Origin of the sequence: Pseudomonas sp. SWRI99 (assembly GCF_014270125.1) — a bacterium.
Taxonomy (GTDB): Bacteria; Pseudomonadota; Gammaproteobacteria; order Pseudomonadales; family Pseudomonadaceae; genus Aquipseudomonas; species Aquipseudomonas hamedanensis.
In genome coordinates this window covers 1-43234 of record NZ_JABWQR010000041.1, presented here as the reverse complement: position 1 = coordinate 43234, position 43234 = coordinate 1, and the positions used below count along the sequence as shown (strand labels likewise).

At 60.3% G+C, this 43234-nt stretch carries 35 protein-coding genes; 13 read left to right on the top strand and 22 right to left on the bottom strand.

Translation table 11 applies throughout. The features are described 5' to 3' along the window. Positions 1-291: 291 nt before the first annotated feature. From HU743_RS25360 to rimJ, 6 genes are all read left to right on the top strand, one after another. Positions 292-498, top strand: a complete 207-nt coding sequence (locus HU743_RS25360) for a hypothetical protein (protein ID WP_186652005.1) — start codon at positions 292-294, stop codon at positions 496-498. A gap of 109 nt (positions 499-607) precedes the next feature. Continuing rightward, entirely contained in the window at positions 608-1645 is a 1038-nt protein-coding gene (locus tag HU743_RS25355; RefSeq protein ID WP_186652003.1) for a WYL domain-containing protein, read from the top strand. 27 nt (positions 1646-1672) lie between these two features. Continuing rightward, entirely contained in the window at positions 1673-2773 is a 1101-nt protein-coding gene (locus tag HU743_RS25350) for a chemotaxis protein (protein WP_186652001.1), read from the top strand. A 67-nt stretch (positions 2774-2840) separates the two neighbouring features. After that, positions 2841-4463 carry a DNA repair protein gene (locus HU743_RS25345; protein ID WP_202883923.1) on the top strand — a complete coding sequence of 541 codons (1623 nt, stop codon included), beginning with the start codon at positions 2841-2843 and terminating at the stop codon, positions 4461-4463. After that, entirely contained in the window at positions 4460-4729 is a 270-nt protein-coding gene (locus tag HU743_RS25340; protein WP_186651997.1) for a YkgJ family cysteine cluster protein, read from the top strand. Before HU743_RS25345 ends, HU743_RS25340 begins: the two co-directional genes overlap by 4 nt. Positions 4730-5020: 291 nt before the next feature. Next, positions 5021-5608: a ribosomal protein S5-alanine N-acetyltransferase gene (gene rimJ, locus HU743_RS25335; RefSeq protein ID WP_186651995.1), complete on the top strand. Its 588-nt coding sequence runs from the start codon at positions 5021-5023 to the stop codon at positions 5606-5608. A 28-nt stretch (positions 5609-5636) separates the two neighbouring features. Here the strand turns inward: rimJ and HU743_RS25330 are convergent, their stop codons facing one another. Both HU743_RS25330 and HU743_RS25325 read right to left on the bottom strand, forming a co-directional pair. Beyond that, positions 5637-6458 (bottom strand): phosphatase PAP2 family protein, encoded by an 822-nt coding sequence (locus tag HU743_RS25330; RefSeq protein WP_186651992.1) that lies wholly within the window; start codon positions 6456-6458, stop codon positions 5637-5639. Next, the gene (locus HU743_RS25325) at positions 6455-7126 is read right to left on the bottom strand and encodes a histidine phosphatase family protein (protein ID WP_186651990.1); all 672 of its coding nucleotides are present in this window, start codon (positions 7124-7126) and stop codon (positions 6455-6457) included. The genes HU743_RS25330 and HU743_RS25325 overlap by 4 nt, the downstream gene beginning before the upstream one ends. A gap of 251 nt (positions 7127-7377) precedes the next feature. Between HU743_RS25325 and HU743_RS25320 the strand changes: the two genes are divergently transcribed. Next, a complete protein-coding gene (locus HU743_RS25320; RefSeq protein WP_186651988.1) occupies positions 7378-9297 on the top strand; it encodes a methyl-accepting chemotaxis protein in 1920 nt (639 codons plus the stop codon). A gap of 337 nt (positions 9298-9634) precedes the next feature. Here HU743_RS25320 and HU743_RS25315 read toward each other — a convergent pair whose 3' ends face one another. Genes HU743_RS25315 through HU743_RS25305 form a run of 3 tightly spaced genes read right to left on the bottom strand, consistent with a single transcriptional unit; the run spans position 9635 to position 14396 of the window. Beyond that, on the bottom strand, positions 9635-11203 hold the full coding sequence (locus HU743_RS25315) for an FGGY-family carbohydrate kinase (protein WP_186651986.1): 1569 nt from the start codon (positions 11201-11203) through the stop codon (positions 9635-9637). After that, entirely contained in the window at positions 11200-12795 is a 1596-nt protein-coding gene (locus HU743_RS25310) for a glycerol-3-phosphate dehydrogenase/oxidase (RefSeq protein WP_186651984.1), read from the bottom strand. The genes HU743_RS25315 and HU743_RS25310 overlap by 4 nt, the downstream gene beginning before the upstream one ends. Further along, complete coding sequence (locus HU743_RS25305) at positions 12792-14396, bottom strand: FAD-binding oxidoreductase (protein ID WP_186651982.1); 1605 nt, start codon at positions 14394-14396, stop codon at positions 12792-12794. Before HU743_RS25305 ends, HU743_RS25310 begins: the two co-directional genes overlap by 4 nt. Before the next feature lie 188 nt (positions 14397-14584). Between HU743_RS25305 and HU743_RS25300 the strand changes: the two genes are divergently transcribed. Together HU743_RS25300 and HU743_RS25295 are read left to right on the top strand one after the other, a co-directional pair. Then, positions 14585-15601 carry an AraC family transcriptional regulator gene (locus tag HU743_RS25300; protein ID WP_186651980.1) on the top strand — a complete coding sequence of 339 codons (1017 nt, stop codon included), beginning with the start codon at positions 14585-14587 and terminating at the stop codon, positions 15599-15601. Positions 15602-16098: 497 nt separating this feature from the next. Beyond that, on the top strand, positions 16099-16452 hold the full coding sequence (locus HU743_RS25295; protein ID WP_186651979.1) for a hypothetical protein: 354 nt from the start codon (positions 16099-16101) through the stop codon (positions 16450-16452). A gap of 77 nt (positions 16453-16529) precedes the next feature. On the opposite strand, the gene HU743_RS25290 is transcribed toward HU743_RS25295, so the two are convergent. From HU743_RS25290 to HU743_RS25255, 8 genes are all read right to left on the bottom strand, one after another. Beyond that, positions 16530-16898 (bottom strand): glyoxalase superfamily protein, encoded by a 369-nt coding sequence (locus tag HU743_RS25290; RefSeq protein WP_186651977.1) that lies wholly within the window; start codon positions 16896-16898, stop codon positions 16530-16532. A 173-nt stretch (positions 16899-17071) separates the two neighbouring features. After that, positions 17072-18529, bottom strand: coding sequence for a D-aminoacylase (locus HU743_RS25285; RefSeq protein WP_186651975.1), 1458 nt, complete (start codon positions 18527-18529; stop codon positions 17072-17074). 1 nt (position 18530) lies between these two features. Further along, a complete protein-coding gene (locus tag HU743_RS25280) occupies positions 18531-19391 on the bottom strand; it encodes a MurR/RpiR family transcriptional regulator (RefSeq protein WP_186552197.1) in 861 nt (286 codons plus the stop codon). A 16-nt stretch (positions 19392-19407) separates the two neighbouring features. After that, positions 19408-20757, bottom strand: a complete 1350-nt coding sequence (locus tag HU743_RS25275; protein WP_186651973.1) for a GntP family permease — start codon at positions 20755-20757, stop codon at positions 19408-19410. A gap of 655 nt (positions 20758-21412) precedes the next feature. Next, complete coding sequence (locus tag HU743_RS25270; RefSeq protein ID WP_186651971.1) at positions 21413-22030, bottom strand: Fic family protein; 618 nt, start codon at positions 22028-22030, stop codon at positions 21413-21415. A 140-nt stretch (positions 22031-22170) separates the two neighbouring features. Then, positions 22171-23064: an NAD-dependent epimerase/dehydratase family protein gene (locus tag HU743_RS25265; RefSeq protein WP_186651969.1), complete on the bottom strand. Its 894-nt coding sequence runs from the start codon at positions 23062-23064 to the stop codon at positions 22171-22173. A gap of 103 nt (positions 23065-23167) precedes the next feature. Next, positions 23168-24079 carry a LysR substrate-binding domain-containing protein gene (locus tag HU743_RS25260; RefSeq protein ID WP_186618586.1) on the bottom strand — a complete coding sequence of 304 codons (912 nt, stop codon included), beginning with the start codon at positions 24077-24079 and terminating at the stop codon, positions 23168-23170. A gap of 171 nt (positions 24080-24250) precedes the next feature. Next, positions 24251-24841, bottom strand: coding sequence for an NAD(P)H-dependent oxidoreductase (locus HU743_RS25255; RefSeq protein ID WP_186651967.1), 591 nt, complete (start codon positions 24839-24841; stop codon positions 24251-24253). A gap of 181 nt (positions 24842-25022) precedes the next feature. Here HU743_RS25255 and HU743_RS25250 point away from each other — a divergent pair, with 181 nt between their 5' ends. After that, entirely contained in the window at positions 25023-25337 is a 315-nt protein-coding gene (locus HU743_RS25250) for a putative quinol monooxygenase (RefSeq protein WP_186651965.1), read from the top strand. On the opposite strand, the gene HU743_RS25245 is transcribed toward HU743_RS25250, so the two are convergent. Continuing rightward, a complete protein-coding gene (locus tag HU743_RS25245; protein WP_186651963.1) occupies positions 25327-26091 on the bottom strand; it encodes a sulfite exporter TauE/SafE family protein in 765 nt (254 codons plus the stop codon). The two genes, HU743_RS25250 and HU743_RS25245, sit on opposite strands and share 11 nt — an antisense overlap. 233 nt (positions 26092-26324) lie before the next feature. On the opposite strand from HU743_RS25245, the gene HU743_RS25240 reads away from it, so the two are divergent. Together HU743_RS25240 and HU743_RS25235 are read left to right on the top strand one after the other, a co-directional pair. Further along, positions 26325-27263, top strand: a complete 939-nt coding sequence (locus HU743_RS25240) for a LysR substrate-binding domain-containing protein (RefSeq protein WP_186651961.1) — start codon at positions 26325-26327, stop codon at positions 27261-27263. A gap of 42 nt (positions 27264-27305) precedes the next feature. Next, positions 27306-27656: a cupin domain-containing protein gene (locus HU743_RS25235; protein WP_122589396.1), complete on the top strand. Its 351-nt coding sequence runs from the start codon at positions 27306-27308 to the stop codon at positions 27654-27656. 187 nt (positions 27657-27843) lie between these two features. Here the strand turns inward: HU743_RS25235 and mmsB are convergent, their stop codons facing one another. Continuing rightward, on the bottom strand, positions 27844-28731 hold the full coding sequence (mmsB, locus tag HU743_RS25230) for a 3-hydroxyisobutyrate dehydrogenase (protein WP_186651959.1): 888 nt from the start codon (positions 28729-28731) through the stop codon (positions 27844-27846). Positions 28732-28741: 10 nt separating this feature from the next. After that, on the bottom strand, positions 28742-30268 hold the full coding sequence (locus HU743_RS25225) for a CoA-acylating methylmalonate-semialdehyde dehydrogenase (RefSeq protein ID WP_186651957.1): 1527 nt from the start codon (positions 30266-30268) through the stop codon (positions 28742-28744). A 149-nt stretch (positions 30269-30417) separates the two neighbouring features. On the opposite strand from HU743_RS25225, the gene HU743_RS25220 reads away from it, so the two are divergent. Continuing rightward, complete coding sequence (locus HU743_RS25220; RefSeq protein WP_186618581.1) at positions 30418-31365, top strand: LysR family transcriptional regulator; 948 nt, start codon at positions 30418-30420, stop codon at positions 31363-31365. Here HU743_RS25220 and HU743_RS25215 read toward each other — a convergent pair. The 6 genes from HU743_RS25215 to recC all read right to left on the bottom strand — a co-directional run bounded on the left by HU743_RS25215 (position 31362) and on the right by recC (position 43064). Then, complete coding sequence (locus tag HU743_RS25215) at positions 31362-31811, bottom strand: OmpA family protein (protein WP_186652007.1); 450 nt, start codon at positions 31809-31811, stop codon at positions 31362-31364. The genes HU743_RS25220 and HU743_RS25215 overlap by 4 nt on opposite strands. Positions 31812-31857: 46 nt before the next feature. Continuing rightward, entirely contained in the window at positions 31858-33126 is a 1269-nt protein-coding gene (locus HU743_RS25210; protein WP_186618580.1) for a diguanylate cyclase, read from the bottom strand. After that, a complete protein-coding gene (locus HU743_RS25205; protein ID WP_186618579.1) occupies positions 33123-33698 on the bottom strand; it encodes a YfiR family protein in 576 nt (191 codons plus the stop codon). The genes HU743_RS25210 and HU743_RS25205 overlap by 4 nt, the downstream gene beginning before the upstream one ends. Before the next feature lie 119 nt (positions 33699-33817). Then, the gene (gene recD / locus HU743_RS25200) at positions 33818-35926 is read right to left on the bottom strand and encodes an exodeoxyribonuclease V subunit alpha (protein WP_186651955.1); all 2109 of its coding nucleotides are present in this window, start codon (positions 35924-35926) and stop codon (positions 33818-33820) included. After that, positions 35923-39615: an exodeoxyribonuclease V subunit beta gene (gene recB, locus HU743_RS25195; RefSeq protein WP_186651953.1), complete on the bottom strand. Its 3693-nt coding sequence runs from the start codon at positions 39613-39615 to the stop codon at positions 35923-35925. The genes recD and recB overlap by 4 nt, the downstream gene beginning before the upstream one ends. Next, positions 39612-43064: an exodeoxyribonuclease V subunit gamma gene (gene recC, locus HU743_RS25190; protein ID WP_186651951.1), complete on the bottom strand. Its 3453-nt coding sequence runs from the start codon at positions 43062-43064 to the stop codon at positions 39612-39614. The genes recB and recC overlap by 4 nt, the downstream gene beginning before the upstream one ends. Positions 43065-43234 lie beyond the last annotated feature (170 nt).

The following is a 43234-nucleotide window of genomic DNA, read 5'->3' as shown; positions in this document are numbered from 1 at the left end:
GGGGGCCCCCCCCCCCCCCCCCCCCGGCTCCACCAACACGATGAAGAAGACGCCTTAGGGCGTCTTTTTTTGTGGCTGGGATTTGGAAATAGACACTCTGATGATGCTCCAGCGGTTGTTGAGCCCTTCGAATCCGCACGCCTGATAACCTGGATGCTGACCGAAACAGTCAAGTTGTGTTCATTTCCAAGAACAAGCGAGGCTCTTTCCAAGGCACCTCGGCCTGCGCGACACAGGCTGTCGCCATACACTGCAATTCTGGCTGCACTTGGAAAATCATCAGGTGCAAGCATGCCAATCGCCCCCACACCCTACACACTCGCCTGCGAATACTGCTCATGGAAGAAGACTTTCCTCCCAAGCAGTGACGTATTGGTGCTGAATCGCGACTGGTTCAATTGCTGCCCAAACTGCGATACCCCTTCACCCCAGCGCCGAATGGCGACCGCGAAAGAAGTGCTCAAAACCAAGCTGGAACAATTCCTGGCAAGCGACTGAGGCTGCTCAAAGCATTTGATGGCACTACGCCACTTAATTAAGTAGGATTCACGCCATCATGTCGCCGGTTCGCTGGCGCTCAGTAGAAACACAGGACCAGGTAGTTACCATGCCCCAAGCGAAGGATACGCTGCTCAGGTTGTTCGCATTGCTACGCCTGATTCCGACCGAACCCCAGCGCATTGCCACTCCGACCCTGCTCGAGAAGCTGCGTGACAGAGGATTTTCGGTCACGCTGCGCTCGATTCAGCGTGACTTGAGCCGGTTGTCTATCCCGTTCTCCCTGCAGTGTGACGACAGCGAAACGCCCTTCCGCTGGAGCTTCACGCGTGAGGCGCCACTCAAGCTGGAAGACATGGATGCGCCCACCGCACTGGCGCTGTTCCTGTCCGAAAGCCATTTGAGTCCGATCCTGCCACAAAGCGTTCTGGACCAGTTGGGCCCGCAGTTTCGCCGGGCCCGCAACTTCCTCAATGGGCTGGGTGGCAACGGTCTGGCCGACTGGGCGAGGCGGGTGCGTTCCCTGCCTAATGGCAAAACCCTGCTGCCAGCGCAAGTCAGCGCGCACACGTGGGCGCAAGTGTCGGCTGGCCTTCTCGAGCGTAAACAACTTGAAGTGGTGTACCGCAGCCGTAGCAAGGCAGATCTCAAGCGTTTCCGTCTGCACCCGGCGGGGCTGGTCACAAGGCATGCGGTGAGCTACCTGCTGGCCTCCGTGGATGGCTACAGCGATCTTCGACAGTTTGCCCTGCACCGGATTATCGAAGTCAGCGTGCTTGAAGAAATCGCCCACGAACATGAAAGTTTCAACGTCGATGCCTACATCGCCAGTGGCGTTTTCAGCTATCGAGAAGCCCAAGCCCAAGTTGAACTGATTGCCGACGTACGCCCGCAAATCGCAGCCCTGCTGAACGAAACGCCGCTGAGCACGCAGCAGACCCTGAGCGGTATTTCCGAGCAGGGCTGGCATCGCCTGCACGCCACCGTGCCACTGGACCGCGAAACGCTTTGGTGGATTTTCGCCCTGAACGAAAACATTCGCCTGCATGCGCCGCAGGTTTGGGTGGATGAAGTGCGCGGGCGACTCAATTCGATGCAAGCGCTCTACCAGAACACTTACGTCACAACGCTACCGCAACTCGCCTGACCTTCAATAATCAAAAAGGACATTGCCATGCCACTTCCCCTCATCCTCGGCGCTGCTGCGCTAGTCAGTGCTGCATATGGTGCCAAAAAAGGCTACGACGGTTACCAGAAGCACTCTGAAGCAGACGATATCGTCAACGCTGCCAAGACGCGCTATTCCGATAAAAAAGCCGCATTCGATATCCAGGAAAAGGCGACCAACGCTGCCCTCGAGGCGTTAGGTAAGCAGGAGCTGCAGATCGGCAAGCAATTCGACGCGTTCAAGACCCTCGCTGACAAGTTGCTGCTCAAGCTCAACACAGGCCGTCAGGACAAGCTGAAAATCAGCATCCCCAAACACAAACTGCAAAGCATCGAAAGCTACAGTTACACCGCTGTTGGCGTATTGGGCGCAACCGCCGGTGCCGGCGCTGCCGGTGCTGCTGCGGGATTCGCCGTGTATGGCGGCGTCATGGCACTGGGCGCCGCGTCCACCGGCACGGCCATCACATCGCTGGCGGGTGTGGCTGCTACCAATGCGACCTTGGCTGCAATCGGTGGTGGCTCACTGGCTACAGGCGGTTTGGGCATGGCGGGCGGTACGGCAATTCTCGGCGCAGCAGTGGCCGGCCCGGTATTGGCAATCGCCGGTTGGGCTTACGACAGCCATGGCGATGAAGCGCTGAAGAATGCGCATAAAGCCGACCGTGAAGTGGACAGTGCTGTTTCCAAACTGCAGAAAGCCCAGAAACAGCTGAGCAAGGCGGAGGATTATGCGTTCGACGTAAACGACGTGCTCAAGTCGGTATACGCACAATTCGACAAGTACTTCGAACACCTCAAGTTCATGGACAACCGTCTCGAAGACATTCGCTCTCGCAAGCTGGATGCGCAGGCAGAACTAGCCAAGCTGGGCGACGCCATCATGCGTTCGGTCGACAATGGCTTCATGCTGGCGGCTATTCTCGTCGATCTGATCACCACTCCGCTGTTCAAGGTCAAGGAAGTGAACGGCATCGTCGTCAAAGACAAGAACGATGTGCCGGTCATGGCCACCGATTCCGACGGTTCCATGATCCTCAATGACGACAAGCTGCAGGAGCAGATCAACCTGACCCAGAACAACGCGGCTCAGGTAGAGCCTGCATGATGGATGCGCGGGGTCGATAGGCCCCGCCTCCGCTTTCGCCCTTCTTTCATTCGTCATGGACGCCTCTATGCACGCCGCAGCGCAAGACTTCCCGTGGGCCGAAGAGCTCGAAAAAACCGTAATCGCCAGCCTCACGACCAGCTTCGGTCTGGACTTCCTGCTGTTCAAGGACAAGCAAGGCGGCGAGGTCAACACTATCCACAACGTGCGCAACGGTATATGGACGACCGATGCAGAAAAGCAGCGGTTCGAGCAGCGTGGCAACTACGACTCAACGCCCTACCACCAACACGCCAATTACATCGCTACGGGCCGCGAAGACAAGGCCAGCCAGGCGGCCGGAACACTGCATGACCCTTACCGCAACACAGTGATGGCTGCCCATGAACAGCGCAATCTGGATCACGTAATCAGCGCCAAGGAAATCCACGATGACGCCGGGCGGGTGTTGGCAGGGCTTAGTGGCGTGGAACTGGCCAACCAAAGCAGCAATTTGCAAACCACTCACGAAACGGTCAACAAGTCGAAAAAGCAGACGCCAATCAATGAGTATCTGGACAAGCTGCCAGGCCTGATCTGTAACCATGAAAAATCGCTGGCAGGCGACCGCGCACGTTTGGCAAAAGCTCCGCGAGAAACTCCGCAACAAAAGGATGAGGCCCGCGCGCTGGAAGATAGAATTCGCAAGACCGAGAGCAAGATCAACGAGCTCAAAGCCGTGGACCATGAAGGCATGCGCAAGCGTGATGCCGAGGCGCGTGCGCCGTACGACCAGCAGATCAATGCAGCCTACTACACCAGCAGCAAGTTTCTGCACCAGACCGCGTACGCGACAGGTACTGCAGGTTTGGCCATGGGGACCCGGCAGATGCTCGGGCTGGTGATGGCAGAAATATGGTTCGAATTACGCGAGCAACTGCCGTCCCTGCTCGAAAAGCTAAAGCATGCGTTCAGCCTGGAAGCCTTCGTTGACAGCATCAACAAGTCGCTCAAAGGCATCTGGAAACGGGTGCAGGCTCGTTTCAAGGACTTCATGGTAGCGTTCAAGGATGGCGTGTTCGCGGGTGTACTCGGAAGCCTGACCACTACGCTTTTCAACATTCTCGTCACCACACAAGCAATGGCGATCAAGATCATCCGCGAACTGTGGGGACAACTGGTCAAGGCCATCAAGCTGATGGTGTTCAACCCCGACCAACTGAGCTTCGTCGAGCAGTGTCAGGCGGTAACATCGTTGTTGTCGGTTGGCGTTGCCACGGTGGTGGGCACTATGGCTTACACCCAGTTAGTACCGTTTCTCAGTTTCCCTTTTGGCACAGAGCTGGCTGCGTTCGCCGGAGCGCTGGTGACGGGCCTGATGACGCTTGGCCTGAACTACTTTCTGTTGCACAGCACAATGGCACGCAAGCTCTGGGCCTTCATTGAGTCGCTGACGCCGCACGCCGGCACAGTGCGCGAGTTCCAGAAAATCAATGCAGAGCTTGACCGTTATCTGCTGGAACTGGGCAGGGTAGAATTCAATATGGATGTGGAGGAGCTGCAAGCCTTTGCCCAGGAACTTGAGGCGTGCAACGACGAAATTCAGCGCAGCACGATACTGCGGAAGGCAGTGGCGGCCCGAGGCATCGAGCTGCCCTTCGAAGCAGGTAACGCGACCAGCACCCGCAACTGGTTGGCTTCGCTGGTATGACACTGCCGGCATTTCCATGCACGCAGTGCGGATTGTGCTGCCGCAATGTGCATCTGGCGGAACAGACGCAGTACCTGGATCGAGGTGACGGAGCTTGTTGGCATTACAGCGATGCCGACAAGCAATGCCTGATCTACGAGACCCGGCCGGATATCTGCCGGGTCGACCGCCAATACCGCATGCACTATGCGCAGCGCTTCAGTTGGCAAGCGTTCGTAGAAGCGAATACGCAGGTTTGCAAGTTGCTCCAGCAGGCGCAGGACTGAGCTGGCTCGGATGAGATCAAACGGAGTGTCAAGAACAGTTATTTGCGCAGCGAATCCCTCCTGCAGCGGAGCGCTCCCAGCCTACGTTGTGCAAAACGTGGCATCAGCCGGAGATGAATTTTTCTTCACCGCACCCCGCCCCTCGAACCGATAAAATCCCCCCGCTCATTCAAGAAACTACGGTTCGCCCGCGCTCCTAGCGGGCTTTTTTTCGTCTACCATCCAGCACACCTTGCCGCTCCCCACCATATGCGCGACTCTGCTAGCAGATCCCTCGCCAAGGAGCGCTCGATGCCGCTGTTATCCCTGCCCTGCCCGCGCCTGACACTGGCCATCCTCTCCCCCGATCAAGCCGAGCTGGAAACCGCGTTCTACCAACGCAACCTGCGCCACCTCGCCCCTTGGTCCCCCATCCGCACCACCGACTACTTCTCCACCGCCAACATCCGCCGTCGCTTGGAAATCCAGGCCAGTGCCTTCGAAGCAGGCCTGGCCATGCATTTCGCGCTGCTGACTCCGGACGGCCAACAAATGATTGGCGCCTGCAATTTCAGCGGCATTATTCGCGGGGCGTTTCAGGCGTGTTATTTGGGGTATCACATCGATGAGGCCCATCAGGGCCAGCGTTTGATGCAGGAGGCGCTGGAGGCCGGTATCGGCTATATGTTCGATACGCAGAACCTGCACCGGATCATGGCCAATTACATTCCTGGCAATGAGCGCAGTGCGCGGTTGCTTGAGCGCCTGGGCTTTGAGCGCGAGGGTTACGCAAAGGATTATCTGAACATTGCCGGGCGCTGGCAGGACCATGTGCTGACGGCGCTGGTCAATCCCGGTTTCGAGGCGCCGGATCAGCGTTGGTTGCGGCGCCTTGGCTGACGTTCAACCCCTGTTTTTCTGAACGCGTTCAGAGCAAGACTTCAGGCTGAGCGTTGAAAACTTTCTGTGTGCGTTTGTTCACTACCGGCAGCTCCATCCGCGTGCGTCCGTAGAAGGCCAACGCCGTCAGCAAACAGGTCAGCCATACGAAGATTCCCGCCCAGAACGTGTGGGACATGTAGTGCCAGCCCTGCAGGACGCGGGTGGTGCCGTAGATCAAACCCAGCAGCAGCGAGCCCCACAGGATCGCGCTGGAAAAGCGCCATTGATACCGGCGCGCCACGAAGTACAGCGCCAGCATGGTGAAACCGCCCGACGCATGGCCGCCTGGCCAGCAGCGGCCACTCCCGGCTTCATGGAACAGTTGGAAATTGCTGTACCACTCGATGTGAGGCATTTTCCCGCCGTACAACGTGGTTTCGATTGGGCAGTAAACGCTGGTATGGGATTTGAGGAAGTGGATCACGCCCGTGCAGAGCGCGAACGCGACCACGACAAAGAAAAAATCCCTACAGTGATTTGCGGTAAAGCGCAGCACGGGCGCGACTTTATTGCGCTCCAGAAGAGCGCCAAGTCGCGGACGTTTTTGCGGATTGACCAGTGGCCAGACCAGCGACAGCATCGCGCCGATCAAGGCGATTTCTGCCGTCCAGTTCGGAATGATCCGCGCCCATTTGTGGGTCAGTTTTTCGAAAAAATGGATTTTGTCGATCGGGAAGGTTTGCGTGAGCGGGTCGAACAGGAAATTGCTGAAGGCGATGTCGATTCGGGTCATGTCGAACATCAGAAACACGACGGCCGCACAGACCAACGGAATGCCGACGTTATACGCGTAGAAACGGGATTTCATTGGGTAGCCACCGTGCGCCAGTCGGAGGCTTCGATGAAGCCGAGCATCCTCGGAGCCGCCGGGTTGGCAGCGGAGACAAACAATGACGAGCCGTAACCCATGTTCGAGGCCGGCGCCTTGAGGTCTTTCTCGATCTGCGCCATGCACTCGCTGTGGGTCACCAGAATCAGGTTGCGCCCGGGGATCTTGTGCGCCAGCGCATCCTGCAGCATGCGACCTCTGCAGTTGATCAGCCAGTCGTCGCCACTGGCGGCGTGGTTGAACATGTAACCGGCCGTCTGCACCGTGCGCATTGACGGGCTGTTATAGATGTCAGCGTTAGTCAGGCCCAGTTGCTCGAACCGGGCGCCGACTGCCACCGCGACACTGCGCGAGCGGTCGGTGATGCCGTCATTGCCACTCAGGCACGCAGCTTTGGAGTGATCGCAACGCTCGACGTGGCGCACCAACACAATCATCTCGCCTTTGTCCCACCCTGCCGCCAAAGCCTGCGCACCCGCCAGATTACCGTGGGCCAGGTCCGGCACTGCGTTGGGCGCCAGCAACCACAGGGTCAGCGGGATGACCAGTATCGATGCCGCCAGCACCACCCATGTATCGCGCAAACGCGCCAGACCGCTCAGGTCGATCGAGCGTTTGATGCCAAACAGACTCAGTCTCAATTCCACAAAAAACGCCTCGCCACTTTGCATTGCAGGTCATTCGATGCGGCGAAGGTACGCAGACGCGCGTGGTCAGCCAGTGAAAGCCATGTGAAAAAGTTCTTGGGATGGGCTGCTATGAACGCCATCCGACAAAAACCTTTCAGCTCTCGGATTTGCGGCCGATACAGACCTGCTAACACCCCTGCTGGCTCAAAAGAACAACAATCTTCCAGCCTAACCGACGACAAGAAACCCAACGTTTCTGGAGGATTTGCATGAATAGCTGGTTCGGTAACATCAGCGTGAACATGAAACTCGGCCTGGGCTTCGGCCTGGTTCTGGCCCTGACCTGCATCCTGGCGCTGACCGGCTGGACCAGCCTCGGTGGCCTGATCGACCGCAGTAACTGGATGAGCGACATCACCCAGCTCAACTCCGGGCTGACCAAACTGCGCGTAGTGCGTCTGCAGTACATGCTGACCAACGGCGATGAAACCGCCGCGCAAAACGTGCAGACCACCCTTGAAGGCTTTGCTGCCCAGCAGCAGGCGTTGATCAGCAAATTCAAGAGTCCGGAAAACGTCAAACTGCTCAAGCAGCAGGCGGCGACCATCGCTGAATACCAGACCTCGCTGAACAAAATGCGCAACGCCTATCGCACCGGCAACAGCGCGCGCGACACCATGAGTGTCAACGCCCAGACCGCGTACAACCTGATCGAATCGATCAGCCAGCGTGTGCAACAGATGGAGTTGAGCGATCAGCGTTTCGAGCAGTTCCAGGCCGTCACTGCCGCGAAGGAAGCGTTCATCCTCGCGCGTTATGAAGTGCGTGGTTACACCGCGACCAGCAATGCCGACACCGAACAGAAAGCCGTCGGCCAGATCGACGCGGCCATCGCCAGCCTCAAACCGCTGAATGCGCAATTTGCCGCGACTCAGCAGGATGCCTTGCGCCAATTGGAAACCGCGCTGACCAGCTATCGCAGCGCGTTGATGGCGTACAAGAACGCCAACACCGAGGCCGTGCAGGCGCGTAAGGAAATGACCGATCAGGGCACGACTATCGTCGCCCTGAGCGAGCAGTTGTACCAGATTCAACTTGACCGTCGTGACGCCGAAAGCGCCCAGGCGCGCACCTTTCAGTTGATCAGCACGTTGCTGGCGCTGCTGGTGGGCATCATTGCTGCCGTGATCATCACCCGTCAGATCACCCGTCCGTTGCGCGAAACCCTAGCCGTGGTCGAACGCATCGCCAGCGGCGACCTGACCCAGAACGTCACCGTCACCCGTCGTGACGAACTCGGCGTGCTGCAACAAGGCATTGCGCGCATGGGCGTGACCCTGCGTGACTTGATCAGCGGCATTCGCGATGGCGTTACCCAGATTGCCAGCGCCGCCGAGGAGCTCTCGGCCGTGACCGAGCAGACCAGCGCCGGCGTGAACAGCCAGAAAATCGAGACCGATCAGGTCGCCACCGCGATGCACGAGATGACTGCCACCGTGCAGGAAGTCGCGCGCAACGCCGAAGAAGCCTCGCAAGCCGCGGCAGCTGCGGATGGCGAAGCCCGTGAAGGTGACAAGGTGGTGAACGAGGCCATCGCGCAGATCGAGCGTCTGGCCAGCGAAGTGGTGCGTTCGACCGAAGCGATGAGCGTGCTGCAACAGGAAAGCGACAAGATCGGCAGCGTCATGGACGTGATCAAGGCAGTTGCCGAACAGACCAACCTGCTCGCGCTCAACGCCGCGATTGAAGCGGCGCGTGCCGGTGAAGCCGGTCGTGGTTTTGCCGTAGTGGCTGACGAAGTTCGTGGCCTGGCCCAGCGTACGCAGAAATCCACCGAGGAAATCGAAGGCCTGGTCGCCGGTCTGCAGAACGGCACCCAGCAAGTTTCGGCGGTGATGAACAACAGCCGCGCGCTGACCGACAGCAGCGTCGCCCTGACGCGCAAGGCTGGCGTATCGCTGGAGAACATCACCCGCACGGTGTCGAACATCCAGTCGATGAACCAGCAGATTGCTGCCGCCGCCGAACAGCAAAGCGCCGTGGCCGAAGAGATCAGCCGCAGCATCATCAACGTACGCGACGTGTCCGAGCAGACCGCAGCGGCGAGTGATGAGACTGCTGCGTCGAGTGTTGAACTGGCGCGCCTGGGTGGTCAGTTGCAGCAGATGGTCAGCCACTTCCGCGTTTGATGTTCGTCTTGCGCTGAGGCTGAAAAACAATCGCGAGCAGGCTCACTCCTACAGGGTCCAGGTCGAACACAACATGTGTGAACACCTCGGAACCCTTGTAGGAGTGAGCCTGCTCGCGATGGCGGTTAGTCAATCAAATCAAGGTTGGCTGACACTCCGCATTCGCGAGCAACCCCGCTCCCACACTGGATTTGTGTGGCACTCCGGATTTTGATCAAGCCGCAAATACCTGTGGGAGCGGGCTTGCTCGCGAAGGCGGTGGGTCAGGAAAAACATTGCTGACTGATACTGCGCATTCGCGAGCAGGCTCGCTCTCACAGGGTCTATGGTGTCTGCACTATTCAGGGTACCCGGTGATTTTGCGGATACTGTGGTACAGCGGTTTGAGCTGTCGATACATGCGCAGATAGACGTCTTTGTACAGTTGCTCGTAAATCCTCTGCGCCTCGGGTTGTGGATTGAAGACCGCACCGACGCGAGTCATCGCCGCAATGGCCGTGGAAAAATCCTTGTGTAGCCCCAACCCCACCGCACAGCAAATCGCCGCACCTAACCCAGACGCTTCATAGACATGCGGCCGCTCTGCCGGCAGGCCGAAAATATTGGCGGTCAGTTGCATCGCCGCATCACTTTGCGAGCCGCCGCCAGCCACGCGCAGGCGCTTGATCGAGACTTTCGAACGCCGCTCGATATTTTCCATGCCCTGGCGCAACGCATACGCCAAGCCTTCAAGAATCGCCCGATAGATGTGCGCGCGGGTGTGCACATCGCCAAAGCCGATCATCGCGCCTTTGGCTTCCACGCCCGGTTCGCGGATGCCCGGTGACCAGTAGGGTTGCAGCATCAAGCCCATCGAGCCCGGCGGCACGGCGTTGACCAGTGCGTCGAACAGTTGCTCCGGTTCGATGCCCTGCTCTTTCGCCTGCTGCATTTCGCGCAGGCCGAATTCATTTTTGAACCAACTGACCATCCAGTAACCGCGATAGATCATCACTTCGCAATTGTACTGATCCGGCACGGCCGAGGGGTATGGCGGGATCAGCGGGACGATTTCCAGGTAGCGTGAGCGGGTGCTGGTGATGGTCGCGGTGGTGCCGTAGGACAGGCACACGGTGCTCGCATCGACCACGCCGGAACCGATCACTTCGCAGGCCTTGTCCGCGCCTGCGGCAATTAACGGAAGGCCTTCGGGAATACCCGTGTGGCGGGCGGCTTCGGCCGTGATGTGGCCGAGGGTTTCGCCGGGTTTGTGCAGGGTCGGCAACTGCTCTGGACGCACCGCCAGCGCTTGCCATTTCCAGTCAGTCGGCGCGGCCCATTTCAGCCGTTTGAAATCGAATGGCAGATAGCCTACGCAGCAGCCGACCGAATCAACGAAGCGCCCGCACAGGCGATGGGTAAGAAAACCCGAGAGCAGCAGAAACTTGTCGGTCGCCGCCCACACTTCGGGCTGGTGCCGGGCGATCCAGTTGGCTTCGGCCTGGGCGCGAAAATAATCCACCGTCGCGTTGGCGCCGACCAGTTTGAACAGCCATCCCCATGATCCCTTGATGCCGCCCTCGACTTCAGTCTGGCGTTGATCGAGCCAGACGATCGCCGGGCGCAGCGGCTTGCCCTCGGCATCGACATTTATCACGGTGCCGCGCTGGGTGGTGAGGGACACGCCGGCAATCTGCGCAGGGTCGATGCCGGTCTGCTGCCAGAGTTGCTGACAGGCCTCGCCGAGTTTCGCCCAGTAATACTCCGGATCCTGCTCGGCCCAACCGGGCTGGGTCGAGTAATACGCCTGCAGATCGACTTTGCCTTTGCCGAGCAGATTGCCCTGCAGATCGAAGAGCAACGCCCGTACGCTCTGGGTGCCGTTATCGATGGCCAGCAGGTATTTCTTATTTGCGACGTCCGTCATGGCGTGATCTCCGGCAAGCCATGATCGCGCAGCCACAGCAAACGATAACGCTGAATCTCCCCTTGCCAGCGTTCATCGTCCCAGGCCAATCGCGGCTGGCAGAGCGTGCGAATCGCGGGGAAATAATCGTCGCCACCGCGCGACAGCAACAGGCCCAACCGGGTCCGCCGCAGCAACAAATCATCCAGATGCACAACCATTTCAGCCTCGCAGGCAAACGCCAGTTCTGCCCACAACGTGTCGGTGGCGCCGACCGTTTCCTGACCAAGTTCGGCCAGTAATTGCGCCAGCCTCGGCAGGTCTCGACCGTGACGCCCGGCCAACCGTCGCCATTGACTCGTACTCAGCCCCGGAATTGTCAGCGGCTGCACAGCGGCGAATACCGGAGCGCCGTCATCGACAAAGGAACGTCCCAACATTGCCGCGCAGGCCTTGAGCACTTCAATCGCTTGCGGACGAAACGTGGTCAGCTTGCCGCCGGCCAAGGTCACGCAACCCGGCTCCTGCCACAGCACATGTTCGCGGGTTTCGTTTGACGGCTTGTCCTGATGCGCACCCACCGCCCTGCCCACAACCGGACGCACGCCTGACCAAGTCGAAAGCACATCATCAACGCCCACTTCTGCACCTGGAAATTGTTGCTGGCAAGCGGCAAGCAGATAGTCGAGTTCTTCGCTGGAAATGCGCGCGCTCTGGTCGAGATCCTCACGGTGATCCAGGTCCGTGGTGCCGACCACCGTCGCGCCTTCCCACGGAAAAACAAACACCGGCCGTCGGTCGCGCTCATGCAGAAACGTGAACGCCTGAGCCACCGGAAGACGCCATCCGGGCAGCAATAAATGACTGCCGCGCAACGGCCGCAATTGCCGCGGCGCCTCGGTTGGCCGCAAGCGCTCAGCCCACGCGCCGGTAGCCACGGCCAGCACGCCAGAGCGCAATGGCAGCGTCGCGCCGCCCTCGCCATCTTCGACCTGAACCCCACTCACTCGCCCGCCGTCACGCAGCAGTTGTGTGACCCGCACACCACTGACAATCACCGCGCCATCGGCCCTAGCCTCGCGCAATACGCGCATCACCAGCCGCGCATCATCGGTCAGTGCATCGACAAAACAGCTACCGCCCAGCAGGCCATTTTCCTTCACCCCAGGGGCGAGAAAACGCAGCTGCTGCGCGTCGTGAAAACGATGATTACGGCGCCCGGCCAAGGCGTCGTACACCGAGAGCAAGCCGCCCATGACGCGCGGCCCGGGAAAGCCGCCGCGATAGTGCGGCATCATGAAGCTCATCGGCTCGACCAGCCCCGGCGCTTCGTCGAGCAAACGCTGGCGCTCACGCACCGAATCGCGGGTCAGCCGCCACTGGCCCTTGGCGATGTAACGCAAACCGCCGTGGACCATTTTCGATGATCGGCTGGACGTGCCCCAGGCAAAATCACGCTGCTCCAGCAGCAGACAACGCCAGCCCCGGCGCGCCGCTTCACGGACAATCCCGGCGCCGCTGATACCGCCGCCGATGACGATCAGGTCCCAGGTTTCATCCGCAAGCGTCGGCAGGATTTGCTCGCGCCATCGCGCGTTCCAGTCCGCTGTCATGGCTTCGACTCTGGCAACAGCGTGCCGGGATTGAGGCGCCCGGCCGGGTCGAAGTGTTCGCTTAGCGCCTGCAAGGTCTGCATCGCCAGCGGGCCTTTTTCGCGCAGCAGATACGGCGCGTGATCCTTGCCGACGCCGTGCTGATGACTGATGGTGCCGTGGTTGTCGACGATGGTCTGGCTGGCCGCGTGTTTGAGCGCCTGCCAGCGCGCCAGCGTCGCGGCATAGTCCGCCGCCGGGCGAAACACGTAGGTGGTGTAAATGCTCGAGCCTTCGCCGTAGACGTGGGACAGATGGGTGAATACATGCACGCGCTCGCCCTCGGCGGCCAAGGCGTCGCGCAGACTGTTTTCGATCAGCCTGAGCAGGTGATCAACGTTGCTCCAGTCGGTAGCGGTTTCCAGCGTATCGACGACGTAACCGGCATTCCACAGGTTCTCGCGCAGGTAGGGAAAACGGAAGCGATTCTGCGCCCACTTCTTGCCGAGCAGCGTGCCGGTGAACACACCGCCGAACGCTTTCAGATGCTGGCGCGCCTGTTTCAACGACAGTGCGTTTTGCTGGCGATTGCCGGTCACGCCAAAGGTCAGCAGGCATTTGCCGTCACCGGCGCCGCGCAGCCTGAGGTACTTTTCCAGCCAGCCGATCTGTTGCGGATGGCCGGCCAGCGCCAGTTGCGTTTCGGTTTCCACCGCGTTGGACAGGCGCAGCATCGACAGCGGCACGCGCGCCTGCGCCAGTTGCCGGATCGCTCGTAGCGCCTGCGCCCAGTCGGGCAGGAAGACACCGTAGAAACGTTCGTCCGCCGGCAACGCGCTGACCCGCACTTTGACTTCGGAAATGATCCCGAAACGGCCCTCGCAACCGAGCACCACCTCACGCAGATCGGGACCTGCCGCCGACGCCGGGAACGTTGCAATCTGCAGAGGCCCGGCAAAAGTTTCCAAGGTGCCACCGGCAAACAACTGCTCGATCCGCCCATAGCGCAACGACTGCTGACCGCTGGAACGACTGGCCACCCAACCGCCCAGCGTCGACAGCTCCCACGACTGCGGGAAATGCCCGAGCGTGTAGCCGCGTGCGCGCAACTGGCTTTCCACTTGCGGCCCGGTCGCGCCGGGGCCGAACGTCGCCAGCAGGCTCTGTTCGTCGAGGTCGGTCAGGCGATTCATGCGCGCCAGCGACACCGTCAGCACCGGGCGCATGGAGTCCGGCGGGTTGATGTGCCCGGCCACCGACGTGCCGCCGCCGTAGGGAATCAGGCAGAGGTCCCGGTCATGGGCGAGCGCCAGCAATTCGCGGATCTGTTCGGCGGTTTCGGGAAAGGCCACGGCATCGGGATAAGTGCCCAGCGCGCCTTCGCGCAACGCCAGCCAATCCGGCAGGCTCTGGCCGCGCGCGTGCGGCAGGCGATCGTGGGTATCGACGCTGTACAGACGATGTGGCACCAGGCGCGAGGTCGGCACTTGCGCCAATGCCGCTTCCAGTGTGGCGTCGGGCAACGCGTGGCCAGCGCCCAAGCGTTCATGGAGAAATGTCGTGCCCTGGGCCGGCATTTCGACCACCGTGCCTGCCTCTCCCCAACCGTTCCAGCGTCGCATGCGTGTGTCCTTTTCTGCCGTCGGATCAAGCCTCCATACTAGTCAGCGCTGGGAAAGTGTCACGGTCGCTTCCGGCCAGATCCTGTAGCGAATGGCGCCAAACGTCAGGCCATTTACTTTCGCCGGGCAATCCACTTACCTTGCGGGCACTCATTCACCAAAGCGCCGTCGATCAAAGGACCGCGAACATGCCATCGCTCGGCTTCACCTCCGTTCCGCCGCTGCTCAAATACCTGCGCCATGCCGAACAGTTGGGCATCGCCATCGAGCCTGCGTTGGCGGCGGCCGGGTTGGACGCGCAGCAATTGAACGACAACACCCTGCGTCTGCCGGGCGAGGCTCATGAGCGCTTGCTGGATTATTTCTGCGAGCACTCGGGCGATCCATTGTTCGGGCTGCATGCGGCGAATTTTGTCCTGCCCAATTCCTGGAGCGTGCTCGGTTACATCACCATGAATTGCGCGACGTTGGGCGATGCGATGAGCCGGATCATGCCGTTCGAAAAACTGGTCGGTGACATGGGCGTCAGCCGCGCCGAGGTGCAAGGCGATCACGTTCATCTGGTCTGGACCTGCCGTTACGAGCGGCCCCGGATTCGTCGGCATCTGGTGGAAAACGTGCTCGGTTCGTGGCTGCACTACGCGCGCTGGATCGCCGACACGCAGCTGTCGCCGGCCTGCGTGTGGCTGGAGCATTCGCGACCGAATGAGGTGACGCTGGCCGAGTACGAAGCGTTTTTCGGTTGCCCGGTGTTGTTCGATCAGGCGTATTCGGCACTGGTGGTGCCGCTGGCTTATTTGCAGCTGCCGCTGCGCCAGGCCGATGCGCAATTGCTGCGAACGCTGGAAGAACACGCGATGGGTTTGCTGGCGACGCTGGAGGAGGCGTCGCTCGGGGAGCAGGTGAAAAACATTTTGCGCGGATTGCTCAAGGAAGGCCTGCCGCGCAAGGAGCAAGTGGCCGAACAGCTTTGCGTTTCGGTGCGCACGTTGCAGCGGCAATTGCAGCAGGTCGGGACGTCGTATCAGCAGATTCTTGATGAGCTGCGGCAGGAGCTGGCAGAGCATTATTTGCTCAACAGTACTTTGCCGATTCAGGACATTGCGCAGTATCTGGGGTTTACCGAACCGCGTTCGTTTCATCGTACGTTCAAGAGCTGGCGCGGGATGCCGCCGGGGGAGTTTCGGCAGCGGCATCGGCGGTGATGCTGATGGCCCTATCGCTGGCAAGCCAGCTCCCACAGGTTCGGTGCAAGCCACAGATATAGTGATCAACTCGGACACTGTGGGAGCTGGCTTGCCAGCGATGGCGTCATCGGCAGCGCCGTAAATTTCCGCCAGATAAATCGCGCAATAAACACGACGCCCTTCAACTGTTTAAAACTGCCCGGCATTCCGCGAAACCACCCACAATTCCTTGCGCCGCTGCCTACGCCTGCGCCAGAATCCGCCGGCTTGTGCGCCTCAAACCTCATCGCTACTGTGATTGCGTCACTGCCCATCAGTGATCGGGTTTAGTAGCCCGGAATATTTGGGGTGCATAGCTCATCAGACAGTCAGGTCTCGCCTGAACTTTATGGTGGCTGTGCGCAGGGCGCCTTCGGGCGCGCCGGTTTCCCAGATCCCCGGTCTACTAACCTGCGCACAGCTGCCTCCATTTCCTTTAGTAGGGAAGCGGTGGCCAGCCAAATGAGGATCTGGATATGTTCAAAGTAACCCCAAACCCGCCAACCACCGACCCGGCATCCCCCGACTCAAAGAAATTCCACGAAGCCGCCGACCGCGCCCTCGACCATTACCTCGGCACGTCCAGCGCTGAATTCATGGCTCCACCCTACACACCCAATACGCTGTACATGGCCAATCCCGAGGCCGACAACGAATCGCTGCTGGCCGATGCCTGCGAAACGCTGGGGTCAGCGACGGTGATGCTCAACAATCAGGCAGGGCTGGTGGACGGCTCGCAGCGCAAGACGTTGCAGGGCATTGCGCAGATTGTGATGGTCGCGGAGATGGCGGTGAATCGGGTGTTGGATCGGTTGGTGCCGACGGAATGAGGCGACGGCCCGCAGCGATTTCGATGGATGGCTTGCGGGCTGTTTCTGCGCGGTAAGCGGGCTATCGGGCCTTCAGCTCAAAGACTGATCGCATTGGTAAATACCAACCGATTGCCAAACGGATCAGCAATGGTCATGTCCTGGCTACCCCACGGCATCGCCTGAATCTGCGGGTGCGAAAACGTGTAGTTCTTGGCAATCAACTGCTGCTGAAACACTTCCAGTTCATCGGTCTCGATACGCAGCGCCGAACCCGGGCACGCATCGCCGTGATGCTCGGACAAATGCAACACACACTCACCCCGCGACACCTGCAGATACAGCGGAAAATTCGCTTCGAAGCGATGCTGCCAGTCGATCGTGAAACCGAGAAAATCGACGTAGAACTCGACAGCCTTGGCCTCATCGAAGATCCGCAGGATCGGGGTGGTTTTGCCCAAGCTCATGGGGTGCTCCCTGACTGATTGGCCCCACAGTGTAGACGGGGAGGATGTCAGCAAATCGGCTTGTTGATGGCTTTCTTTAATCTCATAGTGCCATCACCGCATAAAATCAAAAGATCGCAGCCGGGCGTACACCTGGAGCTGCCGAAGGCTGCGATCTTTCGGCATCATTCGAATCAACGAAATCCTTCGCACAAACTCCCGTCTCTCGGTAAAAACCGCCCTGCCCTGCCCCCGTTCGCCCGCCCGTCGCGATAGCTCAACACGCCGTTGACCCACACCCCGTCAATCCCCTGCGCCGCCCGTTGCGGATCGGTGAAATCGGCAACATCGCGCACGGTCGCCGGATCAAACAACACCAGATCCGCCCAATGCCCTTCTCGAATCTCGCCCCTTTCCTGCAAACCAAAACGCGCCGCCGACAGACCGGTCATCTTGTGCACAGCGGTGTGCAGCGGAAACAGGCCGACGTCACGACTGAAATGGCCGAGCACCCGTGGGAAAGCGCCCCACAGGCGCGGATGCGGGAACGGGTCTTCTGGCAATCCGTCAGAACCGACCATCGAAAGCGGATGGGCGAGGATTCTTCTGACGTCGGCCTCGTCCATGCCGTAATACACTGCGCCCGCCGGTTGCAGACGTTTCGCTGTTTCCTCCAGCGGCAATTTCCATTCGCCAGCAATGTCGATCAGGTCGCGTCCGCTGACTTCCGGGTGCGGTGTCGACCAAGTGATGGTGATGCGGTGGGCATCGGTCACTTGCTTCAAATCCAGCGTCGAAGAGCTTGCCGCGTACGGGTAGCAATCGCAGCCGACCGGATGGGTTTTCGCCGCCTCTTCCAACGCGGCGAGCAATTGCGGACTGCGCCCCCAGTTACCTACGCCAGCACACTTGAGGTGGGAAATGATCACCGGCGATTGCGCGTGTCGGCCGATCTGAAACGCTTCATCCATCGCCTCCAGCACCGGGGCGAATTCGCTGCGCAAATGGGTGGTGTACACCGCGCCGAACGCCGTCAGTTCTTCGGTCAGTTGCATGACTTCATCAGTCGAGGCGTTGAAGGCGCTGGCGTAGGCCAGACCTGTGGATAAACCCAACGCGCCGGCCTCGAGGCTGTCGCGCAACTGTTCGCGCATGGCGGCGATTTCGCCGGGCGTCGCGGTGCGGAACAAGTCGTCGAGGTGGTTGCTGCGCAACGCGGTGTGACCGACCAGTGCGGCCACGTTCAGCGTGGTGTTGGCCGCTTCGACGGCTGCGCGGTAGTCGCTGAAACGCGGATAAACAAACGCCGCTGCGCTGCCGAGCAGGTTCATCGGATCCGGCGGATTACCTTTCAGGCTGACCGGCGAAGCACTGATGCCGCAGTTGCCGACAATCACCGTGGTCACGCCCTGGCTGAGCTTGGGCAGCATGTCGGGCTGGCGGATCACCACGGTGTCGTCGTGGGTGTGCACGTCGATGAAACCCGGTGCCAGCACGCGGCCGGCGGCGTCGATTTCTTCGCTGGCGTTGGCATTGTGGAGGTCGCCGATGCGCTCGATGCGGCCATTGAGAATCGCCACGTCGGCCTCATAGCCGGGCGTGTTCCTGCCGTCGATGACCAAGGCGTTGCGGATCAGGGTGTCGTACTGCATGTCAGTCTCCCAGCGGCAGGTGATCGTCGCCGCCACGGTATTCGTCAAGGGCGAGTTTGATTCGACGCAGACGTTCTTGATTGTCTTCGGGGCTTGCCAGCGCCAGCTCGGTGGCGAGCACGTCGATGGCCAGCAGCATGCCGTAGCGCGCGGCTGTCGGTTTGTAGATGAACGAGGTTTCCGCGCCTTGCAGTGGCAGGACGACGTCGGCCAGTTCGGCCAGTGGGGAGTCGCCGCGAGTGATGGCGAGGATGCGTGCGCCGTAGTTGCGTGCCAGCTCCACCGTTTCCAAAAGCTCCGGGGTGATGCCGGTCAGCGAGCAGACAATGAGCACCTGTTCGGCGTTGAGGCTGGCGGCGGTGACGCGCATCATCACCGCGTCGTGACATACCGCAATCGGATAGCCAAGGCGCACCAGGCGCACCTGCAATTCATCGCTGCACAGGGTCGAGCAACCGCCCATGCCGAAGGCGTGAATCATCCGCGCCTGGCCGAGTAATTTCACTGCATCGGCGAAACGCGATTCGTCGAATCCGGCCAAATGCTGACGCAGCGTGGTTTCGATGTCGCCGACGATCTGCCCATAGAACGCCGATTGCTCAGGCGTGCCCGCCGGGTCGAGAAAACGGCTGCCAACGCCGCTGGCCTGGGCCAGTTGCAGGCGCAGATCGCGCAGGTCACGGCAACCGACGGTGCGGGCAAACCGCGACAGCGTGGCGGTGCTGACCTCGGCGCGTTGCGCGAGGTCTTCGAGGCTGGCGCTGGCGGCAAATCCGACGTCGTCGAGCATCAGCCGGGCGATGCGGCCCTCGCCGGCACTGAAGGAATCCTGGCGGGCGCGGATCTGGTAGAGGATGTCCATGGGCGGCGGGCTCCGGTTACAGCAGGTAAGAAAGGCCGACGGTCAGCGCGAAAGCGACCAGCGAGATCAACGTCTCAAGCACGGTCCAGGTCTTGAACGTCTGCGCGACGGTCATGTTGAAGTATTCCTTGATCAACCAGAAGCCGCCGTCGTTGACGTGGGAAAAGATAACCGAGCCCGCGCCGGTCGCCAGCACCAGCAACTCCGGGTGTGGATAACCCAGACCGATGGCCACCGGAGCGACGACGCCTGATGCGGTGGTCATCGCAACGGTTGCCGAACCGGTGGCAATACGCATCAACGCCGCAAACAGCCAACCCATAAGCAGCGGTGACAGGTGAAATTCGTGGGCGAGGCCGACGATCTGATCGGTCACACCGGCATCCACCAGAATCCGGTTCAAGCCGCCGCCAGCGCCCACCAGCAAGGTGATGCTGGCTGTCGGCGCGAGGCATTCGTTGGTGAATCTGAGGATCGATTCACGGTTGAAACCTTGGGCAATCCCCAGCGTCCAGAAGCTCAGCAAGGTCGCCAGCAGCAGCGCGATAACCGAATTGCCGATGAACAACAGGAACTGGTTGAAAGCGCTGCCGGGGGTAGAAATCAGATTGGCCCAGCCGCCGATCAACATCAACACCACCGGCAGCAGAATGGTCGCCATGGTGATGCCGAAACCCGGTAGTTTGTCGCGCGGTTCGCGGTCGAGAAATTGCTTTTCCAGCGGGTTGTCCGCCGGCAATTGAATGCGCGGCACGATGAACTTGGCGTACAGCGGGCCGGCGATAATCGCGGTCGGAATGCCGATGGCAATCGCGTACAGCAACGTCTGCCCGACCGAGGCCTGATAGGCCCGCACCGCGAGCATCGCCGCCGGGTGTGGCGGCACCAGCGCGTGTACCACCGAAAGGCCTGCGACCATCGGCAAACCGACCATCAGAATCGACACGCCTACGCGGCGGGCCACGGTGAAAGCGATCGGCACCAGCAAGACGAAACCGACTTCGAAGAACAACGGCAACCCGACCAGAAACGCGATGCAGACCATCGCCCAATGCGCGTTCTTCTCGCCGAATCTCTCGATCAGCGTCCGCGCCATCTGCTCGGCGCCGCCCGACTCGGCCATCATCTTGCCAAGCATCGTCCCCAACGCCACCACCAGCGCAATATGCCCCAGCGTCTTGCCGACCCCGGCCTCGTAGGCGCCAACCACAGCCGACGGCGGCATCCCGGCGACCAGCGCCAGGCCGAGGGAAATCAGGGTGATGACAATGAACGGATTGAGCCGGTAACGGGCGATCAACACGATCAGCGCGATGATGGCCACGGCGGCGTAGACCAGCAGCCAATAGCCGAAGGAAGGCGTCATGCGGTACTCCTCGAAAGGGTCACGTTCGAATGGGTTGTGAAACTCATAAATCATTTCGAGATAGAGATTTCAAACCACATGAAAGTAATTTTCGTGGAGAGGTAAGGCGTGTCGCTGGTGGGTATGTGGTGTCGTGATTAATGAAAATTGCGGGGCTGGATTTTCATGTCTTTCCAAATCACCACAAAACCCTGTGGGAGCGAGCCTGCTCGCGAAGACGTCATCACATCCAACATCTTCATTGACTGATCCACCGCATTCGCGAGCAAGCTCCCACAGTTGGGATTGCATTCCTCCAGCCAGAACGCGGTCAAACTGGAGCGGGCTTGCTCGCGAATGGCTTCACTCGGTGCTCACTGCACTCACACCATTTCGTTACGAATCCATTCAACCATCGACGTGCGCTTCGGTGCCCAGCCATAGACATGTTTTTCAAATCCAGCCAAGCGCTATACTCGCCTGACAACCTCCGTCGAGTTCCTTCCATGAGCCCCACGCTGCGCACCCGAAAAAAACTCACAACCGAAACGTTGATCCGCGCAGTTGCCAGTTCGACAGCTATCGAGACGGGTCAAAGCGTGGAGACCATTGAGCGCAAACTCAAACTGAGATCCAGTAAGTTCCTGCACTTGTCCTTGGCCAAGTAGCCCCGGCTTCAAGTCCATAAAGCCTGCCGAACCCAATACTCCATGGGTTCGTAGTTGCAGTTCAGGCCTTGGTTGATGGCTGCAAAATAAGCCTTTTTGTTTCGTTCCCAACTGCTGTAGTCCAGCGGCACATAGCCCGCCTGCACGGCCATCACATCCGCCAGTAATCGCGACAAGCGTCCGTTACCTTCGCGAAAGGGATGAATAAGGATGAACTCGACGTGCGTTACAGCGATGGCGCGAATCAGGTTCTCGTCCAGATCGGGTCGACATGGCGTGTATTTGGCAAGACAGTCCCTTTCAAATACATCGAGCAACCGAGGAATCTGCGGCGCAGCAGCGAAGAAAAATCCATCCTTGCCCAAATTTACCGCACGAACATCGCCAGCCCATGGATAGATGTTTCCGAGCCAGTGTCGATGCCAATCCTTCAAGTCCTTAACAGTCAGTGGCCGATCAGGCAAATGCTCGATGAGTACCGATTGGTAGAGCTTTTCCAACAAAACCAGCTCTGCATCATCCATGTCTTCGGGCTCGATAATGCCCAGTTTATTGCTCAGCACTTGGTCCCCCGAGCCAGGTTGAAAGCTGCTCTGTGCACCTTCTGCATCGTAACGGTTAATCATCCTTGTACCTGCTGAACTGGCTATTTTCAGATCACCATAGGTCTGGCGTGACACAAGCGCAAAGCCTGAAACGAAAACGGCTGCCCGATGGCAGCCGTTCTGAAGGGTGATAACAAAGCCCAGCGGGGCTTAACGACCAATCACACCATTTCGTTACGAATCCATTCAACCACCGACGTGCGTTTCGGTGCCCAGCCCAGCAGTTCGCGGGCGTGTTGGCCGCGTACTCGGCTGTTGGAGCCGAGGCCATAGTTGGCCATTTCATAGCCCCATTCGGCTTCGGCGTCTTTGAGTGGCCAGTCTTGCGGTTTGCCCAGGTTCAACGCTTCGGCCATGGCGGTGGTCATGTCGATGAACGAGGCTTCACCGCTTTCCACGAAGTAGAAAGTGCCCGGCACGTTCTTGGTCAGCGCCAGCAGATACAGGGCGACGACGTCTTCGATGTGCACGTTGGACCAAATGTTTTGCCCAGTCCCGACGTGGCGAACGACGCCGCTTTTGCGCGCCTGTTTCAGCAGTCGCGGCAATTGCACGCTGTCGCGTTTGACGCCCAGGCTGTGGCCGTAGATCAGCGTGTTGCAGATCACCGCCGAGTTCACGCCATCCTGCGCCGCCGCGAGCACCAGGTTGTCGATGGCCACGCGATCGGCCTTGTCGACGGTAGGTTCGGGCAGGTTGTCTTCGTAGTAGATGTCGTCGCTGGATTTACCGCCCGAGGCATCGCCGACAATGCTCGAACCGCTGGTGTGCAGGAACACTTTGCCGGAACCACGCAAGGCGCCGAGCAACGCTTCAACCGCGCCGCGATGATCGCTGCTGGCAGCGTTGATCACCGCATCAGCGACACGCGCCTGATCAGCCAGCAATTGGCCGTCCTCAAGGGTGCCGATCACGGCACTCATGCCCAATGCCTTCAGCTCGTCAGCCTGCTCGGCGCTGCGTACCAGACCGGTAACGTTGTGCCCGGCCTGCACCAGACCGGTTGCGATGGAACCGCCGATAAATCCGGCGGCGCCGGTGATAAATACGTTCATGGAGAAACTCCCTGCGTGAGTAATTGATGCAGCGAGTATCGACCGATGAACCTCGGCGAAAAACCCGCCACAGGCCAATTCAATCTTGCGCAGGGATCACGAATCAGCCTTTGAAATCGGCGCTGGCGTAGGCCGCGAGTTTGCCCTGGATAAAATCGAGGAAGCACTGGATGCGCAACGCCAATTGCGAGTTGCGGTAGTACACCGCGTTGATTGGCTGGCGGTAGCCGCTGTTGAATTCGCCGAGCAAAACCTTCAAACGCCCGGCGCGGATGTCGTCGATGGTCATGAAGTGAGAAAGGCAGGCGATGCCCTGCCCTTCCAGAGCCAGGTGGCGCACGGTCTCGCCGCTGGAGGCGCTGATCGCCGGGGTGATCGGCCAGCGGTCGCCGTGCACATAGCGCAGCGGCCATTGGTTGAGGCCCTCGTTCTGGGTGAAACCGAGCAGCGTGTGCTCACTCAGATCCGCGACCTGTCGTGGCGCACCGTGTTTTTTCAAATACGCGGGGCTGGCGACGATGAGCAACGGACTGCAGCCGAGTGAACGCGCGTGCAGCGTCGAGTCGGCAAGGGTGCCGATGCGGATGGCGACGTCGGTGCTTTGTTCCAGCAGGTCAATGATCAGGTCGTTGCTGTTGAGTTCGAGCTGAATGTCCGGGTAAAGCCCACGAAATTCGTCGATGTAGGGAACGATGGCGTGGAGCATGAACGGCGACGCGGCGTTGATCCGCAGGCGCCCGGACGGCGTTTGCTGGCGCGAGGAAAGGCGTTCTTCAAGTTGCTCCATCTGATCGAGAATCAGCTTGGCCTGCTCGAAGAAATATTTCCCTTCTTCGGTCAGGTCCATGCGCCGCGTGGTGCGGTTGATCAGCGTGGTGTCGAGCTTGGCTTCGAGTTTCGACAACGTGCGGCTCACCGCCGACGGCGTCTGCCCGACCTGCTCGGCAGCGGCGGAAATCGAACCGCATTCGATCACGCAGACGAAGATCTGTAACTCATCGGATCTGGCTTTCACAGAAATTCTCTAATCGAATACATATTCATTGTGGCGAGGGAGCTTGCTCCCGCTGGAGTGCGTAGCGCTCCGTGTTCTTGTGTTCAAAACAGGGGTCTGCTTCGCACCCCGGCGGGAGCAAGCGCCCTCGCCACAGAGTGGGTCGAGCTATTCGATAGTAGCTGAATCGCCTTACGCCTTGAGACCAAACACCTGCTGCAGATGCTGTTCATAGCGCACCACATCATTTTCGATATTCGGACGCTTCATCACGTCGACGCAGAGGAACGTCGGCAGCGCAGTCATGCCCAGAAACTCATTGGCCTTGTGGAACGGGAAATACACCGCGTCCACGCCTTTGGCTTCGAAGAAATCCGTCGGGTCATCGAAGGCTTGCTGCGGCGCGTTCCAGGTCAGCGACAGCATGTATTGTTTGCCCTGAATCAGACCGCCGCTGCCGTACTTCTGCGAAGCGTCGGAGCGGGTGCGGCCGTCGCTGGCGTAGAGGCTGCCATGGCCCTCAGTGAACACTTCGTCGATGTATTTTTTCACCGTCCACGGCGCGCCCATCCACCAGCCTGGCATCTGATAAATGATCACGTCAGCCCAAAGGAACTTGGCCACTTCTTCGGCAACGTCGTAGCCCTCATCGATGAAGGTGGTCTTGACGTCGACACCGCCGCGATCGAGCACGCTCAGTGCGGTTTCGTGCAGGGTGGAGTTGTAGCGGCCATCGGAGTGGGCGAATTTTTTACCGCCATTGAGCAACAGGACTTTTTTCATCGGAAAACCTCGGCGCAGCCCTTGAGCTGGTTGGAATCAGGAAATGGAATGGCGGCAGATTAACCATCGACCTCGCGCGGAAACAGCCACATCGGCGCAAAATACAATTGAGCAAAACGCACGAATCAATAGCGCATTGTTGCCGTAGCATTCGCCGCTTTCTGAATTCGAGGAAGTTGTGATGAGTGAACGCCAGGGTTTCATCCTGCACGCCAAGACCCGTCCGGAAAAAGCCGCCGCGTTCGAAGCGCTGTTCCGCGCCTACGTCGAACCGAGCCGCGCCGAACCCGGCTGCATCGAGTACCACATGCTGCGCGACAAGGAAGATCCGACGCTGTTTATCTTTTACGAGATTTGGGAAAGCCAGGCGCATCTGGATGTGCACTCGGCGTTACCGCACATGAAGGCGTTTTTCGCCAAACGCATGGAGTATCTGGAGCGTGATTTCGACATCCGCCCGATCGACATGCTCAGCGACTCCTCGGCTAGCCGCTGATCAACAAATGGGCGCCGAGCGCGCCCAGTCCGACAAAGAACACGCGCTTGAACAACACCGCACTGATGCGCTGGCGCAGCCATTGGCCGAGCCACATGCCGAGCATGGCCGGGATCAGCGCCAGCAGCGAGGCGCTCAATTCAGCGCCGCCGAGTGCGCCGTGCCAGAGCAGTCCGGCAGCCAGCGCCAGGGTCGAGACGGTGAACGACAGGCCGAGCGCCTGCACCAGTTCATCGCGGCTCAGCCCCAACGCCTGCAAATACGGCACCGCTGGAATGACGAACACGCCGGTGGCCGAGGTGATGATGCCGGTGATCAAGCCACACAGCGGGCCGAGCCACGCTTCATGGCGCGGTTTGACGTGCAGCGTGGGCAGGAAAAGTCCGCTCAATGCGTACAGCAACAGCGCCGCGCCGAGTCCGCGAACCACCCAGTGCCCGCCGGACATGCCGATCCAGAGTGTGCCGAGGCCCGTGCCGAGAAAGATCAGCAGCAACAGGGGCCAGAGGCGTTTGATCAAACTGTTCAGATGACCGCCGAAGGCAAGTTGCCAGAGGTTGGTCAAGGTTGCGGGGATGATCAACAGTGCGGCTGCCTGTGCCGGCGCCATAGCCAGACCGAGCAGACCCATCGCGACGGTGGGCAGGCCGAGGCCTATCACGCCTTTGACCATGCCGGCGAGGAGGAAGGTGGCGATGACCAGCAGGGACAGGGTCAGGCCGAGGTTTTGGTAGAAGTTGGTTAGCGTGTGCATGGGGGGTAATGTGCGCTGATCGGGGCTGGGTGAAAATCTGCCATATACTGAGGGTGTCTCTTTCTTTGCAAGAGGCTGATGTTTGCAGTGATGCATCTGGCCTCATCGCTGGCAAGCCAGCTCCCACAGGATCTCGGTTGTTCATCCATTTAGAGATCAACAATGAAACCTGTGGGAGCTGGCTTGCCAGCGAAAGGGCCAGCCCAGCCACCACAAAAACCAGAGGCAAACCCATGCACTTCAACCTCACCGACCTGCGCCTCTACCTGCACATCCTCGACAGCGGCAACATCACCGCCGGCGCCGTGCGCAGCCACTTGTCCCTCGCCGCCGCCAGCGCCAGAATCCGTGCGATGGAGGCCTCGCTGGGCACCGGGTTTCTGCAGCGCGGCCGCCGTGGTGTCACCCCGACACCGGCCGGCAAGGCCCTCGCCCACCACGCGCGCATCCTTTTGCAACAGGCCGAACGCATGCAGCAGGATCTCGCCGAATACGCCCAAGGCGTCAAAGGTCAGGTGCGGCTGTTGTGCAACACCACGGCAATCACTGAATACCTGCCGGAAGTGCTCGCTGATTTTCTGCGTGACCAGCCCAATCTCGACATCGATTTACAGGAATTGCCGAGCGCGCGGATTACCCATGCCTTGCGTGAAGGCGCAGCGGATCTGGGCATAGTCTCCGACGCGGTCGACACCAACGGCCTACAGACTGAGGCGTTTCGTGACGATCCGCTGGTGCTGATTCTGCCGCACGACCACCCGTTGTCTGACGTCGACGAGGTCAATTTCAGCGATGCGTTGCAACACGATTTCGTGGGACTGAGCGCCGACAGTGCACTGGCGATTTATCTGGAAGAACAGGCGCTGCACAGCGGCGCGCGGATGCAGGTGCGCATCCGCGCTGACGGTTTCGATGGCGTGATGCGCATGGTCGCGCGTGGTGCCGGCCTGGGCATCGTGCCGCTGGCAGCGGTGCAGCGCGCGACGGTCGGCCGATTCAAGCGCGTGACACTCAATGAGCCCTGGGCCCGCCGCACGTTGTTGCTTTGCGCGAGAGATTTCGCGGCGCTGCCAGGTTATGCCCAGGCGTTGTTACAAGCGCTCATCGATGCGCGCGTTTCTGAGCACCCCGATGTCGACCCCAGACAACCGGACGCTAACCGGGCGCTATAGGGTGCGACTTCAATTCTCAAGTCCACTAGCCCCGGAGTCCCCATGACCGCGACCGCCCCTATCACCGTTCTGCGCGACACTCACCCGCTGCCGGTACTCGACGCCTGCAAGTGGGAAAAACTCGAAGGCGACCCGCACACCGTCAACCTCAACGCCTACACCAGCGAAGACGGCAGCAAGATCATGGGCACCTGGATCTGCACACCGGGCAAGTGGCGCGTCGAATATGTGAAGTGGGAATACTGCCATTTCCAGGAAGGTTACTGCGTGATCACCCCGGACGGCATGGCGCCGATTCACCTGCGCGCTGGCGATATCTTCGTGGTTGAGCCAGGGATGAAAGGCACGTGGGAAGTGGTCGAGACCGTGCGTAAATATTTCGTCTTTGCTTGATGCAAAAAAGCCGGGAGATCACCTGTGGCGAGGGAGCTTGCTCCCGCTCGGCTGCGCAGCAGACGTAACCTCAGCAAATGCGGTTTTTCTGAAGAACCGCATTTGCCGTGTTTAGGCCTGCTGCGCAGACCAGCGGGAGCAAGCTCCCTCGCCACAAAAAGCCCTTTCACCTCAGATTTTTGAACAGTTACTGCGGCTTGCGATAGCTGTTGATGATCGCCGAAAAGTCTTTCCCGCCGTCACCGCGCTGGCTCATCGCCTGATACAACTGCTGCGCCACCGCGCCGAGCACCACCGGTTGATGCGCCTGCCTTGCCGCTTCCGTCGCCAGCCCGAGATCCTTGAGCATCAATTCCGCACCGAATCCGCCGGTATAACCGCGCGAAGCCGGGGCCGTTTCGACGATGCCCGGCCACGGGTTGTACATCTCCGAACTCCAGCAACGCCCGGTCGAGCTGTTGATGATGCCGGCCAGCACGCCAGTGTCGATGCCCAGTGCATCACCCAAGGCCATCGCTTCACTGACGCCAACCATGGAAATCGCCAGCAGCAGGTTGTTGCAGATCTTGGCGATCTGCCCGGTGCCGACTTCACCGCAGTGCACGATGTTACGGCCCATTTGCGCCAGCACCGGTTGCAGCGTCGCGAACAGTTCCGGGGTGGCGCCGACCATGAAGGTCAGTGTCCCGGCCGTCGCGCCGCCAGTGCCGCCGGAGACTGGCGCATCGGCCATGGCCACGCCGTGTTTCGCCGCCGCGGCGGCCACATCGCGGGCGGTCTGCGGATCGATGGTGCTGCAATCCACCGCCGGTACGCCTTGGCGAATCCCGGCGAGTACGCCCTCTTCGCCCAGCCAGACGCTGCGCACATGCACAGCGGCCGGCAGCATGGTGATCACCAGATCGGCATCTTCCGCCGCCTCGCGCGCCGATCCGCGGATGGTCCCGCCCAGTTGCTCCAGTTCCGCCAGCACGGTTTTGTTCAGGTCGACCAGGTTCAGCGAGTGGCCGGCCTTGATCAAGTTCCGGGCCATCGGCGCGCCCATGTTGCCCAGCCCGATAAATGCGATTTTCATGATCGATTCCTCAGCGCAGGTTGATGGTGGTGTTCACGCCGTCGTTGACGCTGTCGTCATCGAACCAGCGCGCCGTGACCGTTTTGGTCTGCGTGTAGAACTGCACCACTTGCTTGCCGTACGGGCCGAGGTCGCCGAGTTTCGAACCGCGCGAACCGGTGAAGCTGAAGAACGGCACCGGCACCGGAATCGGAATATTGATGCCGACCTGACCGACGTCGATTTCACTCTGGAATTTGCGCGCCGCCGCGCCGCTCTGGGTGAACAGACCGGTGCCGTTGCCGAACGGGTTGGCGTTGACCAGGGCAATCGCTTGATCGAGGGTATCGACTTCCAGCACCACCAGCACCGGGCCGAAGATTTCCTGGGTGTAGATCTGCATGTCGGTGGTCACGCCCGAAAACAGGGTCGGACCGACAAAGTTGCCCTGTTCGTAGCCCGGCACGCTGATGTCGCGACCGTCCAGTTCAAGCTTGGCACCTTCCTTGATGCCGCTTTCGATCAGTTCAAGAATGCGCGCCTTGGCTTTTTTCGAGATCACCGGGCCGACGTCGGTGCCCGGCTCGCTGCCGGCGTTGACCTTGAGTTTCTGCGCCAGCGCTTTCAGATCCGGCAGCCATTGTTTTGCGGCACCGACCAGCACCACCACCGAGGTGGCCATGCAGCGTTGCCCGGCTGCACCGAAACCGGCGCCGACCAAGGCGTTCAGCGCTTGCTCGCGATTGGCATCCGGCAGCACCACGGCGTGGTTTTTCGCGCCCATCATCGACTGCACGCGTTTGCCGTGTTTACCGGCAAGATCGTAAACGTGAGTGCCGACCGCGGTCGAACCAACGAATGACACGGCTTTGATGTCCTTGTGCGTGCACAGGCCATCGACCACATCTTTACCGCCATGAACAACGTTGAGGACGCCAGCAGGAACGCCGGCCTCGATCGCCAATTCGACCAGCAGCATGGTCGACAGCGGATCCTGTTCCGAAGGCTTGAGAACGAAGGTGTTGCCGCAGGCGATCGCCATCGGGAACATCCACAGCGGAATCATTGCCGGAAAGTTGAACGGCGTGATGCCAGCGCAGACGCCGATCGGCTGGCGCAGCGTATAGGTGTCGACACCACCCGCGACATTCTCGGCGAACTCGCCCATTTGCAGGGAGCCGATGGAGCAGGCGTGTTCGACCACTTCTAGGCCACGAAAAATATCGCCCTCAGCGTCAGCGATGGTCTTGCCTTGCTCGGCGCTGAGGACCACGGCGATGCGCTTGGAATGTTCGCGGATCAGCGCTTGCAGCTTGAGCATGATGCGCATCCGCGCGCCGATCGGGGTCAGTTTCCAGGTCTGGAAGGCACGCTGGGCGGCGCTGACAGCGGCATCGACCTCAGCGGCGGTGGCGAACGGGACCTTGGCCAGCACTTGCTGGGTCGCCGGGTTGACGATGTCGTGCCATTCGGCGGTCTGCGATTCGACCCACTCGCCGTCGATCAACAGCTTGACCTTCTGGACCGTGGTTTCGTTGGGCGTAAGCGATGCGTTCATGCTGGTCTCCGAAACTTGTTTTTATCGTAGGAGCCAAGGCGAAAGGTTCGCCTTGAGATGAGGCGTGTGTCACGAATTGGTTGTCGGACTGTTTTTGGAGTATAGATGTGCAAACTTCTAATAAGAACGCACATAAAAGCCCGTCCATCATGCAAAAAAACATCACCTCATTAGGCTCGCTGAACTGGGATGACTTGAAGTTTTTCCTCGAAGTCGCCCGTACCCGCAAGGCCAGCACCGCCGCCAAACGCCTGGCCGTCGACTACACAACAGTGTCGCGGCGGATCGGCTCACTGGAAGCGGCGCTCGGTACGCTGTTGTTCGAAAAGTCCCGCACCAGCGGCTTTGTCCTGACTGCCGAAGGCCAGCGTTTGCTCGGGTATGCCGAGTCGATCGAAAGCACGCTGCACATGGCCTGCGAGCAGGTCTCCGGCTCAGGCGTGGCGCTGTCCGGGCATGTGCGCATGGGTTGCACCGAAGGCTTCGGCAGCTTTTTCATCACGCCGCAATTGAGCCATTTCGTCGACGCCTACCCCGCGATTTCAGTGGACATCCTGCCGCTGCCACACTTCATCAGCCTGTCCAAGCGCGAGGCCGACATCGTCATTGCGCTGGAGCGCCCGGAACACGGGCCGTATGTCTGCTGCAAACTCTGCGACTACCGCTTGCAGCTCTACGCGACTCAAGACTATCTGGACAAACACCCACCGATCCGCCGCCCGGCTGACTTGAGCAAGCATCAATTCATCAGTTATGTGGATGATCTGGCGTTCAGCTCGGAGCTGCTTTACCTGGCCAACGTGCTGCCCGGTGCCAGTGCGCATTTGCGCAGCACCAGCGTGATCGCGCAATTCGTTGCGGCGCAGCAGGGGCGCTCGCTGGCCATTCTGCCGTGCTTCCTCGCCGCGCAAGATCCGCGTCTGCTACCGGTGCTGCCGGAGGAAATCGATATCACCCGGCAGTTCTGGATGTACTGCCGGGAGGATCTGCGCAAGCTCAAGCGGATTACGTTGTTGTGGGATTACATCAGGGAAGTGACTGAGCGTAATCAGGCATTACTGATGGGGCAGACGCGGGAAATGCGCTTTGCCGATTAACCGGCGCTGACCACAATCGACACCCGGCGGTTTTCCGTGCGACCCGCGGCGGTGTCGTTGGGCGCCACCGGTTCGCTGCTGCCGAGGCCCTGCAGCTGGATATTCTCGGGTTTCATGCCGATTGTGCCCAGCACGTTGGCGACGCTTTTGGCCCGGCGCAGCGACAATTGCTGGTTGTAGATCTCCTTGCCTGACGCATCGGTATGACCGTCGACCCGTACGCGTTCGATGCCGGCGCCCAGCAAGGCCTTGCCGATGCGTTCGACGATTTGCGTGCTGGGCGCATTCAGGCTTTCGACGTCACTGCCGAACAGCACCTTGCCCGACAGGCCAAATTCCCAACCTTCGTCGGTCAGTTCAAAACCTTGCTGTTTGAGCACGGCGATCTGTGCAGGAGAAAGGCCTTTTAGCGTGCTTTGGCAGCCGCTCAGGGCCAACGCCGCCATCAATAGCAACGCAAAAAAAGATCGCTTGGACACTATAAACACGGGTTCAGCTCCTGGATTGAACGGGATCGACCGGGTCCTCCGACCCGGCCGTGAATTGCGCACCGCGCGACAGGCGTTTGGCCTGGTACATCGCTGCGTCGGCGGCATTGAGCAGAGCACCGGGCGTGGTGCCATGATCGGGAAAAACCGCGACGCCGATACTGAGCGAAGTCACGACACTGCTGTCACCCGGCAGCGCAATGGGCATGTCCATGCTGGCGAGGATTTTGTCGGCAATGCGCTCGGCGTCTTCGACCGAGTGCAGCGGTGTGAGTAACACGGCGAACTCGTCACCGCCCAGCCGCGCCACCAGATCTTCTTCACGCAGTTGCGCGCGGACGCGATTGGCGACAGCCACTAACACCGCGTCGCCGGCGGCGTGGCCGAAGTTATCGTTGATGCCTTTGAAACGGTCACTGTCGAGAAACAACACGGCGACACGCTCGTTCAGTTTCTTGCCGTTTCGCAAGGCACGAATCAGCCGTCCTTCGAAAAACGCCCGGTTCGGCAGACCGGTGAGGCTGTCGTGGCTGGCTTGATGGGCGAGGGTTTCGTTTTCGTTTTGCAGGTGGGTCTGCCAGGACTCCAGTTCATCGAGCAGGGCATTGAAGTCGTTGCCGAGGTTGTCGAGTTCGGCAATCTGCGCCGGCGGCACGCGCCGATCCAGCGCGCGTTCGCTACGCGCGGCATGCGCCACTTTAGCGAGGCCGTGCAACGGGCCGATGATGGCGCGCAACTGCCGCCGCGCCAGATAGAGCGCAACCCAGGCGCTGATCGCGGTGCACAGCACAATGCCGGCCAGGCCGCTGAGCAGAAAGCGCATCAGGCTACCGCCGTGACCGATGAGCAATACCCGGCCGATTTCGCGATTCTGATGCTCGATCGGCAGGCTGACCGGTTTTTCCAGGACGGCGCGGGTGATCTGCATTTCCAGCTCGGAGAACAGACCGCTTTCAGCTCGCTGCCATTGCGCAATCAATTGGCCTTGAGCGTCCAGCACCTTGGCATCTGCCACTTCCTCGGTGGCGGCGATCAGGGCCAGCGCTTCAGTGGCTGCCGCCTTGTCGTTGAAAACTACAGCGGCCTCAACGGTGTAGCTGATCGAGCGAGCAATCAGGTGCAGATTGTGATCGGCGTAAACCCGTAGCGCCAACACGCCAAGCAAGGTCAGCGAAACACTGGCCATCGCGACCCCCACCAGCGCGACGATCAGATGTCCACGGCCAATGACCGAGCCCAGGGTCGGGCGGGTTTTCGATGTGAATAGCCTCATGGTGCCGCCGCTTTGCGACGCGACAATTGCAGCACGCTTGGATGAATGCGCACGCCGCTGCGGGCGACGGAGTCGAGGTTGACCTCGAAGGACACTTGCTCATCCCCTACGCGCAGGCAGAACAGACTGCCGACGGTGCATTGGTCATCGCTTTCGCTGATGCTCAGCACCGGATGGCCGATCAACGCGGCGAACAGCCGGCTGCGCTCATCGGCGGTGAGTTTGCCGATGTAGACCGCATCGCATTGATTGACGATGGCCGGGTTGTCGGCCAGCAGGCGACGTACCGTCACCGGTCGACCGGTCGCCTGCGTGGTGCCTTTGACCAGATCGTCGGTGTATTCGGTAGGGCCGACGATGCACAGGCGCAGTTGTGCTGGCTCAACCGGCCAGCGCGCATAACTGAGGATGCCAAGAACCACTTGGGTGACTGATTTGGCTCGCTGCTCCGCCATGCCCGGCGATGTTGACGGCTGTGCGCAGGCCGCGCTCGCCAGCAACCAGAGCAAACCGACGCGCAACACGTGCTTGCCGCCAATGACGCGCCCTGTCGCCGAGACAGACACCTTCATGCAGGGATTCTCTTGGGTTGTAGCGAAATGATGCCGCAACGATAGCACAGCGTTGAAACACCAGCGAGGCGGCGACCTCTGACCGGTTGGTCAGCAATCGCCACGGCGCGCCGAGGTTCTCATCCGCGAGGTTCGCTGCCCTCCTCCAGCTCCAGCATCAGCCCGCTCAGACGCTTGACCTTGCGCTGGACCGCCTCTTCGAAGACCCCGGCGCGCGGCTCGATCAAGGTGAACCAGTGCTTGGCCCGGGTGATGCCGGTGTAAATCAACTCCTTGGTCAGCACCGGATTCAGAGCATCCGGCAGGATCAAAGCGGTGTGGGCAAATTCCGAACCCTGCGACTTGTGTACCGTCATTGCATAGACGGTTTCCACATCATTGAGCCGGCTGGGCAGGACGAAGCGCACCCCGCCTTGCCCATCGTTGCGTGGAAAGGCCACGCGCAAAACCGTTTTGCCGGCATCCGGCCCTTCGCGCTCGGGCAGCTTGAGGGCGATGCCGATGTCGCCATTCATCAAGCCGAGGCCGTAGTCGTTTCGGGTCATCAACACCGGACGGCCTTCGTACCACTGCTGGTCGTTGTCGATCAGACGCGCCTTGAGCAACGCGGCAGTGATGCGCTGGTTCAAGCCTTCGACACCCCACGGTCCCTTGCGCACAGCGCACAACAACTGAAAGGTGTCGAACGCCTCCAAGACTTCGCGAGCCCAGTCGACCCAGTCCGGATGCTCGAGCGGCCGGCCCTGCGCCGGACGCTGATTGCGCAGCAGGCTCAGATAATGCCGGTAACCTTGCGGCCCCTCCCCGTGCCCTTCAAGCAGCAGACGCTCCAGCGTGTGGTCATGCTCGCCCTTTAGCGGCAGTGAATAAACATCCTCATAATGCCCGCCCGCCAATAACTGACGCGCCTCATCCGGTAACTGCTGGTTGACCCGGCGCGCGAGCTGGCCAATCCCACTGCCCTCGCCAAAGCGCCGCGAGTGACGCAGCATCACCACCTGTTGCGCCAACGGATGCGAGCCATCGACGTCCTCGAACAAGCCGCTGCCCTGCAGGCGCTCGCCACTGACCGACTCCAGCCACTCTCGGGTCTGCGGGTTGTACCAGCCGTGTTCGGCGTCACGGCAAAGATCCCCGAGCACTGCGCCGGCCTCCACAGACGCCAGTTGGTCCTTGTCACCCAGCAACACCAGACGGGCGTGATCGGGCAATGCGTCGAGCAGGTTGGCCATCATTTCCAGGTCAATCATCGAGGCTTCATCGACCACTAGCACATCCAGCGGAAGACGATTGCCCGCGTGGTGACGGAAGTGCCGTGTGCCGGGACGGCTGCCAAGCAAGCGGTGCACGGTGGTCACATCGCAGGGAATTTTTGCCCGCACGTCTTCGGCGACTTTCAACGATTGCACTTGCTGGCTGATCGACTCGGTCAACCGCGCAGCGGCTTTTCCGGTCGGGGCGGCGAGGCGGATGCGCAGCGGATGACCGGACTCCACCGCCGGCGCTTGCAGCAAGGCGAGCAGGCGCACCACCGTCGTTGTTTTACCGGTGCCCGGACCGCCCGTGACAATGCTGAAGGCACCGCGGGTGGCGAGGGCACAGGCGAGTTTCTGCCAGTCGATCAGCGCGCCCGCTCTGGCCGAACCAAACAGCTCGTCGAGGCGTTGCGGCAGATCATTCGGTGGCGCCTCACCTTGGGCGAGACGTTGGCGCAACGCGCTGTCGATGCGCCTTTCGTAAGTCCAGTAACGGCGCAGGTACAGGCGTTTGCCGGACAGCACCAGCGGGCGCTCTTGCGCTGTTTCACTGGAATCGACGGCGAGCGCCACCAGGCGGCTACCCGCCAGGGTTTTGCACCAATGCGCACCATCCAGCGCTTCAAGCAACTGCGAAGGCAGTAGCAACACGCCGCCTTGCACGTCGCCCTCGGGCGGTAATGACAGGGCGAAATCCGGGGCCTTCAAGGTTTCGAACAAATCGAGGCAGACGTGTCCGTGACCCAGTTGATGGCTGGTCAACGCAGCGGCAAGCAGCACCAACGGATCGGTATCCGGCTCAAGCTCGTGAAGGAAGGCAACGAATGCCTTGTCCAGCGCGCGAAGCCAGCCGCGTTCGACCCAGCGGGTCAGCAACAGCAGCAGATCATCGGCGCGGGTCAGTGGCGCAAGTCCAGAGAGACTCTCGGCCGTCAACGGTGTCGGCAACAGATCGGCAAAGGTGCGGCTCATAGCAGGACTCCCTGTTCCCATGCGGGTTCGGCCTTGGGTTCGGGTTGGCCCTGAAACATCCGGTCCAGCCGTTCGATCAACTCACGAGGCGGACGAGCGAAATAGACGCCACGACTGTCGGCGCGAGTGCCGCGCAGGAAAAGATACAGCGCACCGCCGACGTGCCGGTCGTAATCGTAGTCGGGCAAGCGGGCCTTGAGCTGACGATGCAGTGCCAGCAGGTAGAGCACATATTGCAAGTCGTAGCGGTTGTCGAGAATCGACTGTTCCATCGCTTGCCTGGTGTAGGCGAGATCATCCACACCCAGCCAGTTGGATTTGTAATCCGCGACGTAATAACGGCCATGGTGCTCGAAGGTCAGGTCGATGAAGCCCTTGAACATGCCGTTCAGTTGCACCGGCTCTGCCGCCACGCGAGCGACGCCGTTGTGGGTCTGCTGGCGGACCAGTTCATCGAGTTTGAGCACGTCGACTTTATGGCTGGCGAACCAGAACTCCATTTCTACGCGGTACTGCTTTAGTTGCTCGAGAATCACCGGCGGCTGCCCATCGGCAATCGGCAAGGGAGATTTGAGCAGATGCTGCAGCCAGTCACTCAAGGTGGTAATCCAGCCTTCCCAGCCACGCAGGTTGCAACGACGGGCGACGGCATCCTCCAGCGCCTCGCGCGTTACTACGAAGCTGTCGTCACTCCCCGCCCACTCCAGCAAACCGTGAAGAAACGTCCCGGGATTTGGGCCACGGGGGAAACGATGGATATCGGCGCCGCCGGCCATGATTTCGCGCGGGGCGTCAGGGTCGAGGCGTTCGTCATCGAACAGCTTTTGTGCTTGCGGACTGTCCGGCGCTTCGTCGCTGCCGCTACTTAAAATGTCACTGATACGCAGGGCGCTGTAGGACGCGATCCACCAGTTCTCGCTCGCCTTGCGCTTGGGCAACAGCGTGGCACTGAGGACAGCTTCGCTGCGCACAGGCTGGTAGTGTTCGTCGGTGGGCGGCGGCATTCCATCAATAGCGATCACCGGACAGTCTTGCTGCAGGTCTTGCAACCAACGTCCGAGTCCTGCCGACTCCTCCAGAGATGCCCCACCGCCGAGCAGATACCCCAACGCTGAAAGGTGCAGAACCGAGCTGCTGTTATTGCCGCGCTTGAGGTCCGCCACTCCCAGCCAACAGGCATGCTGCGCGCGGGTCAAGGCGACATAGAGCAGGCGCAAATCTTCGGCCAGACGCTCTTCGTCCGCTTGCGCGATCAACTCGGCGGTCGGTTTCAGGCTGACCTGCGCCGTGCCCGTCGCGTCATGGTAATGCAGCGGCAAACGGCTGCCGTCGACCGGTTTTGCCGAACACACGAATGGCAGGAACACCAATGGATACTCGAGCCCTTTCGATTTGTGGATGGTCACCACTTTGACCAACTGCTCGTCGCTTTCCAGACGCAGGATCTGCTCCTCGCCGGCCTGACCGGACAAGGCCAGGAGCTCGGCCAAGTGGCGAATCAGTGCTTGTTCGCCATCGAGTTCGGCGGCGGCTTGCTGCATCAGTTCGGACAGGTGCAAAAGGTTGGTCAGCACTCGCTCGCCATCGCTGCGAGCCATCAGGGTCTGCGGCAAATGAAAGTCGTGCAGCAGGCGTCGCAGCATCGGCAGTACGCCCTGCTTGCGCCAGATGTCGCGATAACCGCGAAACTGCATGACGCGGGCCTCCCAGACCAGCTCGTCCTGGTTGAGTCGTTCCAGTTCAGCCAAAGGCAGGTTCAGCGTGATGCAGGCCAACGCGGCCTTGAGCAAGCGCTCGACGTCAGGTTCGGCGCAGGCCTTGAGCCAGGACAGCAGGTCGTGCGCTTCCTGCGAGGCGAAAACCGAGTCCTTGTCAGACAGGTAGACACTGCGCACCCCACGGGCGGCAAGCTCACTGCGCACGGCCTGCGCCTCCTTGCCATCACGAACGAGGATCGCGATATCCGAGGGGCGCAGGCCGACGAAATCGTTGCCGGCCCGAACGAATCCAGCACTGCCGCGCTGTCCGCCATTAAGCAACGCGGTGATTTCGCTGGCACAGGCCGCCGCCAATTGTTGTCGATACACCGCGCCTGACAATGGCTGGTCGCTGCTCAACAGCCAGACGTTGAGCGCCGCGACGTCCTTGCCGGCAATCTGAAATTTTTCTTTGCGTCCCTGAGAGTCGACGGCCAGGAACGGCACGGGATTTTCGCCGTTACTCTCCCGGAACAAAAACGCGCCGCGCCCCTGCTCGCGGGACTCGGCGCGCTCGAATACATGATTGACCGCCTTGACCATGCCATGGCTGGATCGAAAGTTAGTGCCCAGCGTATGCAAGCGTCCGGCGGTGGCCTGGCGCGCACGCAGATAGGTGTAGATGTCCGCGCCACGGAAGGCGTAAATCGCCTGTTTGGGATCGCCGATCAGAAACAGGCCGGTGTCGGGACTGTTGTCTTCGATGCGATAAATACTCTCGAAAATCCGGTACTGCACCGGGTCGGTGTCCTGGAACTCATCGATCAGCGCCACCGGGAATTGCTCGCGAATCAATGTCGCAAGACGCTCACCGCCCTCCGATTGCAGCGCGGCATCCAGGCGCAAAAGCATGTCGTCAAAACCCATTTCGGCGCGACGGCGTTTTTCTTCTTCGAAGCGCGCGCCGACCCACTTGGCCGCGTGCTGCAAAACCGCCGCATCAGGAGTCGGCAACGCGTCGAGACTCGACTTGAGTCCGGGCATGGCGTCCAGCCCCGGATGATTCGGCGCCTGGCCCTTCCAGGCTTCAGCCATGCCATCGGGAGTCAGCCGACTGAAACCGGTGCCGATGTCCAACTGCTCCAGAGCTTCGTCCTCGGCCCATGCCTTGAGTTTCTCGAACCACGGTTCGAAGTAGCGCGCCTGCATCTTGCGACCGTCGACAGTTTTGCTGGCAACGCCTTGGTGACAAGTCGCGAGCAGTTCGTCTGCCCATTGGCGCCACGGCATTTTCAGCTCGCTCAAGGCCGCACGGCGTTCCAGCAAGCAGGCGTCGATCAGCTCGGAGGGCGTCTTGTCTTCGTCACTGTCGCGCGCGCTGGCGAACAGACCGCGAACGCGCGGGAGCAGAGCCGCAGGGCCGCCCCAATTGCTGCGAACCCAGTTCAGGGCGTCTCCCTGCATCGGGTAGCAGAACAACCGCCAGTAATCACGCAGCACTTCGCCGAGCAAATCGCTGTGATCGGTCTCCAGCGATTGGGTGAACAGGCTTCCGCTGTCGAAAGCATGTTCACGCAACATGCGCTGGCACCAGCTGTGAATGGTCGAAACGGCGGCTTCGTCCATCCACTGCGCAGCAATATCAAGACGATTGGCGCAACCTGGCCATTGCTGGTGATCAAACTGGCCACGCAGTTCGGCGATCAAGCCGTCCGGAGCCGGCGTCTCGTCACGAAAGAAGCGTGCGGCTTCGGCCAGCCGTGTACGAATCCGCTCGCGCAGTTCTTTGGTCGCGGCATCGGTGAACGTCACGACCAGAATTTGCGGCGGCAGCAGTTCGCGGCCGAAGCTGCTGGCCTCACCACCGTGTCCCAGGATCAGCCGCAGATAAAGCGCCGAGATGGTGAAAGTCTTGCCCGTGCCGGCGCTGGCTTCGATCAACTGGCTGCCACGCAGAGGAAATGCCAGCGCCAAAGGTGTTTTCGTACTCATGCACATGCCCCGTCACTGGACAATGAACGCCAAGGGGCTTCGAGCAATGGCCGATACAAGGCGTCGCACCAACCGGAGAATGTCTCGTCCATCATTAATGCATCGAAGTCGGCAAACTGGCGTGACAGCGCCGGGCTCTCACGGCGTTCGCCATCGCTGGTCTGGCCGTCACCTTCATAGGCTTTGCGGGCCGCGGCTTCGGCCTTGAGCGGATCGGTCTGGGACAACCAGGCAAAAGCGGTTTTCACAGCGATCGGCAAAGGTTGACGCATACCAGCCTGCCAGGCGAGGAGCAGGTCGCCAAGCAACCCCAGCGCACGGTCTTGCGCCATCGGTTCAAGCAGCAAGGTGTCGTCACTGGCAACCAGTGCCGTGGTCAATGCCAGTCCGCTTGCACAGGCCACAAGGTGATTGACCCACGGTTTGGTCAACCGATGCCACTTGCGACTTTTGATCGAGCCGATGCTATTGGGAATGGTCGTGACTGATAGCAGGCCACCGTCGGCGCGTTGATGCAGACCTGAAAGCCATCCGTCGATACGTAAACCCTGAAGGTCGAGATTGAGCGCAATCGCGCTGGTCAATGGCGTCGGCCATAACGTCAGCAACTGTTGATAACGCTGCACCAGATCGGGCAGCGGTTCGATCAATTCGCGTTGCAGGCATTCGCCAAATCCGGCCATTGGTAATAGCCCGCTGTTTTGCAGACGTCGTGCCTGGGTTTCGAGCGCCTGGACGATATTGTCCGGTTGCCCGAGCGCTGCCTCGAGCAGGCTGTCGCTGAGCGTATAACGCTGCAAAGCGTCCAGCACGAAGGGTTCTTCATTAGCGAGCGGCGCCTCGGCCGCTTCGAAAAACACTTTCAGTCGTTGCGTGAAGAAATGCCTTACCGGGTTACGCAAAAAATCCTGCAGCAGGGCCAGGCTCAGCGGCTCTTCCTGAACAAAGGCGGAGAGTAATTCTGCGTGGTTATCGGTTGCCTGTTGCTGATGCAGCACCTGCCATTCACTGGCATAGCTGAACAGTGGGTCCCCCTCATGGAAATAACGCGCACTGAACGGCTGCAGTGGGTGCTCTTGGGTCATCGCCCCGAGCAGATCCTGACCTTCCTCCAGCAGACGCCAGCCGCTGGCGAGATGATCGCGCAACTGGCCGATCAGTACCGAAGCAGGCCGCTCGCTGTTGTCGCGAATGCTGCGCCCGACCCAACTGATATATAGCTGATCGCGCGCGGAAAGGAGCGCCTCAAGCAACAGATAACGGTCGTCCTCACGCCGCGATCGATCGCCCGGGCGGTAGTCGCTGCCCATCAGGTCGAAGTCCAGCGGCGGTTGCGCACGGGGGTAATCGCCATCGTTCATGCCCAGCAAACACACCAGTTTGAACGGAATGGCGCGCATCGGCATCAGCGTGCAGAAATTTACCGCCCCGGCGAGGAAACGCTGAGATAAGCGGCCCTGGTCCAGACCGGCAAGCCAAGCCTCACGAACGACCGTCAACGGCAGGTCATCGACCAGACCGACCGCTTCACAGGTTTCCAGCCAGGTTTCGCGAAGCTCTTCCAACTGAGCCAGCAGGTAATCGTCGTGCTCATTGCTCGCCTTGAAGAACAACTGCATGAGCGCGTGCAGGCGCTGGCCCCATTCCTTGGGTTGCGCCGGTTGCATGAGCTGCTGATGGGCGAGTTCCAATGCATCCAGCAGGGCAACCAGTGGACCGATCAATGCGGCGTCCAGCCCACCAATTTCATCATAGGGTTCAATCCCTGCGCAGGCGCCGGCGCTGCCGACGGCGTAACCGAGCAGCATCCGCCGCAGACCGAAATGCCAGCTGTTTTGCTCAAGTTCCTCCGGCAAACCCAGCCCTGCGCGTTGTTCGGCGTTCATGCCCCAGCGCACCCCCGCGCCCTCGATCCAGCGATGCAATGTGGGCAGGTCACGCTCCTCCACACCGAAACGGGCGCGTAAGGCGGGGACGTCGAGCAGATCGAGAATCTCGCTGACGGGAAAACGACTGTCGGGGAGTTTAAGCAGATGCTCGACCGCAATCAGCAGCGGATCGCGGCCCCGCTGGCCCTGATCCGCCAAGGTGAAGGGAATGAAACGTGGATCGTGCCGATCAAGCTGACCAAACACCGCGCGGATATGCGGTGCATAGCTGTCGATATCGGGCACCATCACAATAACATCGCGAGGGCGCAGGTCCGGATTGGCGCTGAAACGCGCGAGTAACTGGTCATGCAGGACTTCCACTTCGCGTTGAGCGCTGTGGGCGATGTGAAAACGGATCGACTCGTCTTTTTGCAGATCGACAGCAGGCCAGTGCTCGCGCGTCTCGTTGAGTGGGCGCAGTTCTAAAATGTCGTCCTGCAGTTGATTGAGCAGATTCTGTGGCCGGGTTTCACTGAACAGGTCGATGCGGCCATCGCGGAAGGCTGCACGATAGCTGTCGGGGTCGTCATAGCTGTCGAGCAGATTGATGTAATCCCGACCTTGCTTACCCCATGCAGCCAAGAGCGGGTGAGCATGTTGATGCAGTATCTCGGGATCAAGTACAACAGGCATTCCATTCTTACGGGACTGGCGCTTGTATTGGTGACGCAGCAAATCCTTGTCGGCGACGATATCCGCCCAGTGGTGTCGGCAAGGGTTGTGCACACAAAGCAGAACCTGACTGAAACGCGCGAGCCCGGCCAGTGCTTCAAGGACTTGGGCCGGCAACGAAGAAATCCCGAAAACGATCACCCGTGATGGCAGTACCGCCGGCGCCTCGGCAAGGGTGTTGATTCGCTCGATAAAGCGTTGATGAACGCCGGCACGACTTTGCGCCATGCCTTGCTCGCCGACATCATTCAGCAATGCGCGCCACAGTTCGGCTTGCCAGCAACTGGTGGCAGGCAGCGCTTTGGCTTCGCCTCGGACATTTCGCAATTGGTGCCGCCCTTCGGCCCAGTCTTCAAGCCAATCGGCCCGGTACACCTGATATTGGTCGAATAGATCCGCCAGGCGCTCGGACAGTTGATAGCGTTTACGCAAATCGGTGTCGTGGGTGAGGAAGCGTTGCAGCGGCTCGAAATGCGGGCGGTCAATCACCTGGGGGAGCAGCCGCATGAGACGCCAGGTCAGCGGCGCCTTATCGAGCAGGGATTTGGCTGGAATTTCGTCGCGCCCCAAAACCATGCGATAGAGCTGCCACATGAAACTGCCAGGTAGTTGCACATCGATCGCCGCAGCGATACCGCAGCCACCCAGGTCGCCCTCTTGCGGATCTTCGGCCAAGGCCAACTTGAGCCATTGAGCGATGCCGTTGCTTTGCACCAGCGCAATCTCGTTCTCCAGTGGCGCCAATGGGTAACGACGCATGATGCTGACCACCAGGCTGCGCAGTTCGTCCAGGCTGTTGCTCTGGACCACCATGAATGCAGCGTTGAGGGACTGGGCGTCCGGCATAGAGGTTTCCTTGGAGAAGTACGAAAGCCAGGGCAGAACCTTAGCATTGTCGGCAGGTTGTGACAGCCGGACGGCGTCTGCGAATGCTGTAAGAACTTTCTCGCAGGCAAAACAAAACCCCAACTGCTTTCGCAATTGGGGTTTCGGAATTTAATCTTGACGATGACCTA

What these genes read in the sequence shown, in the direction of transcription:
- HU743_RS25360 (WP_186652005.1), top strand. Translation starts at nt 292, where the DNA reads ATGCCAATCGCCCCCACACCCTACACACTCGCCTGCGAATACTGCTCA.
- HU743_RS25355 (WP_186652003.1), top strand. Translation starts at nt 608, where the DNA reads ATGCCCCAAGCGAAGGATACGCTGCTCAGGTTGTTCGCATTGCTACGC.
- HU743_RS25350 (WP_186652001.1), top strand. Translation starts at nt 1,673, where the DNA reads ATGCCACTTCCCCTCATCCTCGGCGCTGCTGCGCTAGTCAGTGCTGCA.
- HU743_RS25345 (WP_202883923.1), top strand. Translation starts at nt 2,841, where the DNA reads ATGCACGCCGCAGCGCAAGACTTCCCGTGGGCCGAAGAGCTCGAAAAA.
- HU743_RS25340 (WP_186651997.1), top strand. Translation starts at nt 4,460, where the DNA reads ATGACACTGCCGGCATTTCCATGCACGCAGTGCGGATTGTGCTGCCGC.
- rimJ (WP_186651995.1), top strand. Translation starts at nt 5,021, where the DNA reads ATGCCGCTGTTATCCCTGCCCTGCCCGCGCCTGACACTGGCCATCCTC.
- HU743_RS25330 (WP_186651992.1), bottom strand. Translation starts at nt 6,458, where the DNA reads ATGAAATCCCGTTTCTACGCGTATAACGTCGGCATTCCGTTGGTCTGT.
- HU743_RS25320 (WP_186651988.1), top strand. Translation starts at nt 7,378, where the DNA reads ATGAATAGCTGGTTCGGTAACATCAGCGTGAACATGAAACTCGGCCTG.
- HU743_RS25315 (WP_186651986.1), bottom strand. Translation starts at nt 11,203, where the DNA reads ATGACGGACGTCGCAAATAAGAAATACCTGCTGGCCATCGATAACGGC.
- HU743_RS25310 (WP_186651984.1), bottom strand. Translation starts at nt 12,795, where the DNA reads ATGACAGCGGACTGGAACGCGCGATGGCGCGAGCAAATCCTGCCGACG.
- HU743_RS25305 (WP_186651982.1), bottom strand. Translation starts at nt 14,396, where the DNA reads ATGCGACGCTGGAACGGTTGGGGAGAGGCAGGCACGGTGGTCGAAATG.
- HU743_RS25300 (WP_186651980.1), top strand. Translation starts at nt 14,585, where the DNA reads ATGCCATCGCTCGGCTTCACCTCCGTTCCGCCGCTGCTCAAATACCTG.
- HU743_RS25295 (WP_186651979.1), top strand. Translation starts at nt 16,099, where the DNA reads ATGTTCAAAGTAACCCCAAACCCGCCAACCACCGACCCGGCATCCCCC.
- HU743_RS25290 (WP_186651977.1), bottom strand. Translation starts at nt 16,898, where the DNA reads ATGAGCTTGGGCAAAACCACCCCGATCCTGCGGATCTTCGATGAGGCC.
- HU743_RS25285 (WP_186651975.1), bottom strand. Translation starts at nt 18,529, where the DNA reads ATGCAGTACGACACCCTGATCCGCAACGCCTTGGTCATCGACGGCAGG.
- HU743_RS25280 (WP_186552197.1), bottom strand. Translation starts at nt 19,391, where the DNA reads ATGGACATCCTCTACCAGATCCGCGCCCGCCAGGATTCCTTCAGTGCC.
- HU743_RS25275 (WP_186651973.1), bottom strand. Translation starts at nt 20,757, where the DNA reads ATGACGCCTTCCTTCGGCTATTGGCTGCTGGTCTACGCCGCCGTGGCC.
- HU743_RS25270 (WP_186651971.1), bottom strand. Translation starts at nt 22,030, where the DNA reads ATGATTAACCGTTACGATGCAGAAGGTGCACAGAGCAGCTTTCAACCT.
- HU743_RS25265 (WP_186651969.1), bottom strand. Translation starts at nt 23,064, where the DNA reads ATGAACGTATTTATCACCGGCGCCGCCGGATTTATCGGCGGTTCCATC.
- HU743_RS25255 (WP_186651967.1), bottom strand. Translation starts at nt 24,841, where the DNA reads ATGAAAAAAGTCCTGTTGCTCAATGGCGGTAAAAAATTCGCCCACTCC.
- HU743_RS25250 (WP_186651965.1), top strand. Translation starts at nt 25,023, where the DNA reads ATGAGTGAACGCCAGGGTTTCATCCTGCACGCCAAGACCCGTCCGGAA.
- HU743_RS25245 (WP_186651963.1), bottom strand. Translation starts at nt 26,091, where the DNA reads ATGCACACGCTAACCAACTTCTACCAAAACCTCGGCCTGACCCTGTCC.
- HU743_RS25240 (WP_186651961.1), top strand. Translation starts at nt 26,325, where the DNA reads ATGCACTTCAACCTCACCGACCTGCGCCTCTACCTGCACATCCTCGAC.
- HU743_RS25235 (WP_122589396.1), top strand. Translation starts at nt 27,306, where the DNA reads ATGACCGCGACCGCCCCTATCACCGTTCTGCGCGACACTCACCCGCTG.
- mmsB (WP_186651959.1), bottom strand. Translation starts at nt 28,731, where the DNA reads ATGAAAATCGCATTTATCGGGCTGGGCAACATGGGCGCGCCGATGGCC.
- HU743_RS25225 (WP_186651957.1), bottom strand. Translation starts at nt 30,268, where the DNA reads ATGAACGCATCGCTTACGCCCAACGAAACCACGGTCCAGAAGGTCAAG.
- HU743_RS25220 (WP_186618581.1), top strand. Translation starts at nt 30,418, where the DNA reads ATGCAAAAAAACATCACCTCATTAGGCTCGCTGAACTGGGATGACTTG.
- HU743_RS25215 (WP_186652007.1), bottom strand. Translation starts at nt 31,811, where the DNA reads ATGGCGGCGTTGGCCCTGAGCGGCTGCCAAAGCACGCTAAAAGGCCTT.
- HU743_RS25210 (WP_186618580.1), bottom strand. Translation starts at nt 33,126, where the DNA reads ATGAGGCTATTCACATCGAAAACCCGCCCGACCCTGGGCTCGGTCATT.
- HU743_RS25205 (WP_186618579.1), bottom strand. Translation starts at nt 33,698, where the DNA reads ATGAAGGTGTCTGTCTCGGCGACAGGGCGCGTCATTGGCGGCAAGCAC.
- recD (WP_186651955.1), bottom strand. Translation starts at nt 35,926, where the DNA reads ATGAGCCGCACCTTTGCCGATCTGTTGCCGACACCGTTGACGGCCGAG.
- recB (WP_186651953.1), bottom strand. Translation starts at nt 39,615, where the DNA reads ATGAGTACGAAAACACCTTTGGCGCTGGCATTTCCTCTGCGTGGCAGC.
- recC (WP_186651951.1), bottom strand. Translation starts at nt 43,064, where the DNA reads ATGCCGGACGCCCAGTCCCTCAACGCTGCATTCATGGTGGTCCAGAGC.